We start from the raw sequence: 55,791 nt of genomic DNA on the forward strand, positions 1-55,791 counted from the left end.
GCGGCGCACCACGGAGACACGGCGGTCGCGCTCGGGATCCTGCTGTGCTGGTACCACCACGACTGGGTCCATACCCGCGAGATCACGATCAGCCGAGACGCCGGGCGATGGCGGTTCTACCGGCGCGACGGCACGGAGATCCTCGACACCGCACTCATCGCCTGACGTGCGCTTCAAGACCATCTGGAGCAGCACTGCCGATCCTGGGCCGCCTGGTGTCGTCTTGCACAAGCATCTTGTCGTGCAGCCGCAGGCGCCGATCGGCGAGCGCGGCAACGGCTGGATCGTGCTTGACGACCCATGACGGGTTAGACGCGATCGTTTAGCGAGCCCGATCTCATTCGACGCAGCATGCGTGCGACGAGGAGAGTTCCGAACCCACACACGGCCATCACAACGGTCCAGATCACCGGCACGTCGACCCGTACATCTCGGAGCAGGTTTGCTCCAGCAAGAAGGACCGCCCCGACGGCCGCAGCACAGCACACCCCTGCCACTATCGCTCCACCGCGCCCCAATCTCTCCCGATAGGAAAAGATCGCGCCGCGACCACCAATCACGAAAGCCGCCGTACTCGCAATCAGAGCTGCCCGAAAGTCGATGCCGCCGCCGTCGCCGAGCAAGTTGACGGAAGCGAGGAGCGCGAGCAACGCAAGGACGCCGACGAAGCACCCGACGAACTCGAGCGCGACTGGTAGCCAGGGACTCAACGCCCTTGCTCGCCACCACTGAGCCGCAAATGCGCGCGGATCATCGCCCACGATTTCGTGGAGGTCTCGCCCGGCAGCCACTTGTTGCACCACGTGCCGGCTGATCTCCTCCAACTCGCGGCTCCGGCTTTGTCCAGGGACACCGTGGCTGCGCCAATAGCGGTCGACGTCGTCAATCAACCGGTCCACGTCGTGACTACCCGCCGTCTGCACCATCGCCCACGCCCTTCCGTCCGAAGGAAACACGTTCCCCTCGCGCAGGGCAACGCCCTCGCCTGACAGGGACCTGCCATGACAGGTAGTGGCCAGAGGTGCCGGCGACTGTCGGTTGCTCCTCAGACCGCGAAGTCGACGACGAGCGGGGCGTGATCGGAGAACCGCCTGTCGTACGACGGCGCGCGGTCGACCGTCGCGGTCGTCGCACGCTCGGCGAGCTCGGCGGTGGCGAGCTGGTAGTCGATCCGCCAGCCGGCGTCGTTGTCGAAGGCCTTCCCGCGCCAGGACCACCAGGTGAACGGCCCGGGACCGTCGCCGCCGAGCGAGCGCCCGAGATCCACCCAACCGAGCTCCTCGAACCACCGGTCCAGGTAGGCGATCTCCTCATCGAGCACGCCGGAGTTCTTGTTGTGGTTGCCCTTCCAGTTCTTGATGTCGACCTCGCGGTGCACGATGTTGATGTCGCCGCCGACCACGACGTCCCGCTCCCCCGAGGCGGCCTGCTCGGACAGCTCACTCAACCTCGCGGTGATCTTCTCCAGGTGCGCGTACTTCAGGTCCATCGTCTCGGTGCCCGCGGTCCCGTTGTGGACGTAGACCGAGACGGCCGTCAGCGGCCGCTCGGCACCCGGGGCGTCGATGTCCATCTCCACCCACCGACCGGTGTCGACCGCCGCCTCCGGCGTGCCGTTCCCGAGCCCGACGCGGACGGCGGTCGCCGGCAGACGGCTTGCCACTGCGACGCCTGCGCGACCCTTGAGGTCGCTCGCGTGATGCGCGGTGGTCCACTCCTGGCCCAGATGGTCCTCGAGCACCTCGTCGGTGGCGCGGACCTCCTGCAGCAGCAGCACCTCCGGACAGCGCTCCTGGAGCCACTCCCCCATCCCGCGCCGGTACGCGGCCCGGATCCCGTTGACGTTGACAGAGGCGATACGCAACACAGGGGTCCTTCTCGATCAGATGACTCAGCAGGGGCAAGACTGGGGACGACCAGCTCGGACGACCGGCGACGCGTCCTACGCACGGCGACCACGCCCCGGCCGGTGGACGGCACGATGGTCCGGGCTTGGCGGGTCTGGCGGGAGCGGCGCAGAGCCGCGGATGGTCCCGGACATCGTGTCGTCCGCCGGCCCCTAGGCGGGCCGGCGGCAACGCGACGTTACGCGGCGAGCCCGGCCCGACGCTCCGCGCACTCCACGGCGTTCTTGAAGAGCATCGCGATCGTCGTCGGTCCGACACCGCCCACGCGTGGCGTGATCGCCCCTGCCACCCTCTCACACGACTCGTCGACGTCGGGAAGCAGCTTCTTGCCCTCGTACCTCACGCCGCCGCCGACCACCGTCACGCCCGGCGTGAGGTGCTCCGGCTTGAGGATCCCCGGCACGCCCGCCGCCGCGATGACGACGTCGGCCCGGCGGGTGTACTCGGGCCAGTCCGGAACACCCGTGTGCACCACCGTCACGGCGGCGTTCGCCGTCGGGCGCTTCTGCGACAGCAGCAGCGCCAGCGGTCGGCCCAGGGTCGTGCCCCGGCCCAGGACGCAGACCTCGTGCCCGGCCACGGGCACCTCGTAGTGCGCCAGCAGGGCCTCGATCCCCGCCGGGGTGCATGGCACCGGACCGGGCATCCCGAGCGCCAGGCGACCCATGTTGGTCGGGTGCAGGCCGTCCACGTCCTTGTCCGGGTCCAGCGTCACCATGGCGGCGTCGAAGTCGATCTGCGGCGGCGCCGGGTGCTGGACGAGGACCGCGTCGACGTCGTCGGCGTCGTTCATCTCGCCGATCGCGGCGACGAGATCCTCCTGCGTGGCGTCCTGCGGCAGGTGGATGTGCGGGGACGTCAGCCCCAGCTCGGTGGCCTTGTCCATCTTCATCCGGATGTACCCGGCGCTCGCCTCGTCGTCCCCGACCAGGATGGTGCCCAGCCCCGGCCGGTGACCGGCGTCGACGAGCGCCTGGATGCGCGGACCGAGGCCGGACAGCACGGCGTCGGCGACGGGCCGGCCGGACATGATGCGGGCGCTCATGCGGTGATTCCGGGGTAGAGCGGGAAGTTCTCGGTGAGCCGCTCGACGCGTGCCCGCATCCAGGGCACGTCGGTGGCGAGCGCGTCGCGCAGGGTCGTGGCGATGATGTCGGCGACCTCCTCGAACTCCTCCGCGCCGAACCCTCGGGTGGCGAGCGCAGGGGTGCCGATGCGGAGCCCCGACGTCACGCGCGGCGGACGCGGGTCGTTCGGCACCGCGTTGCGGTTGACGGTGATGCCGGCCTCGTGCAGCAGGTCCTCCGCCTGCTTGCCGTCGAGCGTCGACTCCCGCAGGTCCACGAGCACCAGGTGCACGTCGGTCCCGCCGGTGAGGACCGAGACCCCGGCACTGCGAACGTCGGGGGCGGACAGGCGCTCGGCGAGGATCTGCGCACCCTCGAGGGTGCGGCGCTGCCGGTCGGCGAACTCCGCACCCGCCGCGAGCTTGAACGCGACGGCCTTCGCGGCGACCGCGTGCATGAGCGGACCGCCCTGCTGGCCGGGGAAGACGGCGGAGTCGAGCTTCTTGCCGAACCGCTCGGCGTCGCGCGCGAGCAGGAAGCCGGAGCGCGGACCACCGAGGGTCTTGTGCACGGTGGAGGACACGACGTCGGAGACCGGCACCGGGCTCGGGTGCAGCCCCGCGGCCACGAGACCGGCGAAGTGCGCCATGTCGGTCCACAGGTAGGCGCCGACCTCGTCCGCGATGCTGCGGAACGCGTCGAAGTCGAGCTGGCGGGGGTAGGCGGACCATCCGGCGATGATGATCTTCGGCCGGGTCTCGAGCGCGGCCCTGCGGACCATGTCCATGTCCACGCGGTGCGTCTCGGGGTCGACCCCGTAGGCGGCGACGTCGTACAGCTTGCCGGAGAAGTTGATCTTCATGCCGTGCGTCAGGTGGCCGCCGTGCGCGAGGGAGAGCCCGAGGATCTTGTCCCCCGGGTCCGCGAGCGCGTGCAGCACGGCCGCGTTCGCCTGCGCGCCGGAGTGCGGCTGGACGTTGGCGTACTCCGCACCGAAGAGCTCGGTCGCGCGCGAGATGGCAAGCCCCTCCGCGACGTCGACCTGCTCGCACCCGCCGTAGTACCGGCGGCCCGGGTAGCCCTCGGCGTACTTGTTGGTCAGCACCGAGCCCTGCGCCTGCAGGACGGCGAGCGGCACGAAGTTCTCGCTGGCGATCATCTCGAGCGTCCCGCGCTGCCGGTCGAGCTCGCCGTCGAGGACGGCGGCGATCTCGGGGTCGAGATCGGCGAGCGACTGGTCCAGCACCGGGATCCTCGTGGTCGTCTGGCTCACTGTCGAAGTCCCTTCGAAGGTCACACGTGCACTCTCGTCCGTGACCCTCGGCCCAGGCGTACGACCTCAGGGGTCCTGCTGTGTGCCGCTCCCCGGTGGTGCCCCACCCGCGCCAGTCGCGACGTCGCCAGCGTACACGCGTGACGCCCTCGGCCGTCCAGCGCGTTCCGCGGTTCGGAAGATCGTTAGGTGGGCCGAGCCGCCTTCCTCGTCAGGCGGAGTCGCGGTCGTCGAGGCGGCCGAGCACCTCGTCGGCCTCGGGCCCGTCCTCGCCGAGGATGCGGCGGAGGTAGGCGTAGGTCAGGTCACCGGTGTGCTGGTCGAACTGGTGCTCGTACCCCTGCTTCGCGTACAGCGCGAGGTTCTGCTTGGAGTCCTGGCCGGTGAAGACCCAGACCTCCTTGGTCTGCTCGGGCAGGTACGTCAGCACGGACATGAGCAGCTTGGTGCCGATGCCGCGTCCCTGCAGGTCCGGGACGACGGCGAGCCGGCCCAGGGTCGCCTTCTCGGCCTCCAGCTCCACCCGTATCGAGCCGACCAGCCGCGGCCCGATCCAGGCCCCCAGCGTCACGACGTCGGCGCGCTCGATATCCGCGACCAGCTCGGTGATCGTCTGGGTCAGGGCGGGCAGGTTCGGGTCGCCGTACAGCTGCGCCTCCGTGACGAACGCGGCCCGGCGCACGGTGAGGAGCTCGCCCGCGCCTTCAGCGGTGATGAGGTCGATCCTGACGTCGTCCATGGGCTCAGTCTGGCATCCCTGCGCCGGCTCTCGTCCCATGACGCGACGCCCCGTGCCAGACTTCAGCAGCAAGCAGAGGAGGGCACCCGTGGACGGGATGCGATGACGCCGGCGACACGGACCGCACCGCCCACGCGGAAGGCCACGACCACGCGCGAGACCCGGACGAGACGAACGACGTCGGCGGTGCTGGCGCTCGTGGCGGCCGTCTGCCTCGGCGGCTGTCTGCCCACGCCGAACGACGACCCGTTCGACGCGCCGGACGCACCTGCCCCGACCGGTCCGCTCGGCGAGCCGGAGGGCACGTCGTCCGCGGAGCCCACGCAGACCCCGACGCCGACGCCGGGCCCGAGCTCGCCCGAGCCCACCGCTCCCGACGTGTCCGGGCCCGTCGCGTCCGACGAACTGCTCGGGGCGAACCCGGTCACCCTCGAGATCGGCGTCGGCATCGACGCCGTGGAGTGCAACCTGCCCGCGTGGAGCATGGGGCCGGCCGCCGCGGAGGGCTTCTACGCCGAGGCGATCCGCTGCCACACCCGGGCATGGCGCGACACGCTCGCGCGGTTCGACATCGAGCTCGAGCCTCCCGGCCTCTGGGCCGGCGCCCGGAGCGCCGACTACGACGGCGCGTGCGGGACCAACACGACCGGCAGGGAGGCGTTCTACTGCGGCGAGGACCAGACGATCGTCATGCCGTTCGACTCGATGAGCACGATCGCCCAGTACGGCGCCGGCCACGCGCTCGCCGTGCTGTCGCACGAGTACGGACACCACATCCAGAACCAGATCGGCGTGAGCGCCGGGTACGCCGCTCGCCGGGAGGTCGCCGGATGGGACTCGGCGGAGGGACAGCTGCTCTCCCGCCAGCTCGAGCTCCAGGCATGGTGCTTCTCCGGGATGTTCTACGGCACGAGCGTCGGGCGGGGCTCGATCTCCCAAGCCATGTCCGACGCCGCCTACGACAACAACAGCCACGCGGGCGACCGGCCCGGAGAGCTGCGCGAGCACGGGACGGACGCGAACATCGCCGGCTGGTTCGACTGGGGGCGGCACCCCTCGGACGACCCGGGCGAGGACGTGCGCCCCACGACGTACGAGTGCAACCCCTGGGCGGCCCGCGACGCCAGCACGCTCGAGTAGGGCCGCGTCGCGTTCCCGGGCGACCGGCGCCTCCAGACCCGGGGGCGCCGCCGAGCGTGGTGCGGCTAGATCAGGCCGAGGCCGCGCACGGCCTCGCGCTCCTCGACCAGCTCGGCGACGGAGGCGTCGATCTTGCCCCGCGAGAACTCGTCGATCTCCAGCCCCTGGACGATCTGCCACGTACCGCCGCTCGCGCGCACCGGGAACGAGGAGATGAGGCCCTCGGGCACGCCGTAGGAGCCGTCGGAGACGATCGCGGCCGAGGTCCAGCTGTTCTCCGGCGTGCCGTTCACCCAGTCGTGCACGTGGTCGATGGCAGCGTTCGCGGCGGACGCCGCCGAGGACGCGCCCCGGGCCTCGATGATGGCGGCGCCCCGCTTGGCGACGGTCGGGATGAAGTCGTCCTCCAGCCACGACTGGTCCACGAGCTCGGACGCCGGCCGGCCGGCGACGGTGGCGTGGAACACGTCGGGGTACTGGGTCGCGGAGTGGTTGCCCCAGATCGTGAGGTTCGCGATGTCGGAGACCGATGCACCGGTCTTCGTGGCGAGCTGGCTCAGCGCCCGGTTGTGGTCGAGCCGGGTCATCGCCGTGAACCGCTCGGCCGGCACGTCCGGCGCGTGCCGCTGAGCGATGAGCGCGTTGGTGTTCGCCGGGTTGCCGACCACCAGGACCCGCACGTCGTCGGCCGCACCCGCGTTGATGGCCTCACCCTGCGGGCCGAAGATCCCGCCGTTCGCCTCGAGCAGGTCACCGCGCTCCATGCCCTTCGTGCGCGGACGCGCCCCCACGAGCAGCGCGACGTTCGCCCCCTCGAAGCCCCGCTTCGGGTCGTCGAAGATGTCGATGCCTTCCAGCAGCGGGAAGGCGCAGTCGTCGAGCTCCATGGCGGTGCCCTCGGCGGCCTTGAGCCCCTGCGGGATCTCCAGCAGCCGCAGCCGCACCGGGGTGTCCGGCCCGAGCAGCTGCCCCGAGGCGATGCGGAACAGCAGGGCGTAGCCGATCTGGCCGGCTGCACCGGTGACGGTGACGTTGACGGTCATCGACGCACTCCTTCGTGGGGTGTGGGAGAAACGGTCTCAGGTTAGGTGCTCAGGACCGGCCGAGCCGGGCGAGCGCCTCGTCCAGGGTGGCCGAGGGCCGCATCACGGCGCTCGCCTTCTCGCCGTCCGGGCGGTAGTAGCCGCCGATGTCCACCGGCGAGCCCTGGACGCCCAGCAGCTCCGCGTTGATCGTCTCCTCGCCGTCCACGAGCGCCTGCGCGACCGGTCCGAACGCCGCCGCCAGCTCGGCGTCGACGCTCTGCGCGGCGAGCTCCTGGGCCCAGTAGCGCGCGAGGTAGTAGTGGCTGCCGCGGTTGTCGATCTCACCGACCTTGCGCTTGGGCGACTTGTCCTCCATCAGGAGCGTCGCCGTCGCCTTGTCGAGGGTGTCGGCGAGGACCTGGGCCCGCGCGTTGCCGGTCGAGCCGGCCAGGTGCTCGAAGGAGACCGCGAGCGCCAGGAACTCCCCGAGGCTGTCCCAGCGCAGGTGGTTCTCCTCGACGAGCTGCTGGACGTGCTTGGGTGCCGAGCCGCCCGCGCCGGTCTCGAAGAGCCCGCCACCGTTGATCAGCGGCACGACGGACAGCATCTTGGCCGACGTGCCCAGCTCGAGGATGGGGAACAGGTCGGTGAGGTAGTCGCGCAGGACGTTGCCGGTCACCGAGATGGTGTCCTCGCCGCGGCGGATGCGCTCGAGCGAGAAGCGCGTGGCCTCGGCCGGGGACATGATCTCGATCTGCAGGCCCTGCGTGTCGTGCTCGGGCAGGTAGGTCCGCACCTTCTCGATGAGGTTGCGGTCGTGGGCCCGCTCCGGGTCCAGCCAGAACACGGCCGGGGCACCGGTGGCGCGGGCGCGCGTGACGGCGAGCTTGACCCAGTCGCGGATCGGGACGTCCTTGGTCTGGCAGGCCCGCCAGATGTCTCCGGGCGCCACCTCGTGCGCGACGAGCACCGCACCGGCCGAGTCGACGATCTCGACCCGGCCGGCCGCGGCGATCTGGAAGGTCTTGTCGTGGCTGCCGTACTCCTCGGCCTTCTGGGCCATCAGTCCGACGTTCGGGACCGAGCCCATGCTCGTCGGGTCGTAGGCGCCGTTGGCGAGGCAGTCCTCGATGACCGCCTGGTAGACCCCGGCGTAGGAGGAGTCCGGGATGACGGCGAGGGTGTCCGCCTGCCCGCCGTCGGGCCCCCACATCTTCCCGCCGGCGCGGATCATCGCCGGCATCGAGGCGTCGATGATGACGTCGGAGGGCACGTGGAGGTTGGTGATCCCCTTGTCCGAGTTCACCATGGCCAGGTCCGGGCCGTCGGCGAGGCCCTGCTCGATGGCAGCCCGCGCGCCGTCCCGCACCTCGGGCTCCAGCGCGTCCAGGCCGGCGAGGATGCCACCGAGGCCGTTGTCGGGGCTCAGGCCGGCGGCGTGCAGCTGCTCGCCGTAGGTCTCGAACAGCCCCGGGAGGAAGGCGCGCACCACGTGGCCGAAGATGATCGGGTCCGAGACCTTCATCATCGTGGCCTTGAGGTGCACCGAGAACAGCACCCCGTCGGCCTTCGCACGCTCGACCTGCTCCGCGAGGAAGGCGTCCAGCGCGGCCGCCCGCATCACGGTGCCGTCCACGACCTCGCCCGCCAGCACCGGGACCGACTCCTTGAGGGTCGTCGTCGTGCCGTCGGTGGCGATGTGCCGGATCGTCAGGGTGTCGTCGGCCGGGACGACGACGGACTGCTCGTTGGAGCGGAAGTCGTCACCGCTCATGGTGGCCACCCGGGTCTTCGTGCCGGCGGCCCACTCCCCCATCGAGTGCGGGTACCGGCGCGCGTAGGCCTTCACCGACGCGGGCGCCCGGCGGTCCGAGTTGCCCTCGCGCAGCACCGGGTTCACCGCACTGCCCTTGACCTTGTCGTAGCGGGCGCGGATCTCCTTCTCCTCGTCGGTGGACGGCTCGTCCGGGTAGTCCGGCAGCGCGTAGCCCTGGCCCTGCAGCTCCTTGACCGCGGCCTTGAGCTGCGGCACGGAGGCGCTGATGTTCGGGAGCTTGATGATGTTGGCCTCGGGCGTCTTGGCGAGCTCGCCGAGCTCGGTGAGGTCGTCCGCGATCCGCTGGCCCTCGGTCAGGTACTCGGGGAAGAGCGCGATGATGCGGCCGGCGAGAGAGATGTCACGGGTCTCCACGTCCACCCCGGCGGCGCTGGCGTAGGCCTGAATGATCGGCAGGAACGAGTGGGTCGCCAGCATGGGCGCCTCGTCGGTGTGGGTGTAGATGATCGTGGCCATGGAGTGACGCATCCTGTCTTCGGTCGACGTTTGCTCGACATCAAGATATCTCGCCCGAGCGGTGGCGAACGAGTGGCCTCAGCCGCTGGAGGTGGCGTCGGCCCACCGGCTGAGGTACCCGAGGGAGACGGCGAGCGCGAGGAGGAACACGACGTCGAAGGTGCGCGAGCGTCCGCCGGGGATCGCGTCCTCCGGCGCGACGGCCCGGAAGCCGCCCGCCAGCGCGACGGCGAGCGCGAGCACCAGGACGGCGAGCGTCGGCGAGACCAGGACGGCCGCGAGCGGCACGGCGACGACGGTGGCCAGCACGCCGATCAGTGCCCACGTCCGCCACCCGCGCCTGCTCACCACGCTGGCGAGGCTACCGTGGCGTCGTGCCAGGTCCCGTCTCACCACTCCCGCGCTCCGTCCTCGTGCTCGGTGCCGGCCTGGCCGGCCTGCGGACCGTCGCCGAGCTGCGCGCCCGCGGCTTCGACGGCGAGGTGCGGGTGGTCGGCACCGAGCCCGTGCCGCCCTACGACCGTCCGCCGCTGTCGAAGGAGCTGTTCCGCCGCACGGAGCCGGCGTGGCTCGCCACCGACGGCCTCGGTGACCTGACGGAGCTGGCCGACGATCTGCTCCTAGGGCACCGTGCGGTGGGGCTGCGCGCGGACGGTGCGGGCGCCGAGGTGGACGTGGCGGCACCGGACGGGACGGGCCCGCGGACCTACCGTGCCGACGTCCTCGTGCTCGCCGTGGGGGCGCACGCGGTGACCCCGCCCGGCTGGCACGGCGTGCGGACGCTCCACACGGCGCAGGACGCCGCCGCGCTGCGTGCCGCCCTGCGCCCCGGCCGGCGGCTGCTCGTGGTGGGTGCAGGCTGGATCGGCGCCGAGGTCGCCGGGCTGGCGGCCGCGCGGGGCTGCGACGTCACCGTCCTCGAGGCGGCCGCCGTGCCGCTGGAGCGGCAGGTGGGATCCGTCGTCGGGGCGCAGACCGTGCCGTGGTACGCCGAGGCCGGCGTGGAGCTGCGGTGCTCGACGCCGGTCCGCGGCGTGCGGCCGGGTGCCGTCGAGCTGGTGGACGGGGAGGTGCTGGCGGCCGACGTGGTGCTCGCCGCGACGGGTGTCCGCCCGGCGACGCACTGGCTCGCCGGTGCCCTCCCGACCACCCCGACCGGGGCGGTCCCCGTGGACGCCGCCGGTCGCGTCACGGGCGGACCACCGTCGGTCCGGGCGGTCGGCGACTGCGCCGAGATGACCACGCCCGGCCTCGGCACGGTGCCGGGCGGGCACTGGGACGCGGCCCTGACCCACCCGGCCGCACTCGTGGCCGCGCTCGTCGGGGACGAGGTGCCGCCGACCCCGGCGCCGTACGTCTTCTCGACCCAGCTCGGCCGGGACGTGGCGCTGGTGGGCCGGCCACGGGACGACCTGCGCGTGCTGTACCGCGGCGACCCTGCGGGGCGGGAGTGGTCGGCCCTCGTCGTGGACGACTCGGGACCCGCGCCGCGGCTGGTAGCCGGATTCACGGCCGACCGGCCGCGGGACGTCGGACCGCTCCGGCGTCTCCTCGCCGGGGGCGCGACGCCGGGCCTCGACCCGGGTGCCGCGGCGGACGTCGGCACCCCGCTGAAGAAGGCCGTGCTGACCTGACCGCGGTCGCGGACGACCTCAGTGGAAGAAGTGGCGCGTCCCGGTGAGGTACATCGTGATGCCCGCCTCCTGCGCGGCCGCGATCACCTCGTGGTCGCGGACCGAACCGCCGGGCTGGACGACCGCCGTGACGCCGGCGTCGATGAGCACCTGCAGCCCGTCCGGGAACGGGAAGAACGCGTCGGACGCGGCGACCGCGCCCCGGGAACGCCGCGGGGCGGCCGCCCCCGCCTGGTTCTCGGCACCGCCGGCGCCGTCCACGTCCGAGACCACCTCGACGCCCAGCGTGTCGGCGCGTTCCACCGCGAGGCGGCACGAGTCCACGCGGTTCACCTGCCCCATCCCGACGCCCACGCTGGCGCCGTCGCGCGCCAGCAGGACCGCGTTGGACTTCACCGAGCGGCACGCCTTCCACGCGAACGCCAGGTCGGCGAGCACCTCGGGTGAGGCCGGCTCGCCCGCCGCGAGCGTCCAGCTGTGCGGGTCGTCGCCCGCGGCGTCGACCTGGTCGCGCATCTGGACGAGGATCCCGCCGCTGATCTGCCGGAGCTCGGCCGGCCGCTCACCCGCCGGGTCCGGGCAGCGCAGCACGCGGACGTTCTTCTTCGCGCGGAGCACCTCGAGCGCCCCGTCCTCGAAGTCGGGCGCGAGGACGACCTCGGTGAAGACCTCGGCGATCTGCCGGGCCATCGCCACGCTCACCGGCCGGTTGGCCGCCACCACGCCACCGAACGCGGAGACGGGGTCGCAGGCGTGTGCCTTGGCGTGGGCCTCGGCCACGGTCGCGCCGACCGCGATGCCGCACGGGTTGGCGTGCTTGATGATCGCGACGGCGGGCTCGTCGAACGTGTACGCGGCGCGGCGCGCGGCGTCGGTGTCGACGTAGTTGTTGTACGACATCGCCTTGCCGTGCAGCTGCTCGGCCCCGGCGAGGCCGGCCGGACCGCTCTCGTCCCGGTAGAGGGCCGCGGCCTGGTGCGGGTTCTCGCCGTAGCGCAGCACGTCGGCCTTCTGCCAGGTCTCGCCGGCGAACGCAGGCCACCCGTCCTCGGTCCCGACGTAGGTCGAGGCGAACCAGTTCGCGACGGCGACGTCGTAGGCGGCGGTGTGTGCGAACGCCTCCGCGGCGAGCTGCTTGCGCTGCTCGAGCGTGAAGCCGTCCGCGGCCACCGCGGCGAGCACATCGCCGTACCGGGTCGGCGAGGTCACGATCGCGACGGACGGGTGGTTCTTCGCGGCGGCCCGCACCATCGAGGGTCCGCCGATGTCGATCTGTTCCACGCACTCGTCCGGCGCGGCGCCCGAGGCGACGGTCTCGGTGAACGGGTAGAGGTTGGAGACCACGAGGTCGAAGGGTGCGACGTCGAGCTCGGCGAGCTGGGCCACGTGGTCCGTGCGCCGCCGGTCCGCCAGGATGCCGGCGTGCACGCGGGGGTGCAGGGTCTTGACGCGGCCGTCGAGGCACTCGGGGAAGCCGGTGAGGTCCTCGACCCTGGTGACGGGCACGTCGAGGCCGGCGATCAGGCGGGCGGACCCTCCGGTGGAGACGAGCTCCACGCCGGCCTCGTGCAGCCCGCGGACGAGGTCCTCGAGCCCGGACTTGTCGTAGACGGACACCAGGGCCCGTCGGATCGGGACTCGGTCACCGACGGTGGCGGGCACGATCGGGCTGCTTGGCTGGCTGCTCACGGAGGCTCCTGGGGCTCGACGGCGGGTCGGGGCGCGCGGCTGCCGCACCCGGTCCCGGCACCCAGGCGTGCGGTGCGCTGCAGGGAACTTCCGGCCGCTCCCCGGTGGTGGGCTCCACCTGTGCGCCAGTCACGGCCGCGGACCACTCTAGCGAACGGAGCGCCCCGCGCCGAGGTGCACGTGGCGGCCCTCGATCCGCCAGCCGTTGCGGGCCAGCCGGCCGACCTCCTCGACCAGCTGCGCCCGCTCGGCGACCTTGATCCGCTCGGTCAGCGACTCCTCGTCGTCGTCCTGCAGGACCGGGACAGCGACCTGGGCGAGGATGACGCCGGTATCCATGCCGGCGTCGACGAAGAACAGGGTCGCACCGGCGATCTTGACGCCGTACTCGAGCGCGTCGCGCGGGCCGTGGATGCCCGGGAACGCCGGCAGCAGCGCATTGTGCGTGTTGACGTACCGCCCCTCGAAGCGCTCCAGGAACCGCGGGCCGCACAGCTTGAGGAACCCGGCCGAGACCACGAGATCGGGCTCGTGCGCGGCGACCTGCTCGGTCAGCGCGCGGTCCCATGCCTCCCGGTCGGGGTGGTCCTGGACGCGTTCGACGAAGGTCGGTACGCCGTCCCGCTCGGCGAGCGTCGCACCCCCGGTGCCGGGCCGGTCCGCGCCGACGGCGACCACCTGGGCGCCGTAGTCGGGGTCGCTGCACGCCTTCAGCAGCGCGGCGAGGTTCGAGCCGCCGCCGGAGACCAGGACGACGAGCCGTGCGGGTCGTCCGGGCATGACGAAACGGCCGGTCGGCTCGGTGGTGGTCACCCGGCGAGAGTAGTGCGCCCGTGGGAGATGATGGGGACATGCCCGACCCGCAGCCGCCGCAAGGCAGCCCGTTCCTGTCCCCGCGGCAGTCACGCCGGGACGCCGAGCCCGATCCGGAGGCGCAGCGCCGCGCGATCCGCACGACCCGGCTGTTCGGCCTGTCGCTCCTCCTCGTGGTCGCCCTCACCCTCCTCCAGCCGCCGTGGCCGGTCCCGGTGGCGACGGCCGTCCTGGCGGGGGCCTCCGTGGCGCTCGGGGTCGTCGGGCTCGTCCGGATCCGGCTCCACCGGGTGCGCGGGGCGTTGACCGTCGCCGTGCTGGCCGGGCTCCTCGTCGCAGGATTCATGGCGATGGCGACGTCGGCCCAGGTGCTCCTGTGGCGCGAGTACCAGGCCTACGGCGAGTGCCTGGAGTCGGCGATCACCCAGCAGGCTCGCGACGCGTGCCAGGCCCGGCTCGAGCGGTCGCTGGAGGAGCGTATGGACCAGATGATGGTGGACCCCGCCCGCTCCTGAGCCCTACCCGCGGTCAGCGGCGCTCGGCGCGCGACCACGACGAGAGGGACGGGCCTGACCAGCCGCCCGAGCTGCCGGACGGCCGGTCGTCGTCGCCCTCCGCGACGTCGTCGGCGGTGGCCGCGTGGTCCTCGGCGGCGTCCTGAGCGTCGGCGCGTGCGGGATCGCTCCGGGCGTCGGCGGCCTCGCCGGGCGTCTCCGCGGAGGGCGCACCGACGGCGTCCGTGGCTGCGCCTTCGTCGGGGGCTGATTCCGGGTGTGTCCCGGCCGCGGGCCTCGCCCTCCTGGTGGCGCGAGCCTCGCTCAGCCGGCCGGCCGCGCCGGAGACGCCGCCACGGGCGGCGTGGACGCCCATGCCGAGCATCGCGCGGGTCCGGCCGTGCAGGGCCACCACGGTGATCACCATCGCCAGGCCCGTCTCGACGAGCAGCATCCCGGCGACCGCGGGTGGCCGACCGCCCATCTCCGACATGCGTCCTGGGCCGATGGAGCCTGCCGCCAGGTGGGTGAGCACAGCCGCGGCGAGCGCCAGACCGAGGGCGCCGACCGCCGCACTCCCCGCCGCCTCCGCGAGCGTCCGGTCCGCGCGGCGCCGGTGGAGCAGCACCCCTGCGCCGACCCCGACCACGACGGTGAGCGCGAGAACCCACTGCGGCCCGGAGGAGCCCGGCTCGGGCAGCCCGCCGAGCAGCGGCACGGCCGGCAGCGGCGCCGAGACGGACTCACCGGGCGCAAAGTGCGTCCCGGTGCCGACGGCGAACCCGGGGCCGGCCGCCCACGCCAGCGCCCACAGCACCAGGGTCGGCAGGAACACCAGCTGCGCGAGTCCCATGAGGACGAGGTTCACCGGATCGAGCAGGTAGGCGTCCTGGATCATCCGCACCCGGTCCCACCCGGCGACCAGGGCCGCGACGAGCAGGCCGGAGGCGACCACGACCAGGCCGACGAGTGCCAGCCCGCCCGCACGCAGGCCGTCGCTCACCCAGTGCGGTGTCCGCGGGATCGTCAGCTCCCCGCCGCTGCGCCGCACGGCGAGCGCGGTGCCGATCGAGCCGACGACGAGAGCACCGAGGAGCGCGCCGAGCCGCCCACCGGGAGCGAGGAAGGACGCCACGAGGACCGTGAGGAGATAGCCACCCACGGCGAACGCGCCGACGACGGGATCCGCGATCCGGACGCGCCGCACCGCGAGGTACGTCACGGCGACGCACAGCAGTGTCAGTCCCAGCGGGGCCACCGTCACCACGCCGGACCCGGCCTCCATCTCGCCGCCGTGGGCGAGCAGCCACAGCGAGATCCCGGTCCGGGCCGCGGCCTGCCAGGACGCCTCGCCGAGCGCGGGTGCCGCCGCCGTGGCCACGTAGGCGGTCACCGCGGGCACGACGACGGCCAGGCAGCTGAGCACCGCTGCCTCGACGCCGCTGACCAGCCCTCGCAGCCATCCCTCGGGCACGGTCCGGCGGCGCGGGACGTCGTGGTCGATGACCCGCGCCGGCCGGGTCTGCGTGCTGGTCGCCATCGCTCCCCATCGTCGGCCCTGCGGAGCCCGGGACCGGCGCGCCGCACCGGCGTGTCGGCAGCAGGTGGCCGGCGGGTGCCCGATATCGGCGTGTCGGCGCCATGTCGGCAGCCCGCCCTGACGGCCGGACCCGGTCAGTATCGTGAGAGCGCCGGGACGGGACGGCCGAGACGGGACGGAGCCAGGACCATGGGTCGACCACGGCGGGCCCCGGACGCGCCACGCGCCGGACCCACCCTGACCGCCGTGCTCTGGGACCCCGCACGGGGCACGGCCGATCTGCGCGCGGCCACCGAGGACGCCGCCGTCCGCTCGCGGCTGCCGACGACCGTCGACGGCGGGCCCGAGCACGGCCTCGTGCACTGGCATGTGTGGGTCGGTGGCCTCGGGCTCGGGCTGCCCGAGGACCGGGAGGAGGACTGGACCGACCTCGGTCTAGCGGTCGGGGCTGCCGTCGACACCGTCGACCCGGCACTCGCGCTCGCCGCACCGGAATGGGGGGCCGGCTCACTCGCCGCGCCCGACCCGGGTGAGCTCGCGCCGGGACTGCACGCCGGTCGTGCCCGACGCCGGGACCTCGATGCTGCCCGGGTCGGACGATTCACCAAGCTCGCCGAGCGGCAGGTCGTGCGGGCGGACGACGACGGCTGGGTGTGGGCGGCTGACGGTGCCGTCCCGCTGTGGACCGCACCTCGGGTCGAGGCCGCCCGCCTGGTGCCGGCGGTGTTCCACGCCTGGTGGGGCCGCCGGCCCGACCAGGAGGCGCCGGAGCTACCGCGCTCGGTGCTGCTGCGCGGTCCCGAGGACGCCCCCGGCTCCTCGCCGCGACCGTCGGCCTGACGCCGCCGCGCGGGTCGAGGCCCGAGGTCGCCCCCGAGGCCCGGTCGGCGAGGGGGCCGCGGCCGCGACCGCTCGTCAACATTGGTTGACACAACCCGGGTTGTCAACCTACATTGACACCATGACCGTCACCGAGACCGCGACCGCGGCACAGAGCCCCGACCCCACCACCGGGCTGCGTGCGGTCCGCGCCCTCCGCGAGCTGGCGGAGCGCCTGGAGGTCCTCCAGGTCGAGCGGGCGCGCGACCTCGGCTGGTCCTGGCAGGAGATCGCCGCCGAGCTCGGCGTGAGCCGTCAGGCCGTGCACAAGAAGCACGGCCGCCGGCGCCGCTGAGCGCACGACCTCGACCGACTCGCCCGTCAACGACCGGCACGAGCCGGCCGTCCCCAGGAGGAGACATGTTCGAACGCTTCACGAAGGACGCGCGCACCGCCGTCATCCACGCCCAGGAGGAGGCCCGCGAGCTGAGGTGCTCGTGGATCGGCGCCGAGCACGTCGCCCTCGGCGTGCTCAGCGCCGACGGCTCCGCCGTCCGGGCCCTGCGCCGGGCCGGGCACGACCCGGCGGTCCTGGCGAACCAGCTGCGCCGGATCGCCACCGGGTCCGGGCTCGACGGCGAGGCACTCGCCGCCGTCGGCATCGACCTCGACGCCGTCAGCCGTAGCTCCGACGCGATCTTCGGCGACGGCGCCCTCGAGCGGGCCGGCCGAGGGCGCCGTCGCCGAGGCGGCCACATCCCGTTCACGAGCGCGGCCAGGAAGGCCCTCGAGCTCGCCCTGCGCGAGGCGCTGCGCCTCGAGGACAAGGAGATCAGTGACCGCCACCTGCTCCTCGGTGTGATCCGCGGCGGCGGGCCCGCCGGCGAGGTGCTGGCCGGCCACGACGTCGGAGCGGTCCGCGCGTCGCTGGAGGCCCGGCCGGACGCCGCCTGACTCAGTAGTGGCTCCGCAGCCCCAGCACGTCGCCGCGTCCGAGGCTCGCCGAGGAGGCGTTGCACGGCGGCATGCTGGGACTCATCGTCAGGTCGCTGCCGCCGCGCTCGGTCACGTGGCCGAGGCCGACCGCGTGGCCGAGCTCGTGGGCCAGCGTGCTGCCGACGTGGAAGCGACTCCCCCGGCACCCCGAGACGGACGTCACCCATCGACGCTCCGACCGGTCGATCCGCACGTCGGCCTCGATGACCCGCCCGCTCGAGGACCAGGCACAGGTCAGCCCGAGCACGCTGCCGGTGAGATGACCGCCGTCGATGACGCTCCGGCCGTCCCGCGCCGTGCAGGCGTTCGACGCACCGTCGATGTCGGCGTCCACCGCAGTGGTGCCCGGCATGCGCAGGTCGAGGGTCGGGTTCACGCTCATGCCGCAGTTGTTGCGGGCGTTCTCGATGGTCGTCACCGCGTTCCGGGTAGCACTGGTCCACTGCGTGCGCGTGACGCCGTTCGGCACGCGCTCGACGTTGAGGCGCCAGGTGGCCGGGGTGGTCCACCGGTAGGACAGCCGGTTGTTGTCGGTCAGCCGGCACCGGCCAACCGCCTGGGCGGACACGTCGTCGGCGTGCGCCGAGGCGTCGGCGGAGAGGTCCACGACCTCCACGCGGTCCGGCGCCGCTCCCGCCTGCAGGCGCTCGACCGTGCGACCGAGCGGCGTCGTCCCGGTGGTCTCGAGGACGGCCGTGACGAGGCCGTCGTCGGCCACGGAGAGCTCGAGCGACGGGCTCGTGCCGTCGTCGGTCAGCAGGGAGACCGTCACGGTCTCGCCGGCCTCCGGTACCGGGACGCCGAAGCCGCCGGCGTCGAGGCGTGTGCCGGCGAGGTCGCAGTCGAGTGCGTCCAGCCCGTCGACGACCGCCTCGATGGTCACGACGCCGGTCTCGGGGCAGTCGGGCGCCGCGGATGTCTCGGCGGTCGCCTGGGTACCGATGCCCAGGCTCCCGACGACCGCGGCGGCGGCCACGACGGCTCCTGCTCGTCCTCGTCCCATGCCAGCCTCCTCGCTCGGCGCGTCGAAGATAGCAGACACAGACTCCCCGAAAACCGGCCGGACGGCCATGCCGGAACATGCACGACGGCGGCCGCTCCCCGTCCGGGAGCGGCCGCCGTCGCGGGAACCTCAGGCCAGCAGCGAGCGGGCGAGCCGGGCCGTCTCGGACGGCGTCTTGCCGACCTTGACGCCGGCCGCCTCGAGCGCGACCTTCTTGGCCTCGGCGGTGCCGGACGAGCCGGAGACGATGGCGCCGGCGTGGCCCATCGTCTTGCCCTCGGGGGCGGTGAAGCCGGCCACGTAGCCGACGACGGGCTTGGTGACGTGCTCCTTGATGAACGCCGCGGCGCGCTCCTCCGCGTCGCCGCCGATCTCGCCGATCATGACGATGAGATCGGTCTCCGGGTCCTCCTGGAAGGCGCGGAGCGCGTCGATGTGCGTGGTGCCGATGACCGGGTCGCCGCCGATCCCGATGCAGGTCGAGAAGCCGATGTCCGACAGCTCGTACATCATCTGGTAGGTCAGCGTGCCGGACTTCGAGACCAGGCCGATGCGGCCCGGGCCGGTGATGTCCGCCGGCGTGATACCCACGTTCGACTGGCCGGGCGTGATGATGCCCGGGCAGTTCGGGCCGATGAGCCGCACGCCCTTGGACTGTGCGTACGCGAAGAACTGCGCGGTGTCCGCGACGGGAACCCCCTCGGTGATGATCACCACGAGCGGGATGCCGGCGTCCACGGCCTCCACGACGGCGGCCTTCGTGTACGCCGGCGGCACGAAGATGACGGAGACATCGGCGCCGGTGGCCTCCTTGGCCTCCGAGACCGTCCCGTAGACCGGCACCGAGACGGTGCCGCCCTGGCGGGTCTCTGCGCCTGGACCGATCGGCGTGACCTCGAAGTCCACCGAGGTGCCGGCCTTGCGCGGGTTGACGCCGCCGACGATCTGGGTCCCGGAGTTCAGCATCCGCGAGGTGTGGATCTGACCCATCGAGCCGGTCATGCCCTGGACGATGACCTTGGAGGAGGAGGTGAGAAGGATCGACATGTAGGTGCTCCGTCCTTAGTTCGCAGCAGCGAGCTCGGCGGCCTTGGCCGCGGCCTCGTCCATCGTGGGCACGACGGTCACGAGCGGGTGGTTGGCATCGGTGAGGATCGTGCGTCCCTCCTCGACGTTGTTGCCGTCCAGGCGGACCACGAGCGGCTTGGTGGCGGCGTCGCCGAGGATCTCCAGTGCCCGGACGATGCCGGTCGCGACCTCGTCGCAGGCGGTGATGCCGCCGAAGACGTTCACGAACACCGACTTGACCTGCTCGTCGCCGAGGATGACGTCCAGGCCGTTGGCCATCACCTGGGCGTTCGCGCCGCCGCCGATGTCGAGGAAGTTCGCCGGCTTCACGCCGTGCTGCTCGCCGGCGTACGCGACGACGTCGAGGGTGGACATGACCAGGCCGGCCCCGTTGCCGATGATGCCGACCTCGCCGTCGAGCTTGACGTAGTTGAGGTCGAGCTCCTTGGCCTTCGCCTCCAGCGGATCGGTCGCGGCCTTGTCGACCAGCTCGGCGTGGTCGGGGTGCCGGAAGTCGGCGTTCTCGTCGATGCTGACCTTGCCGTCGAGCGCGATGATCGCGCCGTCCTCGGTGCGGACCAGCGGGTTGACCTCGACGAGCGTCGCGTCCTCCTCGTCGTAGACGGTCCAGAGCTGCTCGATCACGCCGGCGACCTCGTCCGCGATCTCCGGCGCGAAGCCCGCCGCGGAGACGATCTCGGCGGCCTTCGCCCGGTCGATCCCCACGATCGGGTCGACCGCGACGCGGGCGAGCGCGTCCGGACGCTCGACGGCGAGCTGCTCGATCTCCATGCCGCCCTCGACGGACGCCATCGCGAGGTAGCGCCGCTCGGCGCGGTCGAGCAGGACCGAGAAGTAGTACTCCTCGGCGATCTTCGCGCCCTCCGCGATCATCACGCGGTGAACGGTGTGCCCCTTGATGTCCATGCCGAGGATGTCCGAGGCGCGGGCCTCGGCCTCCGCGGGGCTGTGCGCCAGCTTGACGCCACCGGCCTTGCCACGCCCGCCGGTCTTCACCTGAGCCTTGACGACGACCGTGCCGCCGCCGAGCTCCTCGGCCGCTGACCTGGCCTCGGCCGGGGTTGTCGCGACGATGCCGCGGAGCACGGGCACACCGTGCTTCTCGAAGACGTCACGAGCCTGGTACTCGTAGAGGTCCACGCCTGAAGTCCTTCCGTTGGCTTCACTCACGATGTTTCGACATCGAGACATCCGGCGAAAAGCCTACAGCGCCGTCGGCATCGCCCAGCGCCTGCGCGGGGCCAGAGAGCCTGCCGCAGGTATGTGAACCGTCACAACGAGCGCCGTCGTGCCCCCCGGGGCTGCCGTAGTCCGTCGGGCCGGAGACTCAGCCGTCGCCGGCGGGGGTCTGCGGGACCGGCCGGCCGGTCAGCTGCTCGGAGAGGGATGCGAACGCGTCCTTGACGACGTTTGCGTACAGGTGCGCCCCCTCGATGCCGGGGTGCACGCGGTCCGCCTGCAACAGCTCGGGGCGCTCCGCGGCCGCCTCGTTCCAGTCCGCGACGTGGACGTTCGGATAGTCGGCGGCGATCTCCTCGAGCGTGGCGTTCGTCTCGGGGACCCAGTGGCTCGAGCCGTAGACGTTCAGCATGACGACCATCCGGTCGGGGCCGAGCGCGTCGAGGACCTCGCGGACCACGTCCGGGTCCTCGACACCGGCATTGGTCCCGAAGTGGAGCAGGACGGCGCGCCGCACGGTGCCCTCCGCGAGCATCGCCCGCACCACCTCCGGCGCCTCGCTCCACCGCCGGTTGGACCGGGCGTCGATCATGATGCCCGGCAGGTGGTACTCCAGACCGTCGGCGCTGGTCACCACCAGCGAGTCGCCGAACGCGGTGATCTCGTCGCCCGCGGGCATCGAGAAGTCCGCGTTCCCGTCCGGCGCCACGGGCTCCCGCCCGGCCTCGGCGGGAGCCTGGGCGCCGTCGTCCATCCGCGCCTCGGCGTCCTCGATCTGGGCCTGCGTGCTCGTCCGTTCCGGGGCGACGGCGATCGCGACGCCGCTGAGCACCACCAGCAGCGCGGTGGTCCCGGCCGCGACCCGTGCGACGGCACGCCGGGACGGAACGGCTGCGCCGAGCGCCCGGCGGAACCGCGCCAGTGACTCGGCGAACCCGTGGGTCCGTACCGGCGTCTCGAGCCAGCGGTAGGACGCCGCGGCGAGGGCAAGCGTGGCGATCACGGCGACTCCGCGCAGCACCCAGTGCTGCGCGGAGTCGTGCGCGGTCGGCACCAGGAGGGTCAGCAGCACCACGACGGGCCAGTGCCACAGGTAGATCCCGTACGAGCGCTGCCCCACCCACTCCAGCGGCGGCAGCCGGAGCAGCGCCTGGAACGGTCCGGCCCGGCCGAGCAGCGCGGCGATGAGGACTCCGGTCAGCAGCGCGGCCAGCAGGATCCCGCCCCGGAACGTGACCGCCATGGTCTCCCGCAGGGTGAGCATGAGCCCGACGAGGCCGGCGAGCGCGACGAGCGCCGCCGGGCCGCGCCAGCGCCGCCAGGTGGCCGTGGTGAGGAAGCTCTGGGGCTGGGACCACCAGAAGGCGAGTGCGACGCCGACGAGCAGGGAGAACGCGTGGGTGTCGGTGCCGTAGTACACGCGGGTGGCGTCCTCGCCGGGGGTGACGAGCACGGCCATGGCGACGGCGGACGCCGCGGCGCCGGCGATCGCCACCCGGGCACGGGTGAGCGCGCTCGACGTGGCCGCCACGAGCAGGACCAGCAGGACCGGCCACAGCAGGTAGAACTGCTCCTCGACCGCGAGGGACCAGAAGTGCGCGAAGACCTGGGGCGCCGTGGTGTCGAAGTAGCTCGACCCGGCGCCGATCTCCAGCCAGTTCGTGGAGAAGGTCAGCGCGCCCACGGTCTGCCGGGCGATGCCGACGAGCAGGTCGGGGTTGACGGCCCAGGCCACCGGGACCGTGACGACGACGACCGCGAGCACCGCGGGCAGCAGCCTGCGCGCACGACGCAGCCAGAAGCGACCGAGGTTGATGCGTCCGGTGGCGAGCTCGCGCAGCAGCAGCGTGGTGATGAGAAAGCCCGAGACGACGAAGAACACGTCGACGCCGAGGAACCCACCGGGCAGCGTCTCGGCCCGGAGGTGGAAGACGAGGACCGCCGTCACGGCGAGGGCACGGAGCCCGTCGAGCCCTTCGATCCGGCGGTTCCGCGGCTGCGGGCGCTTCGCCGGCCTGCGGGGGGTGGTGCGCGGCGGCTGCCGGACCGGACGGGTGGCAGCACGAGGACGGGTGCGTGGCTCGTGCACCTGCGTCACCATGCGGGCCTCCGTTGCGACCGGTCAGTCACGAGGCTAGGCAGTCAGCACGGATTTTCCGCGCAGGCACGCGGGTCAGCGGGACGAAGACGTCAGAGCTTGGTCACCGGCGAGTAGCGCAGCAGCAGACGCTTGACCCCGCCACCGCCGAAATCGATCTTCGCGACGGCGGACGAGCCGGCACCCTCGAGCCCCACCACGGTGCCGAGACCGTAGGAGTCGTGGGTGACCCTGTCCCCGATGTCCAGCCCGATGCCCTCGGGCTTCGTCGCACCGGTCTTCGCGGCGGCGCCGACGGCTGCCCGCGTCCGGTCCGCCGCCGAGTCGGTCCGTTCCCCGAGCCGGCCGGTGCGGGCGGGTGGTCTGCCCGCGCCGATGACCCGGCCGCCGTCCCGATCGCCCCACGAGGTGGCGCTGCCGCGGCGGTAGCCGCCGGCCCCGCGCGGCCCGGGACGGCGCAGCGTCTCCATGGACGACTCCCGGCGGCGCCACTCCACGAGGTCCGCCGGGATGTCCTCGAGGAACCGGGACGCCGGCAGCTCGTGCGGCATCCCGAACGCGGTGCGGACGGCCGCGCGGGAGACGTACAGCCGCTGCCGCGCACGGGTCAGCGCCACGTAGGCCAGGCGTCGTTCCTCGGAGAGCTCGTCCTCCTCGGTGAGGGACCGCTGGTGCGGGAACGTGCCGTCCTCCATGCCGGTGACGAACACCACCGGGAACTCCAGCCCCTTGGCCGTGTGCACCGTCATGAGCGTGACCTGACCGGCGTCGGTGTCGGGGATCTGGTCGGTGTCGGCCACCAGCGAGACCCGTTCCAGGAAGTCCCCGAGCCCACCCTCCGGGTCGGTGTCGCGGAACTCCGCCGCCACGGCGTGCAGCTCGGCGAGGTTCTCGACGCGGGTCGCGTCCTGCGGGTCGTCGGAGGCACGCAGCTCGGCGAGGTAGCCGGACCGGTCGAGGGCGGCGTCGAGGATCTCGGCGGGCGTGGCACCGGCCGACTCCATGTCCCGCAGCTCGGTCAGGAGCGCGTGGAACGCCGTCACCTGCGTGCGGGCGCGGGTGGCCAGCCCGATGACCTCCGGGACGGCGTCCCGCTCCTCCCCCTCGGCGGCGGCGTGCGCGATCGCCTGCCCGAAGGAGACGCGGTGCTTCTCCGCGTGCTCGGCGAGGACCGCCTCGGCCCGGTCACCCAGGCCGCGCTTGGGCACGTTGAGGATGCGACGGATGTTGACCGCGTCGTCGGGGTTGGCGACCGACCGCAGGTAGGCGATGGCGTCCTTGATCTCCCGGCGCTCGTAGAAGCGCGTGCCGCCGACCACCTTGTAGGGGATGCCCGCCCGCACCAGCACCTCCTCCATGGACCGGGACTGGGCGTTGGTGCGGTAGAAGACGGCCACATCGCCGGGTCGCACGCCGCGCTCGTCGCCGAGCCGGTCGATCTCCTCGGCGATGAACCGCGCCTCCTCGTGCTCCGAGTCGGCGACGTAGCCCACGATCCGGGGTCCGTCGCCCGCGTCGGTCCACAGGTTCTTCGCCTTGCGGCCGGCGTTGCGAGAGATGACGGCGTTGGCGGCGTCGAGGATCGTCTGGGTGGAGCGATAGTTCTGCTCCAGCAGGATCGTCGTCGCCTCCGGGTAGTCCTCCTCGAACTCGAGGATGTTCCGGATGGTCGCGCCGCGGAACGCGTAGATCGACTGGTCGGCGTCACCGACGACCGTGAGCTGGGCGGGCGGGAGGTCGGGGCCGGTGTTGCCGTCGGCGTCTCCGCCCCCGCCGCTCGTCCCTCGCTTGCGGTCGTCGACACCGGCCAGCTCGCGCACCAGGACGTACTGCGCGTGGTTCGTGTCCTGGTACTCGTCCACCAGCACGTGGCGGAAGCGGCGGCGGTAGTGCTCGGCGACCGCCGGGAACGCCTGGAGCAGGTGCACCGTGGTCATGATGAGGTCGTCGAAGTCCAGCGCGTGCGCCTGCCGGAGGCGCTCCTGGTACATGCGGTAGGCGTCAGCGAGATGCGCGTCGAAGGAGTTCGTGCCCGACACCTGGCCCGCGAAGTCCTCCGGATCCACCAGCTCGTTCTTCAGGTCCGAGACCTTCCGCGCGAACACCTTCGGCGGGTAGCGCTTCGGGTCCAGGTCCAGCTGCCGGCACACCAGGGTCATCAGCCGCTGGGAGTCGGCCGCGTCGTAGATGGAGAACGACGAGCGCAGGCCGAGCGCGTCGTGCTCGCGGCGCAGGATCCGCACGCACGCGGAGTGGAACGTCGAGACCCACATGCGCTGCGCGGACGGGCCGACCAGGTCGGTGACCCGTTCCCGCATCTCCGCCGCGGCCTTGTTCGTGAAGGTGATCGCCAGGATCTCGCCGGGCCGCGCCTGACCCGTGGCCAGCAGGTACGCGATCCGGTGGGTGAGCACCCTGGTCTTGCCGGACCCGGCCCCGGCCACGATGAGCAACGGACCGCTGGTGTGCTCCACGGCCGCACGCTGCTGCGGGTTGAGGCCCTCCAGCAGCGCCTCCGGGTCGATGCCGTACCGGGCGGCCGGCTCCTGCGCCTCCGCGGGCTCCGCGTCGGTCGCGGCCGCGCCGCCGGCGCGACGACGGGCCCGGGCGACCGGGTCGTCGACCGGCTTGTCCTCGTCGCGGGGCGGGACGACGGCGGGCAACGGTTGCTGCACGTCGGCGCCCCCGGCGCCCGGCAGCGGCAGGTTGTCGAAGAGCGAGAGCATCGTCCTTCCATGCTAGGCGCCACCACCGACGTCGATGCCCCGCCACCGGCCCACGCCGAGCACCAGAGGACCGAGGCACCAAGCTCTCCCGAGACCGCCACCGGATCCGGTGACAAATTCGGGAGAACCTGGTGCCGACGGCGTCACCAGGTCCGGAAGGTGCGGACGGTGACGGCAACGGTGACGTCCACCGGCTCCGGCAGGTCTGCGAGCGCGGCGTCGAGCGTCTCCGGCGCCACGTGGTGCGCGCTCGGGCCCATGGCCACCTCGTCACGGACGTCCGCACGGGTCATCGGCGCGCGGTACTCGACCCGGTCCTCCCGCTCGAGCTCGAGGTCGGTCAGCTGCGCGGCGAGCCGGCGCTCCTTGTCCGGGTCCACCCGCACCAGGCCGAGGGCGTCGACGAGCTCACGGAGGTGGTCGGGCGTCGGCGTCACCATGACGAACCGGCCCGCCGGGGCGAGGATGCGGCGGATCTCCGGCACGTTGCGCGGCCCGAACACCGAGAGCACGGCGTCGGCCGCGCCGTCCCGGACCGGCAGCGGCCGCCACACGTCCGCACCGACCGCCGCCACGCGCTCGTGCGCCCGGGCGGCACGCCGCAACGCCGGCGTCGAGGCGTCGAGGTCGAGGCCCACGAGCCCTGGCCGGTCCCGCACGACGGCGCTGAGGTAGTACCCGGTCCCGCCCGCGAGGTCGACGCACAGGCCGGTCACGTCCCCCACCGCCTCGCGCACCGCTCGTGCCAGCGGCGCGTAGTGGCCCCGCCGCAGGAAGGCCTCGCGCGCGCCCACCATGGCGGCGTCGTCGCCGGCGAAGACCCGGCGGCCGGCGAGCAGGGTGACGTAACCCTGGCGTGCGACGTCGAACCGGTGACCTGCCGGGCAGGCGAGGGCGCCGCCGTCGAGCCCGAGACCCGCGCGGCAGACCGGGCAGGCGAGTCGGTCGACGACCAGACCGAGCGCGTGGTTCCGCCCGGCCACCGCCGGCCCGTCCTGGCTCACGTCAGCAGCAGGCCGACGACCCAGGCGCCGGTGGCGAGCATCGCCCCGGCAAGCTCGATGAGGATCGTCAGGCCGGTGGCCTTGAGGGCGCTGACGGTCGCCCGCCACGCCGCGTCCCGCACCCGCAGTCGTTGCAGCTCGGACAGGAAGACCCCGAGGACGAACCCCAGCGGGAGGCCCACGACCGGCACGACGAAGAACCCGACGACGCCGAGCACCCCGCCGACCAGCAGCGTGCGGTTGGGCACGCCGGCCGCCTGCAGGTACTTCCCCGCGTAGAGGTACTTCGCCACTGCGGCGACGAGCACCGAGACGACGGCGACCACGGTGACGACCCAGCCGACCGTCCCGCCGGTCACGATCCCCCAGGTCGCGACGGCGAGCATGACGATGAGGCTGCCGGGATAGATCTGCACGACGGCGCCGACCAGCCCCACGAGGACGGCGACGCCGACGAGGACCTCAGCGAGGGGCGACACCGCTCATCCCCACAGGACCGCGACGGCGATGTTGAGGACGGTGAGCCCGGCAACGGCGCCCAGGAAGCCCCGGCTCACCTTCTCCGGGTTGTGCGAGCCGTAGATGCTCAGCCCGAGGATCGTCAGGCCGACGAGAAGCTTGACGGTCACCCAGGCGTAGCTGAGCTCCCAGCCCGACATCTCGGCCACGCCGACCATGAGGATCCCGGCGACGACGGCCGTGCCTGCCCCGTGCGTCACGCCCTTCGGGAGGCGGGGCTCACGCATGTTGGTGACGGCGGCGCCGAGAACGATCGCCCAGCCGACCATGTGCAGGACGAGCAGGATGCCCATGAGGATGCTCATGGCTCCACTCTAGGGACGCGGAGCCGGTGCCCCGGACAGGCCGCCGGCGGCACGGGGCGTCACAGCAGCCGCCGGTCGGCGGCCCAGCGGGTGAGCTCGTGCCGCGAGGAGAGCTGGAGCTTGCGCAGCACCGCCGAGACGTGGGTCTCGACCGTCTTGATCGAGATGAACAGCTCGGAGGCGACCTCCTTGTACGTGTAGCCGCGGGCGATGAGCCGCATGACCTCCCGCTCCCGTGCGGTGAGCCGGTCCAGCTCGTCGTCGTGCACGGCGATGTCCCCCGCGCCGGTGCCGAACGCGTCCAGGACGAACCCGGCGAGCCGGGGCGAGAAGGCCGCGTCCCCGGCCGCCACCCGCCGCACGGCGCCGGCCAGCTCGGGCGCGCTGATCGCCTTGGTGACGTAACCGCGGGCCCCGGCGCGGATCACCGCAACGACGTCCTCGCTCGCGTCGGAGACGGACAGGGCCAGGAAGCGGGTGCCCGGCAGCTCGGGCGCGCACGCGGCCACCACCTCGGCGCCACCGGCCCCGCGGCCTCCCGGCAGGTGGACGTCGAGGAGCACCACGTCCGGGCGCAGCGCGCGTACGGCCGCGATGGCGCCCTCGACGTCCTCGGCCTCACCGACGACCTCCAGGTCCGCCGCGTGCCGCGCGAGCTCGGCGCGCACGCCGCTGCGGACGAGGGCGTGGTCGTCGACGATGAGCACCCGGATCGTCTGCCCGGGGGTGGGCACGGACGGTGTCTCGGTCATGACTGCCCCTTTCGTGGCATGACGAGGTGGACCTCGGTGCCGGAGTCGGTCGAGCGTACGGTGGCCCGGCCGCCGTGCCGCTCCATGCGGTCGATGATCGACCGTCGTACGCCGTGCCGGTCCTCGGGCACGGCGTCGAGCTCGAAGCCGTCGCCGCGGTCACGGACGAAGACCTCCGTCCCGTCGGGCGTCACCTCGACGTACAGGCTCACCGGCGCGCGCCCGTGCACGACCGCGTTGGTGAGCGCCTCGCGGGTCGCGGCGGAGAGGGTCTCCGTGCCGGGGTCGGGCACGGCGTCGCCGGCGGTCACTACGTCGATCGGCACCCCGCGGACGTCCTCGACCTCGGCGGCCACCCGCCGGACGACCTCCGCCGTCGAGCTCCCCGGCTCCGGGCGGTCGGTGTACAGCCACTGGCGCAGCTCCCGCTCCTGCGCGCGGGCCAGGCGACCGACGTCGTCGTCACCGGACCGGGCACGGATCAGCGCCAGCGTCTGCAGCACGGAGTCGTGGAGATGGGCGGCGATGTCGGCCCGCTCGGACTCCCGCGCGCGGGCCTCCCGCTCGGAGCCCAGCTCACGCACCAGCCGCAGCAGCAGCGGCGCCAGCACGACGGCGACCCCCGCGACCACCGCCATGCCCGCCAGCGTCGCCTCGACCATCTCGACGAAGGACCGCCCGGGCGCGACGACGAGCAGCGCGCCGATGACGGCCAGCAGCACCCCGGCCACCACCCGGACCATGACCGTGCCCCGGGTGGACTGACCGCGGGCGGCCGCGGCGAGCTGTCCCCAGGCGAGCGCAGCTCCGGCGGCGACGAGCAGGGCGGGCAGCAGCCACGAGCCGCCGTCGACGACACGCCAGACCAGCAGCTGGACCGCGATGAGGAGCAGCACGACGGCGAGCACCACGTCGCGGGTGACGGAGCCCGTGCGGTTGTCACGCAGGCGTGGGGCGAGCCTGCCGAGCGCGGTCGGGCGGCCCGCCTCCGAGGGGTCGCCCACCGGCACGGTGACCCACAGCCACAGGTACATCAGGAGCCCGACCACGAGGAGGGCCGAGACCGCGAAGCCGGCGCGCACCCACCGCACGGGCAGCCCCAGATGGGCCGCGACGCCCGCGCACACGCCGGCGATGCGCCTGCCCCGGCGGGGGCGGCGCAGCGGGAGGCGGCCCGTGACGGGCGCGGCGGAGGCGGTCACGGGTGTCATCGTCACACGTCCGGTGTCCCGGATCGGCGTCCCAGGGCCGAAACCGGGGTCTGCGCGCGCACCTTTCAGGGTCGGACCAGGGTGCTCCCCCATGGTGGGAGAGGTCCGCGGGGGAGTTTCCTGGTGGCATGAGCACGAGCAGCGGTCGCGACGAGCGGCCCGAGACACCGCCGCCCGGCACGCCCGGCGGCCAGCACAGCACGACCTCGGCCCCACCGGCGGCGTCGTTCTTCGACTCGCTCCGCCGGACCGGCCTCCGGCGCACCGAGCCACGCTGGTTCGGCGGCGTCGCCGGAGGGCTGGCCCGCCGGCTCGACATCGACCCGCTGCTGGTGCGCGGCGTCCTCGTCGTCATGACGTTCTTCGGCGGCCTCGGCGTGCTGCTGTACGGCCTCGGCTGGGCGCTGCTGCCCGAGGAGCGGGACGGCCGGATCCACCTCCAGGAGGCCCTGCGCGGCAACGTCGACGGCGCCCTCGCGGGTGCCGCGGTCTTCCTCATCATCGGGCTCGCCCGGCCCATCTTCTGGTGGGACGAGGACGGCTACTGGATCGAGTGGTTCCTCCCGACCCTCGTCGTCACCGCGCTGGCGGCCCTGCTGCTGGCGGTCCTCATCCGTCGGCGGGACCGCCGGGACGCGGCCGGGCCCCAGCCGGCCGAACCGCACGCCACGCCGGCCGCCGGCGCGGGCGCCTCGGAGAGCCGCGCGGCCGGCCAGGACGGGCCCGTCGCGACGGCGGTTCCCGGGAGTGGCGGCGGGCCGACGCCCGCGCAGGCACCCGAGGGGGCCGGCGAGACCGCTTACGGGCGGGTGGCATACAGCGCCGCCCCCTCCCCCACCGCGCCGCCTCCGCCCCCGCGGAAGCCGGTGGTACCGGGCCCCGGGCGGGCGACGGTCGCCGTCGTGCTGGCGGCGTGCCTCCTGCTGGCGGCCGCCCTGGTGGTGTGGGACCGGATCGCCCCCGTCACCGGTGGCCCGGAGGGACTCTGGCTCGCCGGTCTCCTGGTCACCGGCGCGATGCTCGTCGCGCTCGGTGCCGGCGTCGCGGTCAGCGGTCTGCGCGGTCGACGCGGCCGCGGGCTGGCCGTGCTCGGCGTGCTGCTCGCCCTCGCCGTGGCCCCGTGGACCGTCACGGCCACCGTGGCCCCGGCAGAGGTGACCGCCGACTGGCGGGGAACCTCCGGGGCGGCGTTCGGGGCGCAGCGTTTCGAGCCGGTCACGGCCGGCAACGCCCGGGACGGATTCTCTCTGGCCGGAGGTGACCTGGTCGTCGACCTGACCGAGCTCGACCGCGCCGGACAGCCGGGCGGAGGGCCCGTCTCGGTGCCGGTCAACGTCGGTGCCGGCAGCGCCCGGCTGGTCGTCCCCGACGGCGCAGCCGTCCTCGTCGACGTCGAGCTGGGCGGTGGGCAGGTCGTCGGTGACACCGGCGGCGGATGGTCCGGCCCCGCCCAGAGGGCCGGCGCGCCGGACGACGGGAGCCTGCCGAGGCTGTTCGAACAGGGCGGCTCGGTCCAGGGCACCTACCTCTCGCCCGAGGCGCAGGACGGCCGGCCCGAGCTGGTCGTCGACCTCAAGGTCGGGTTCGGGACGATTTCCATCCAGGAGGAGCAGTGAGCGAGAACCCCACGGGCGCGCAACGCCCCGGCGACGAGCGCCGCGAGCCGGTCACGCCCGGTGAGCCGCACGACGAGCAGCCCAGTGAGCAGCCCAGCGACCGGCACACCGAGCCGCACGGTACGGCCGGGCCCGGCGAGGAGCCGCCGACCGCACCCCTCGCCACGGGCGCGACCACTCCGCTGCCCACCACCGAAGGCCCGACCACCCCGCTCGCCGCGGGCGCGACCACGCCGATGCCACCGGCCGAGCCGGCTCCGGCCACCACGGACGCAGCACGGGGGCCGCGGGTGGGGCACGACGGCACGGCGCAGGGCGAGGGCGCGGCCTCGGCAGCCCCGGTCTGGTCGGCCGCCACCGTCGCCGACCAGGAGGAGCCCCGCCGAACGCGGACCGGCACCGTCGTCCTCGGCATCGTGCTCGTCCTGATCGGCGTGGGCGCCATCGTCACGGCGATCGGCTACCGACTCGACCTGCAGCTGGCGATCGCGGTGCTGCTCGTCGTCGCGGCCGTCGGCCTGCTCGTCACGCCGCTGCTGCAGCGTGGCGATCGGGCACGGTAGCGCGCCGTCACTCCGTCAGCGGGACCCTCGCGCCGGCCAGGGACCTCAGCCCGCCGCCGATCAGGAGCAGCAGGACCCCGAGCCCGGCCACCAGCGCGCAGACACCGTAGGCCAGCACCGACGTGAACAGGGACGCGCGAAGGAACGAGGCGTTCATGACGGTGGTGCGCTGCTGCTGCAGCTCCTCGGCGAGCGCGGTGTCCCCGGCCTCCTCGGCCGCCGCCACGTCCGCGCCCAGCTCGGCGTAGGTGCGACCGTCGGTCGCGGCGAGCGCGTGCTCGTTGATGACCTGCGCCTGGGCGAAGGCCGAGAACGGGCCGTTCACGTCGTCGCCGGCGAGGAATGACGCGTCCTCGGCGACGGTGATCCTCTGCTCGCTCAGGTTGGTGGTGACGAGGAACCAGGTCGCGACGCCGGCGACGATGAAGATGACACCGGCGAGGACGGACAGGCCCCCGGCGAATCGTGCGGTGCTGCTCTGCATAGGACGTCTCCCCTCCAGGACCGCCGGCGCTCGGTACCGGGCGGTGCACGGCACCAGCCTGGCACCACCCCTGCTGTCTGTCCCGAGATCCCGGCGCCAGGTCAGCCCTGGCGGGCAGCGGCGTACAGGCCGGCCGCGGCGGCGATCACGTCGGACCAGTCCGCCCGCGGCGGGACGGCCCGGTTGTGCTCGAGGATCCCGGCCAGCAGGCCGTCCTCGGTGGCCAGGCGGACGAGCGCATCCGCGAGCTCGACGTCGGCCGCGGTGTCGCCGAGCCCGTCGGCGCGGTCCGGCGTGAGCAGCCCGTCGACGCCGTCCGTGACGAACTGGCTGATCCCGGTCCCGCGTCCGGCCACCACGGCGAGGCCGGCCGCGCGGGCCTCGAGCGCCGCGATGCCGAAGGCCTCGAGCCGCGCCGGTGCGAGGAAGACGTGCTCGCGGGCGTACCGCCCGGCGAGCTCGGTGCGCGGCAGCCGGCCGGCGACCGTGACGACCTCCTCGAGCCCCCGGCGCGCCACCTCGGCCCGGGCCACGCGCTCCAGCGGCCCGGACCCGATGAGCTCGAGGTGCACGCGCGGACGGCCCGCGCCGTCGCGGTCGAGGCGCTCGTGGACCCGCGAGATCACCTGCACGAGCGGCAGGACGCGCTTGCGGGGCGCCAGTCGCTGCGTGGCCACGACGCGCAACGGTCCGTCCGGCGGGAGGGACGCCCGTACGGACTGCGTGACCCAGCTCGCGACGTCGAGCCCGTTGGGGACCACGGCGACGTCGTCGGCCGCGAGGACATCGGCGACACGGCGCGCGGCGACGCCGGAGACGGCGCTCGGCGCGAGGTCGGCACGATCCCAGCCGGCCAGCCGTGCGCCGGCGCGGTACAGCGGGGCGACGCCGTCGAGCATGCAGTGCCAGGTGATCGCCAGCGGCAGCTGCAGGCGCCTGGCCGCCCGGGCTCCGGCGTACGCGAACGGCGAGACCACGCCGGCGTGCACGTGCACGACGTCCGGTCCCAACTCCCGCAGCACCGGCGGGAGCAGCACGTCCTCGAGCGGGTGGAACGGCAGCCCGAGCGTCACGGCGGATGCGAAGCGGTGGACGGTGACGCCGTCGCCGGTGGTGGTCACGGCGCGGCGGCCGCCACCGGGCAGCGCCGGGTCCGCCGTCGCGGTGAGGACGTGGACGTCGTAGCCGGCACGCGCCTGGGCGGCGGCGAGATCGTGGACCTGGCTCTCGATCCCGCCGACCCGGGGCGGGAAGCAGTCCGAGACGTGCACCACGCGGCCGGCACGCGCCTGCCCGGCCGGCGGTGTCGCCGGCCCGGCGGTACTGCCGTCCGTCACTCCCACTCGATGGTGCCCGGCGGCTTCGACGTGACGTCGAGGACCACCCGGTTCACCTCGGGCACGGCGTTGGTGATCCGGTTGGAGATGGTGGCGAGCACGTCGTACGGGAGACGTGACCAGTCCGCGGTCATCGCGTCCTCGGAGCTGACCGGCCGCAGCACCACGGGATGGCCGTAGGTACGACCGTCGCCCTGCACGCCCACCGAGCGGACGTCGGCGAGGAGCACCACCGGGCACTGCCAGATGTCGCGGTCGAGCCCGGCCTTCGTGAGTTCCTCGCGGGCGATCGCGTCGGCGGCGCGCAGCACCTCGAGGCGCTCGCGGGTGACCTCGCCGATGATGCGGATCCCCAGGCCCGGCCCGGGGAAGGGCTGACGCCACACGATCCCCTCGGGAACCCCGAGCTCGAGCCCGACGGCCCGGACCTCGTCCTTGAACAGCGTCCGCAGCGGCTCGATAAGCTCGAAATGCAGGTCCTCCGGCAGCCCGCCCACGTTGTGGTGGCTCTTGATGTTGGCCGCGCCCTCGCCGCCGCCGGACTCCACCACGTCGGGGTAGAGGGTGCCCTGGACGAGGAACTTCACGGCACCTCCGACGGTGGTGCCCTCCGCGTCGGCCTCGGCGACGACCTCGCGGGCCGCCTGCTCGAAGGTCCGGATGAACTCGCGGCCGATGATCTTCCGCTTGGCCTCCGGGTCGGTCACCCCCTGCAGGGCCGCGAGGAACGTCTCGGAGGCGTCCACCACCTTGAGGTTGACGCCGGTCGCGGCCACGAAGTCCTGCTCGACCTGCTCGGCCTCGCCGGCCCGCAGCAGCCCGTGATCGACGAAGACGCAGGTCAGCTGGTCACCGATGGCCTTCTGCACCAGGGCGGCGGCGACCGAGGAGTCGACCCCGCCGGAGAGTGCGCAGATGACGCGGTCCTGCCCGACGACCTCGCGGATCGCCTCGACCTGCTCGGCGATGACGTTCCCGGGGGTCCAGTCGGGCCGGAGACCGGCACCGTCGTAGAGGAACCGCTCGAGGGCTTCCTGGCCGAGCACCGAGTGCTTGACCTCGGGGTGCCACTGCATCCCGTAGAGGCGACGACGGCGGTCCTCGAACGCCGCCACCGGCGAGCCGTCCGAGGTGGCGAGCACGGTGAAGCCGTCCGGGGCCGCGTGCACCGAGTCGCCGTGGGACATCCACACGGTCTGCTTCACGGGCGAGCCGCCGAGCAGCGCACCGTCCGAGGCACCCGGCGCGACGTCGACGATCGTGCCGCCGTACTCGCGGGTGCCCGTCCGGGCCACCGTGCCTCCGAGTGCCTGCGCCATGGACTGGAAGCCGTAGCAGATGCCGAGGACGGGCACCCCGGCGTCGAAGAGGGCCGGGTCGGTGCTCGGCGCCCCGTCCTCGTACACCGAGGAGGGCCCGCCCGAGAGGATGATGGCCGCCGGGTCCTTGGCCAGCATCTGCTCGACCGGCATCGAGTGGGGCACGATCTCGGAGTACACGCTCGCCTCGCGGACGCGGCGGGCGATGAGCTGGGCGTACTGCGCGCCGTAGTCGACCACGAGGACGGGCCGGGGCGTGTGCGGCGACGGCTCGGCCTCGGCGGCGACGACGGTCTCGATCGGGCTCTCGACGTCGCCCTCGGCGGGCGCCTGGGCAGCGCGGTCGGCGGGCGGGACAGCCGGCTCTGAGGTGCTCACCCGAGGCAGGATATCGGCCCCGGACCGGCTCGAACGCTGCCTGTCGCGCACGTCACGCGCGCCGTCCGGGTCAGGAGCCGCGCAGGCGAGCCGCGCGCTCGAGGAGGGGCGGCAGGTCGGCCGCGAACCAGCGTTCCGCGCGCCGCTCCATGACGAAGGACAGCACCGGCACGACGCCGCCCGCGACGAGGACGACGACGCGCCCGAAGCTCCACCGCATGATCGACCAGAGGTTGAAGACGGTCGCCAGGTAGATGACGTAGATCCACCCGTGGACGAAGGGCACCCACTCCAGGTACGCGACGACGCCGTCCGCACGCAGGACGTACTTGAGCAGCATCTCCACGCAGAGCAGGAGCAGCATGCCGCCCGTGACGAACGCCAGGACCTGGTACGCGCGGAAGCCGTTCCGCGCCCGTCGTTCCTTCTCGGCGACCGCCGCGCCGGGGTCGCCGGCTGCGCTGTCCGTGCTCACGGTGCTCCTTCCTGCTGGATCGGCCCTCAGTCTCCCAGACCGTGGGACCGGTGCCGCCACCGGCGCCGTGCGGCCGGCCTCGGCCCGTGGCTCGCCCGTGGCTCGGCCCCACCCCGGCCCCGTGCCGAACGAACCGCTTGACCTCAACTAATGTTGAGGTTGCAAGGTGGGCGCATGACGCTCACCGAGACACCGGTCCAGGCGCCGACGACGGCCGGGCACGGGGCCCGTAATTCCGTGGTTCGCGCGCGCCCGCGCCGCGTACTCTTCCCTGTCGTGCTCACGCCGCTCCAGGGGCACCCTGGACACCCCCCGCTGACGCGTCCGACCGCCTTCCTCGGCTGGCTGGTCCGGCGTGAGGCGTCCGTCCTCGTCTTCTCCGTCGTGTTCGCCATCATCGGCGCCGCGACGCTCGCGGCGGTGCCCTACCTGCTGGGCGTCGCACTGGACGAAGGACTGTCCCAGGGCCTCTCCCGCGAGCTGTTCGTCACGGTCGGATGGCTGCTCGCCGTCGGGCTGCTCGGCGCGGTCGCGAGCGCGCTCGGGCACGTCGGCGACGTCGCCGCCTGGCTGCACGGGTCGTTCCGGACCTCACGCCTCGTGGGCCACCACGTGACGCGCACCGGCGACGCGATCTCCGACGAGCTGCCCACCGGCGAGGTCGTCTCCACGGTGGCGTCGGACGCGTTCCACATCGGCAACATGATGGAGGTCTTCCCCCGCCTCGCCGGGTCCGTCGTCGCCTACGTCGTGGTGGCGGTGCTGGTGCTCCAGCAGTCGACCACGCTCGGCCTGGCCATCCTCATCGGCCTGCCCGTCACGACGGCGGTCCTCGCCCTCCTCGTCAAGCCGCTGCACACCCGGCAAGCCACGCACCGGGAGGCCTCCGGCCGGCTGACCACGCTCGGCTCGGACACCGTCTCCGGGCTGCGCGTGCTGCGCGGCATCGGCGGCGAGGACGTCTTCGCCGGGCGGTACGCCGAGCAGTCCCAGCGCGTCCGGCAGGCGGGTGTCGGCGTCGCGGCGATGTCCTCGGTGCTGCAGGCCATGCAGGTCCTGCTGCCGGGTCTCTTCGTGGCCGGCGTGGTCTGGTTCGGCGCTCGCCTGGCACTCACCGGCGAGATCACCCCCGGGCAGCTCGTGGCCTTCTACGGGTACACCGCATTCCTGTCCATGCCGCTGCAGGCCGCCACGCAGTTCATGCAGATGCTCACCCGCGCACGGGTGGGCGCACGCAAGGTCATCGCCGTGCTGAGCGTCCCGCCCACCGCGGGCAGCATCGCCGAGTCGGAGGCGGCCGACGAGGAGCCGGGCGTCGAGGAACCCGCGGGCGAGGGTCCGTCGCTCCCGCCGGTGCTCGTGGACGGCAGCACCGGTGTGACGATCCGCCCGGGTCGCATGACGGCGATCGTCTCGGGCCGGCCCGAGGACTCCGCCGCCCTGGCCACCCGGCTCGGCCGTTTCGACGACGGTGACGGCGAGGTCCGCTACGGCGACGTCCCGCTGACCGCGATGCCGCTCGCCGAGGTACGACGCCGCATCGTCGTCGCGTCCGCGACGCCGCAGCTGTTCACCGGCCGGCTCCGGGACGAGCTCGACGTGCGGGACCGCGGTGACGAGGCGGCGCTGTACCGCGCCCTCGACGTCGCCGACGCGCACGACGTGCTGACCTCCATGCGCGAGGGCCTGGACGGCGAGATCACCGAGAAGGGCCGCTCGCTCTCCGGCGGACAGCGGCAGCGGGTCGCGCTCGCGCGGGCGCTGCTCACCGAGCCGGAGACGCTGGTGCTCATCGAGCCGACGAGCGCCGTCGACGCGCACACCGAGGCGCGCATCGCCGGGCGGCTCGCCCGCCACCGGCGCGGCCGGACCACCGTGGTCGTCACCGCGTCCCCGCTCGTCCTCGAGCACGCCGACGAGGTGGTGTTCCTCGACGGCGGCCGCGAGCGCGCCCGCGGTCCGCACCGCGAGCTGCTCGACCGGGCGAACGCGGGCGACCTGGACGCGGCGGCGTACCACGCCGTCGTCACGCGGCAGACCGCCGCCACGGACGGCGCCCCGTCCGCCCCCAGCCCCGACCCGACCGTCGAGACCGTCCAGGAGGTGCGCTGATGCAGCTGCCCGTCGCAGACGCCCGCACGGTGCGCACGCGGTCCTTCGCGCTGCTGCGCCAGCACAGCGGCAAGCTGACCCGCGTCGTCGCGCTGCAGGCGCTGGCCGCCGTCGGCGCGCTCGCCGTGCCGTGGCTGCTCGGTGACCTCGTCGACGCCGTCTCGAGCGGGACCACCGCGGCGTTCGTCAACCGCCTCGGCATCGTCCTCGTCGCGGTCGTGGTGGTGCAGGCCCTCGTGATCCGCTTCGCCCACCGGGACGCGATGATCCTCGGCGAGGAGGTCTTCGCCCAGCTCCGCGAGGAGTTCCTGGGCACCGTGACCCACCTGCCGCTGTCCACCGTCGAACGCGCCGGCACCGGCGACCTGCTGGGCCGCACCACCAACGACGTCGACCGGGTGCAGTGGATGCTGCGGTTCGGCGTGCCCCGGGTGCTCGTCCTCACCGCGACGATCCTGCTGACGCTCATCGCGGCGGTGCTGGCCTCGCCCATGACGGCGATCGCGATGGTCGTCGGCGTGCCGCTGCTCGTCCTGGCGACCCGCCGGTACCTCAAGGTCGCCACGCCCGCCTACCTGCGCAACTCCGAGGAGTACGCCCGGCTCAACGGGGTGCTGACCGAGTCGGTCGAGCACGCCGCCACCGTGGACGCGCTCGGCCTCGGACGGCGGCGCCGGGTGCGCACCGACGAGGTCGCCGCCCAGACATGGGGCACCGAGGTCGTCACGCTGAAGATGCGGCTGAGCCTGTTCTTCTGGCTGGGGGTGGCGTTCACGCTGCCGATCGCCGCCACGCTGGTGTGGGGTGCCTTCCTGGTCGACGCGGGTTGGACGACCATCGGCGCCGTCACCACGGTCGCGCTGTACGCGATGCAGGTGCGTCCGTCCGTGGACGAGCTGCTCTTCTGGGTGGACGAGCTCCAGGTGGCCCTGGCGAGCCTGTCCCGGATCTTCGGCGTCGGCCTCGTCGAGCCCGACCGCCGGCCCTCCGGAGCGGAGCCGCAGGACGAGCACGTCGAGGCCCGCCAGGTGCGCTACGCCTACCGCGAGGGGATGGACGTGCTGCACGACGTCGACCTCGACCTGACACCGGGTGAGCGGCTCGCCGTCGTGGGCCCCTCCGGCGCGGGCAAGTCGACGCTGGGCCGCATGCTCGCCGGCATCCACCCGCCCACGGGCGGCCGGGTGACGGTGGGCGAGGTCCCACTGGTCGACCTGCCGGAGGAGGATCTGCGCTCGCACGTGGCGCTCGTGACCCAGGAGCACCACGTCTTCGTCGGCACGCTCGCGGACAACCTGCGACTCGCGGACACCGACGCGGACGAGGTGCGCATGCGGCGGGCGCTGGCCGCCGTCGACGCCCTGGAGTGGGTGGACCGGCTCGAGAACGGCCTGGAGACCGAGGTCGGCTCCGGCGGGTACGAGCTCTCCCCCGCCCAGGCGCAGCAGGTCGCGCTCGCCCGGCTGGTCCTGCTCGACCCGCACACGCTCGTGCTGGACGAGGCGACGTCGCTGCTCGACCCGCGCGCCGCCCGGCACCTGGAGCGGTCGCTGTCCGCGGTGCTCTCCGGCCGGACCGTCGTCGCGATCGCGCACCGGCTGCACACGGCGCACGACGCCGACCGCGTCGCCGTGGTCGAGGACGGCCGGATCGTCGAGCTGGGGCCGCACGAGGAGCTGGTCGCCGCCGGCAAGGAGTACGCGGCGCTCTGGCAGTCCTGGCAGCAGGAGTAGCGGCGCGAGCCGACCTGCTCAACCTGCGGCCGGCGTGAGCGAGCCGGGCGCGGAAGGCGCCGCGGTCCGCACGCCGGCGGCGCGGCGGTAGACCCACACCTGCAGGACGAACACCGGCAGCACGGCGACGATCAGCGGGACGAGGTAGAGCACCGGCACGGGGACGAGCCGGTGGAAAGCCTCGAGCAGCGCGGCGCCCTCGGGGTCGAAGACGAACATGTAGTTGGCCCCCGGGTCGGCCACCGCGCGCAGCAGGAGAGTGACCGGCAGCACGGTGAGCCCGAGCACGACGGCGTACAGCACCGCCCGCGCCGCGTCGGCGTACGTGGGCCGGTAGAGCCCCAGCGACGCCATGAGCACCGGGATGACGAAGTTCAGCAGGTGCGCCACGAAGAAGCAGGTCTTCGCGGAGAGCAGGTCGTGACCGAAGTACATCGGCGCGGCCGAGAAGCACGCCAGCAGTCCGGCGACGGCGCCGGGGAAGAAGCACAGCGTCTGGACGGGCCGGTACGTGGTGAGCACGGCCGGCAGCACCAGGTAGGAGACGATCGTGCACAGGTGCAGCGGGAGGTTCTGCCACAGCGGGAAGTGGACGTCCGGGTCGGTCAGGTAGGCGACGTGGAAGACCACCGACGCCAGCACGTCCACGCCGGCAAGGACCGCCAGGCCCCGACGGCGCCGCCCCATCGTGCGCCCCCGCAGCACCAGGTGGGCGAGCACGCCGACGGCCGCCACGGCGAGCAGCACGACGAACCATCCCGGCCCGAACAGCGTCACGGTCACAGCGGAAACCTAGCGGCCGCACGTATTCCTTGTCACGCATATGCCGGCAGTGGCATATTGGGTGCGTGGCCACTCGCGACGTCTTCGCCGTGATCGCCGACCCGACCCGCCGGCGGATCCTCGACCTGCTCCGGCGGCGCGAGATGGGCGTGGGCGAGCTGGCCGACGCCCTGGGATCCGCTCAGCCGAACGTGTCCAAGCACCTGCGCGTGCTCGGCGAGGCCGACCTGGTGCGCGCCCGCGTCGACGGGCCCCGCCGGCACTACCGGATGAGACCCGAGCGACTGCGTGACCTGGACGAGTGGCTGGCGCCGTATCGGCGCGCGTGGGCGGATCGGCTCGATGCCCTCGAGCGGCATCTCGATCGGCTCGACAGCCCGGAACGACCCGACACCGAGGATGACTGAGTGATGACCGCGACGACCGGCCCGCTGGGCGAGGTGATCCGCGACGGCAACCGGACGGGCCTTCGCTACGTACGACTTCTGAAGCATCCGCCCGAGCGGGTCTGGCGTGCCCTGACCGAGTCGGAGGACCTGCGCCACTGGTTCCCGGCGGACATCGTCGGTGACCGGGTCCCCGGAGCGCACCTCGACCTTCCCTTCTGGCCCGAGGCCCTGGAGCAGGCCGAGACGACCGAGGCGGTCGAGGCGATGGGCGTCGACCCGGACGACCACGTCTCGGCCGGCGAGCTTCGCGTCTGGGACCCGCCCCGGACGTTCGAGCTCACGTGGGGCGTGGACGGCCGCGCCGACCTGACCGACCTGCTCCGCTTCGAGCTCGAGCCCGCCGAGGAGGGCACCCGGCTGACCTTCACCACCTGGCTCGGCGGCTCCGAGGCTCCCGACGCCTCCGGCGGCGACAGCTCCGACACGGCGACGGGCTGGCACGTCTGCCTCGACGAGCTCGCCGACCTGCTGGACGAGGGTCCGACGAGCCCGACCGAGCAGGCGGCCGCGGTCGTCGCCCAGCGGGTCAAGGACCGTACCGCGCACCTGGGTCCGCGGTACGCCGCGATGCTCTCGTCCTGACCGGGAGCGCCGGACGAACCGCGCCCGCCCCTCAGCCGTCCGCGGCCAGCTCGGCGTCCTCCCGGCGGTGCCGCACGTCGTCGCGCAGCATGCGGACCCACAGGGCGAGCGCGAACCCGCCGAAGATCACCCACTCGATCGCGTAGGCGAGGTTCTGGAGGTTGAAGCCGGTGTCCTCGGCCATGCCGGGCGGCGGCGCATGCCGCAGCCCGGTCGGCGAGGCGGCGGAGCGGTCCGGACGACCGTCCGCCGTCGTCCCGGCCTCGTCGAACTCGACGACGTACCCACTCCACGTCGGGCCGCCCCACAACCCGGCGAGCTCGCCGGAGCTGATCGAGGCGACCGTGTTCCCCGGGCCGTCCGCCGGCCGGGCGAGCTCGCTGTCCTTGAGCCAGCCGGTCACGGTGACCTCGCCGTCGGGCACGGCCAGCCGCTCGGCGACCTCCACGTCGACCGGGCCCGCCGGCCCGGGTCCGCCGTCCTCCAGCCCGACGGCGGAGGGCGGCACCCAGCCCCGCAGCACCGGCATCATGGCGCCGGCGTGCGGTCCGTCGGTCACCCACAGCGCCGTGACCACCAGGACGGCGTCCTGGCCCGCGATGGTCCGGCCGGGGACGTAGACCTGCCGTACCTCGCCGTCCTGCCGGTAGGCGCCGGTGACCTCGACCGGGACGCCGAGGTGCTCGGCCATGAACGTGGTCTGCGGCGCGAGCACGTCCTCGACCGGTGCCGTCTCGCGGTCCAGCACGGCCTGGTGCGCGTCGATCGCCCGTTCCTCACCCCGGAGGCTGGCCCGCTCCAGCTGCCACGCCCCGAGCCGGACGCACACCAGGGCCGCCGCCAGCAGGAGCACCAGGAGCCCGATCATCCGAGGCGTCACGGCGGCCCGGAGGTAGTCGAGCCGGGTGCCGTCCAGCTGCCGCCGCGAGGTGTCGGTGGACGTCACGTGCCAAGGTTACGTGCCGGTGACCATCGCGTTCGCCCTGCCGACGACGCCGGAGATGGGCCAGACTGAGACCCGTACGCCTCGTCCCGGTGGCCGGGTGCCGTCGGTCGAGGACGACGACTCCGAGGAGGCAGGCATGACCACGACGACGTCCCCATCCTCCACGCCGACCGGTACCGTCTGGCGCACGCGCTCCGAGGTGGGAGCCGAGCCGCTGGACGAGGCGACCCTGGAGCAGATCGACGCCTGGTGGCGCGCCGCCAACTACCTCTCGGTCGGCCAGATCTACCTCCTGGACAACCCGCTGCTGCGCCGTGAGCTGACCCCGGACGACGTCAAGCCCCGCCTGCTCGGGCACTGGGGCACCACGCCGGGCCTGAACTTCCTCTACGCCCATGCCAACCGCGCCATCCTCGAGCGGGAGCTGAACGCCTTCTACCTCACCGGGCCCGGCCACGGCGGCCCCGGGCTCGTGGCGAACACCTACCTCGAGGGCACCTACTCCGAGACCTACCCGGACATCACCCAGGACGAGGAGGGCATGCGGCGGCTGTTCCGCCAGTTCTCCTTCCCGGGCGGCATCCCCTCGCACGTGGCGCCGGAGACACCCGGATCGATCCACGAGGGCGGCGAGCTCGGCTACGCCCTCTCCCACGCCTACGGCGCGGTCTTCGACAACCCGGACCTGCTCGCGTTCACCGTCGTCGGCGACGGCGAGGCCGAGACCGGGCCGCTGGCCACCTCCTGGCACTCCAACAAGTGGGTCAACCCGGCCCGCGACGGCGTGGTCCTGCCGATCCTGCACCTCAACGGGTACAAGATCGCCAACCCCACCGTGCTGGCCCGCATCCCCGACGACGAGCTCGCCGACCTCATGCGCGGGTACGGGCACAACCCGCACTTCTTCGTCGGCGGGTTCGACAACGAAGACCCGACCGAGACCCACCGGCGCTTCGCCGAGCTGCTCGACACCGTGCTGGACGAGATCGCCGAGATCAAGACCCGTGCCGCCGAGCAGGGAGGCGATCCGGACGCCGAGCGCCCGCGCTGGCCCATGATCGTCTTCCGCACCCCGAAGGGCTGGACCGGTCCGAAGACGATCGACGGGAAGATCACCGAGAACCACTGGCGGTCCCACCAGGTCCCGCTCGCGAGCGCCCGCGACACCGACGAGCACCTGCACGACCTCGAGGACTGGCTGCGCAGCTACCGCGCGGAGGAGCTCTTCGACGCGACCGGCAGGCTGGAGCCCTCGATCGCGGCGCTGGCCCCGCCGGGGCACCTGCGGATGAGCGCCAACCCGCACACCAACGGCGGCCTGCTGCTCAAGGACCTCCGCATGCCCGACTGGCGGGACTTCGCCGTCGACGTCCGCACGCCCGGCGCGCCGGTCAAGGAGGCCACCCGGATCCTCGGCGAGTTCCTCCGTGAGGTCATCCGCCTCAACCCGGACAACTTCCGGATCTTCGGTCCGGACGAGACCGCGTCGAACCGGCTGCAGGCCGTCTACGACGCCACCGACAAGCAGTGGAACGCCGGCTACCTGCCCGCGGACGAGGAGGACCACCTGGCCCGGGTGGGCCGCGTCATGGAGGTGCTCTCCGAGCACCAGTGCCAGGGCTGGCTCGAGGGGTACCTGCTGACCGGCCGGCACGGGCTGATGAGCTCCTACGAGGCGTTCATCCACATCGTCGACTCGATGTTCAACCAGCACGCCAAGTGGCTGAAGGTCACCAACCACATCCCGTGGCGCCGCCCGCTGGCCTCGCTGAACTACCTGCTCTCCTCGCACGTCTGGCGCCAGGACCACAACGGTTTCTCCCACCAGGACCCGGGGTTCATCGACCACGTGGTCAACAAGAAGGCCGAGATCGTCCGCGTCTACCTGCCGCCGGACACCAACACGCTGCTGTCCACCTTCGACCACGTGCTCACCTCGCGGCAGTACGTCAACGTGGTCGTGGCCGGCAAGCAGCCGGGCCCGAGCCTGCTGGACGTGGACGAGGCGACCAAGCACTGCACCCGGGGCCTGGGCATCTGGGAGTGGGCGGGCACGGAGCGCCCCGGTGAGGAGCCGGACGTGGTCCTCGCCTGCGCCGGTGACGTGCCCACGCTGGAGACGCTCGCCGCGGCGGACATCCTGCGCCGAGAGATCCCGGACCTGAAGGTCCGGGTGGTCAACGTGGTCGACCTCATGCGGCTGCAGGACGAGAAGGAGCACCCGCACGGGCTCTCCCACTCCGACTTCGACGCGATCTTCACCACGGACAAGCCGATCATCTTCGCCTACCACGGCTACCCGTGGCTGATCCACCGGCTCACCTACCGACGCAACGGGCACGGGAACCTGCACGTGCGCGGCTACAAGGAGGAGGGCACGACGACGACGCCGTTCGACATGGTCATGCTCAACGACCTGGACCGGTACCACCTCGTCATCGACGTGCTCGACCGCACGCCGGGCCTCATCGAGCGGTACGGGCCGCTCAAGCAGCGCATGATCGACGCCCGGCTCACCGCCCGGCAGTACACCCGCGAGCACGGCGAGGACATCCCCGAGGTCCGGGACTGGGTCTGGCCGGACGTCGGTGAGACGGGCACCGAGCGCGGCGGGCCGAACGCTTCGCAGGCCACCGGCGCCGACAACGAGTAGCGCCGTCCGTGGCACGCAGCATCTACGTCGCCTCCTCCGAGGGGCACACCGGCAAGTCCGCCGTCGCCCTCGGGCTGGTGCATCTCTTCGCCCGGCGGGTGGAGAGCGTGGGGGTCTTCCGGCCCGTCACCCGCAGTCGCGACGAACGCGACTCCGTGGTGGACCTGCTGCTCGAGCAGGGCGCCGACGGCCGGTACGAGGACGCCATCGCGGTGACCTACGACGACGTGCATGCCGACGCCGAGCGAGCGATGAGCACGATCGTCGAGCGGTACCAGGCGCACGCCCGGGAGCACGAGGTCACGATCGTGGTGGGCTCGGACTACACCGACGTCGCCTCGCCCGCCGAGCTGGCGTTCAACGCCCGGGTGGCCGCGAACCTCGGCGCGCCCGTGCTCCTGGTGGTCTCCGGCGTGGACCGCACCGACGATGAGATCGCCCGCGTCACCGAGGCGTCCGTGGCCGAGATCGCCCACGAGCACGCCGCCACGGTCGGGGTGGTCGTCAACCGGGCGGACCCCGACCGGACCGCGGCGGTCTCCGCGCGACTCCGGGCGGACGGCTTCGCGGCTTGGGCGCTGCCGGAGGTCCCGGTGCTCTCCGCGCCGACCGTGCGCGACGTCATGGCCCAGCTCGAGGGCGAGCTCCTGCTGGGTGACGAGGCGCTGCTCGACCGCGAGGCCGAGCACATGCTGGTGGCGGGGATGAACACCGAGCACATCCTCGAGCGGCTCCGCGACGGCCAGCTGTGCATCGCCGCGGCGGACCGGCCGGAGGTGCTGGTCACGCTCGTCGCCGCGCACGCGTCCGAGGAGTACCCGACGCTCGCCGGAATCGTCCTGAACGGCGGGTTCGCCCCACCGCAGCAGGTGCTGCGGATGGTCGACGGCCTGGGCCAGCGGCTGCCGATCATCGCCACCCGGCACGACACCTATCCGACGTCCTCGCTGGTGGCGCGCACCCGGGGCGCGTTCTCCCGCGGCACGCAACGCAAGCGGGACATCGCGCTGGCCCTCTTCGAGGAGCACATCGACACCGACCACCTGCTGACCGCGCTCGACGTCCCGGCCTCCGACGTCGTCACGCCGCTGATGTTCGAGTCGCAACTGATCGAACGAGCACGGGCGGACCGGCGCCGGATCGTGCTGCCGGAGGGTGACGACGACCGAATCCTGCGAGCGGCCTCCACCCTCCTGTCCCGGCACGTCGCCGACCTGACCCTGCTGGGCAACCCGACCCAGGTACGCGCCCGGGCGGCCGAGCTCGGCCTCGACATCGACGCAGCGGACGTGCTGGACCCGACCTCCTCGGAGCACCTGGGCCCGTTCGCCGAGGAGTACGCGCGCCTGCGGGCGCACAAGGGCATGAGCGTGGAGCGGGCCCGGGAGGTGGTCCAGGACGTCTCCTACTTCGGCACGATGATGGTGCACACGGGCCTGGCGGACGGCATGGTCTCCGGCGCCGCGCACACCACGGCCCACACCATCCGGCCGTCCTTCGAGATCATCAAGACCGTCCCGGGCACCTCGATCGTGTCCTCGGTGTTCTTCATGTGCCTGGCGGACCGGGTCCTGGTCTACGGCGACTGCGCCGTGGTGCCGGAGCCGACGGCGGAGGAGCTGGCCGACATCGCCGTCTCCTCGGCACGCACCGCGGCGAGCTTCGGCGTCGAGCCCCTGGTGGCGATGCTGTCCTACTCGACCGGCTCCTCGGGCAGCGGCGCGGAGGTCGACAAGGTCCGCACCGCCACCGAGCTGGTGCGGGAACGCAGGACCGGCCTCGTCGTCGAGGGACCGATCCAGTACGACGCGGCCGTCGACGCCTCGGTCGCGGCCACCAAGCTGCCGGGCTCGGACGTGGCGGGCCGCGCGACGGTGTTCGTGTTCCCGGACCTGAACACCGGCAACAACACGTACAAGGCGGTCCAGCGCACGGCCGGCGCGGTGGCCATCGGTCCCGTGCTGCAGGGCCTGAACAAGCCGGTGAACGACCTCTCCCGCGGGGCGCTCGTCCAGGACATCGTCAACACGGTCGCCATCACCGCGATCCAGGCCCAGGAGACCGCATGAGCACGGTCCTCGTCATCAACTCCGGCTCGTCCTCGATCAAGTACAAGCTGCTGGAGCCGGAGTCGGGCGACGCGCTCGCGTCCGGGATCGTCGAGCGCATCGGCGAGGACTCCGGGCGGGTGGCCCACACGACCGGCGACGGGACGACGGAGCTGACGGACCCGGTCCCCGACCATGCCGAGGGGCTGCGCCGGGTGCTGGAGCTGTTCGAGCGGGCGGGCCCCTCGCTCGCCGAGGCGGGCGTCGTCGCCGTCGGCCACCGCGTGGTGCAGGGCGGGCAGCGGTACGACGGCCCGGTGGTCATCGACCGGGCGGTCGAGGCGGAGATCGACCGGCTCTCCCCCGTCGCCCCGCTGCACAACCCGCCGAACCTCACCGGCATCCGGGTGGCCCGCGAGCTGCTCCGGGACGTGCCGCACGTCGCGGTCTTCGACACCGCGTTCTTCCACGACCTGCCGGCCGCGGCGGCGACCTACGCGCTGGATCGCGAGGTCGCGGCCACCTACCGGGTCCGCCGGTACGGCGCGCACGGGACCTCCCACCAGTACGTCTCGGGCCGGGTGAGCGACCTGCTGGGCCGGGAGGACCTACGCCAGGTGGTGCTGCACCTCGGCAACGGGGCGTCCGCCTCCGCCGTCGTCGCGGGCCGTGCCGTGGAGACCTCGATGGGACTCACGCCGCTCGAGGGCCTCGTGATGGGCACCCGAACCGGCGACATCGACCCGGCGGTCACCTTCCACCTCGCCCGCAACGCCGGCATGAGCGTCGACGAGATCGACGAGCTGTACAACAAACGGTCCGGCCTGAAGGGCCTCACCGGGCAGAACGACCTGCGCGAGGTCTGGCGCCTCGCCGACGACGGCGACCCGCAGGCGGCGCTCGCGCTGGAGATCTACGCGCACCGGATCCGCAAGTACGTGGGCGCCTACGCGGCCGCCATGGGCGGCATCGACGCGTTGACCTTCACCGCGGGCGTCGGCGAGAACGACGCCCGGATGCGTGCGCTGGCCGCCGACGGCCTCGCCTTCCTCGGGATCCGGGTGGATCCCGGGCGCAACGCGTCGCGCGGCCGCGGGGAGCGGGTGATCTCCCCCGACGGCGGAGGCGTCACCGTCCTGGTGGTGCCCACCAACGAGGAGCTCGAGATCGCCAGACAGACGGTCTCGCTGCTGTAGCCCCCGGTCGGCATCGACGTCGGCCACCATTGACCGCCCGGTGCCGCCCGGAGGAGCATCGAGGCATGGCCGCGACGCCTCACCTCTCACCGGACGCCCGGTGGGTCCCGGACGCGCGCGGCGAGGGGCGCGGCGTCGTCGTCTCGGCCCGGCCCGAGGCCGGGCTGGTGACGATCAGCGTCTGGCGCGGCAACGTGTGCGTCGCGACGATCCGGCTCGCCCCGGACCAGGCGGCCGACGTCGTCGCCGCGATGGCCGACGGCCTGGCCCGTCTCGACGCGCGGCCCGAGCTCAGCCCTGAGGCGGGGCCGTCATCGAGCGCACGTCCAGCGCCGCGTCGAGCTGCTCCGGCGTGACCTCGCCGCGCTCGACGTAGCCGAGGTCCTCGACGGCGGCGCGCACGGTGATGCCCTTGGCCACCGAGTGCTTGGCGATCTTGGCGGCGGCCTCGTAGCCGATGACCCGGTTGAGCGGGGTGACGATCGACGGCGAGGACTCCGCGAGCGCCAGGCACCGCTCCACGTTGGCCTCGAGCCCGTCGACGGTCCGGACGGCGAGCACCCGCGAGACGTTCCCGACCAGGGTGATCGACTCCAGCAGGTTGCGGGCAATAACCGGGAGCGTGACCAGCAGGTCGAAGTTGCCCTGGGCGCCGGCGAAGGCGATGGCGGCGTCGTTGCCTACGACCTGGGCGGCCACCATGACGGTCGCCTCGGGGACCACCGGGTTGACCTTGCCCGGCATGATCGACGAGCCCGGCTGCAGGTCGGGCAGGCGCAGCTCCGCCAGCCCGGTGTTCGGACCGGAGCCCATCCAGCGCAGGTCGTTGGCCACCTTGGTGAGGGAGACGGCGATGGTACGCAGCGCACCGGAGGTCTCGACCAGGGAGTCCTGCGCCGCCTGGGCCTCGAAGTGGTTGGCGGCCTCGACCAGCGGCAGGCCCGTGTTCTCGGCGATGAGCGCGATGACGCGCTGGGAGAACCCGGCGGGCGTGTTGATGCCGGTCCCGACGGCGGTGCCGCCTAGTGGCAGCTCGCCCAGCCGCGGCAGCGTGGCCCGGACCCGCTCGATGCCGTAGCGGATCTGCGTGGCGTACCCGGAGAACTCCTGCCCCAGCATGATCGGGGTGGCGTCCATGAGGTGGGTCCGCCCGGACTTCACGACGTCGGCGAACTCCTCGGCCTTGCGCTCGAGCGCCTCGGCGAGGACCTCCAGGCCAGGCAGCAGGTCGTCGGTGACCGCCTGCATCGCCGCGATGTGGATCGAGGACGGGAAGACGTCATTGGACGACTGGGAGGCGTTGACGTGGTCGTTCGGGTGCACCTTGCGGCCGAGGCGGGTGCTCGCGAGGTTCGCGACCACCTCGTTGGTGTTCATGTTGGACGAGGTGCCCGAGCCGGTCTGGAAGACGTCGACCGGGAAGTGGGCGTCGTGCTTGCCCGCGATGACCTCCTCGGCGGCCGCGACGATGGCGTCGGCCACGTCCTGCTCGAGCACGCCGAGCTCGGCGTTCGCGATCGCCGCCGCCCGCTTGACCTGGCCGAGTGCAGCGATGTGGTGCGCCGAGAGGCCGCGACCGGAGATCGGGAAGTTCTCCACGGCCCGCTGCGTCTGGGCCGAGTAGAGCGCATCCCGCGGGACCCTGACCTCGCCCATGGTGTCGTGCTCGATCCGGAAGTCGGTCTCCTCGGTCACGCTGGCGCCTCCTGGTCGGCTGTGGGACGGCCCGGCCATTCTGCCACCCCGCGCGCGCTCGTCAGGCGTCGAGCCCTCTGCGACGCTTCCTCGCACTCCGCTCGTCCCTCGCTCGTGCTCGTCAGGCGTCGAGCCCTCTGCGACGCTTCCTCGCACTCCGCTCGTCCCTCGCTCGTGCTCGTCAGGCGTCGAGGTCAGTCGCGATGAGCGCCGCCAGCTCCTCGAGGATCTCCTCGGCCCGCTCCCCGTCGGCGCTCAGCGTCACCTCGTCGCCCTGGTTCGCGCCGAGCGTCATGACCGCCAGGACGCTCCCGGCGTCCACGGGGTCGGCCCCGTCCTTCGTGATCGTCACGGGGATCCCGCTCTCCGCTGCCGCCTTGCTGAAGACGGCGGCAGGACGGGCGTGCAGCCCGACCTTGGAGGCGACGACGGCACTGCGCTGGGCCATGGACGGTCCTTCCTGTCCAGGTGCGGCTCGTTCCGCACCGTGGAGGGAGAGTACGACAGCACGCGGTGCGCTCGCGTGGAACTGCGAGCATGGGCGTGCTCGAGCACCTTCCCGACCTTCAGCCGTCCCGCCCCTCGACCCGTCCCGACCTCAGGAGCCACCCGCCGATGACCAGCTTCTTCCGAGACGTCCGGCTCTTCGCCCGGCACCACGACGAGGCCGCGGTCGACGTCACCGTCGACCAAGGCCGGATCACCGCCGTCGCCCCGGCCGGGAGCGCCCCCGCCCCCGACGGCGCGGAGGTCACCGACGGCCAGGGCCGGCTGCTGCTGCCCGCCCTCGGGGACGTGCACGCGCACCTCGACTCGAACCGGCTGGGCCAGACCTTCCGTCCGCACACCGCGGACGGCACGCTGCACGGCTACATCATGAACGACCGGGCGCACTGGCGGGAGGGCGAGCGCGGCGTGCGCGAGCAGGCCTGCTACGCCATCGCCGCCATCGTGGCCTCCGGCGGCACCAGGATCCGCTCGCACGCCCAGGTCGACGCCGACTGCCGTCTCGAGCGGTTCCTCGGCGTCCGGGACGCGCTCGCGCTCCACCGCGACGTGCTCGACAGCCAGGTCGTCGCCTTCCCGCAGGCCGGGATCGTGCGCGAGGCCGGGGTCCGCGACCTCCTGGACGCTGCGTTGACCGAGGGCGCCGACCTGGTCGGCGGCCTGGACCCGCTGCTGTACGACCGTGACCCGGTCGAGCATCTCGACGTCGTCTTCGGGCTGTGCGAGAAGCACGGCAAGGGCGCGGACATCCATCTGCACGAGCGTGGCACCGCCGGCCTCTTCACCATGGAGGAGATCGCCCGGCGCACCACGGCCCTGGGGATGCAGGGGTCGGTCACGATCTCGCACGCGTTCGCGCTCGTCTCCAACCCCGACCCGGACGTCGCCCGGACGGTGGAGCTGCTCGCGGAGGCGGGTATCTCGCTGACCACGGTGGCGCCGGCGCACGGCGCGCTGCCGCAGACGGTCCTGAGCGAGCACCGGGTCGCCCTCGGGCTCGGGGAGGACGGGCAGCGGGACTACTGGAGCCCGTACGGCGACGGCGACCTGCTGCGCCGGGCCTGGCAGCTCGCCTTCACCAACTCCTTCCGCCGCGACGACGCGATCGAGCACTGCTACGAAGTCGCCTCCCGCGGCGGTGCGCAGGTCATGGCCGGCGCCCGACCGGACGGCACTCCCCTGCGTGAGGACGCCGTCTTCGGCCTCGCGCCGGGGGCACCGGCGGACTTCCTGCTGCTGCACGCCGACACCGTCACCGCGGCCGTCATGGACTGCCCGCGGGACAGGGACGTCTACAAGGGCGGCCGCCTCGTGGCCAGCGGTGGCCGGCTCCTGGGCGGCGTGCGGGGCTGACGCGCCGGCTACTCGGTCAACCAACGCGCGTACGTCGTGACCTGCTGCCGCTCGTAGCCCAGCGCCTGGTAGAACTCCGTCACGGTGTTGCCCTCGCGCACCATGAGCTCCACCTTGCGGCATCCCAGGTCGGCGAGCCACGTCTCGGCGGCACGCACGAGGCGGGCTCCGAGGCCCGCACCCCGATGCTGCTCGGCCACGGCGAGGTAGTACATCCAGCCGCGATGGCCGTCGAACCCGACCATGACCGAGCCGGCGACGCCGGCGGCGTCGCGCGCGACCAGGACGGTCGACGTCGCGCCGTCACGGGCCTGGGCGAGGTCGTGCCACGGGTCGTTCCACGGCCGGGTCAGGCCGCAGGCCTCCCAGAGCGCGACGACGGCGGACGTCTCCTCCTCCCGCACCGGACCGACGGCGAGCCCGTCCTGGGCGGTCACGTCAGTGCGGGCTGTACGGCGAGACGACGACCTCCACCCGCTGGAACTCCTTGAGGTCGGAGTAGCCGGTGGTGGCCATCGCCCGGCGCAGCGCGCCGACGAGGTTCAGCGTGCCGTTGGCGCTCGAGGACGGCCCGTGCAGGATCTCCGCCAGCGTTCCGACGGTCTCGACGCGAACCCGCTCCCCGCGCGGCAGCTCCGGATGGTGCGCCTCGGAGCCCCAGTGCCAGCCCTTGCCCGGCGCCTCGGTCGCCCGGGCGAGCGCCGCGCCGAGCATGACGGCGTCGGCGCCGCACGCGACCGCCTTGACCAGGTCTCCGGACCGGCCGACGCCGCCGTCGGCGATGACGTGCACGTACCGGCCGCCGGACTCGTCGAGGTAGTCCCGTCGCGCGGCGGCGACGTCGGCGACGGCGGAGGCCATCGGTGCGTGGATGCCGAGCGAGACACGGGTGGTGTGGGCCGCTCCCCCGCCGAACCCGACCAGCACACCCGCGGCGCCGGTGCGCATGAGGTGCAGGGCCGCGGTGTAGGTGGAGGCGCCGCCGACGATGACCGGCACGTCAAGCTCGTAGATGAACCGCTTGAGGTTGAGCGGCTCGGCCTGGGAGGAGACGTGCTCGGCGGAGACGGTCGTGCCGCGGATGACGAACAGGTCCGCGCCGGCCTCGACCACCGTGCGCCAGTGCTCCTGCGTGCGCTGCGGGCTGAGGCTCCCGGCCACGGTGACCCCCGCCGCCCGGATCTCCTGCAGACGCGCGGTGATCAGCTCGGGCTTGACCGGCTCGGCGTACATCCGCTGCAGCCGACGGGTGGCCTCCGCCGGCTCCACCTGGACGATCTCCTCCAGCGGCCCGCTCGGGTCCTCGTACCGCGTCCACAGCCCCTCGAGGTCCAGCACCCCGATCCCGCCGAGCCGGCCGAGCTCGATCGCCGTGGCCGGCGACATGACGGAGTCCATCGGCGCCGCCAGCACCGGTGTCTCGAGGTGGTAGGCGTCGATCTGCCAGCTGACGGAGACGTCCTCCGGGTCCCGCGTGCGGCGGGACGGCACGACCGCGACGTCGTCGAAGCTGTAGGCGCGCCGGGCGCGCTTGCCCCGGCCGATCTCGATCTCGGTCACCGGTGCAGGCTACCGGGCCGGCGTCAGATGTCCGGAACCCAGACCCCGCCGTCGTCCCGCCTGATCGGGACGGTCCGGCCGCGGTCCCACTCCCTCGCCCAGCCCAGGCCGGTGAGCACATGGTCGAGCAGGTTCGCCGTCATCCCCCACACCAGACCCTCGGGCAGCAGGAACCCGATGCTCGACCGGTCGGCGAACGTCACGGTGTGCCGGACCCGTGGGTCCACCAGCGACCCGACCGACACGCGGAGGGTGTGCAGCACCTCGCCGGGCTCGACCTCGTCCGCCTCCCCGGGGGCGTCGGTCCAGCCAAGCACGGGCGTGACGACGAAGCCCGAGAACGGGGCGAGCATCGGAGGCAGCTCGCCGAGGACCTCGACGTGCCGCGCCGCCAGCCCGATCTCCTCGTGGTTCTCCCGGAGCGCGGCGCTCACGGCGTCCTCGCCGGCGTCGAGGCTCCCGCCGGGCAGCGCGATCTCGCCGGGGTGGTTGCGCAGCGCCCGGGACCGCTGCACGAGGAAGAGGTCCGGCAGGCCGTCCGGTCCGGCGGCGTCCTGGCCGGCGGCGTCCTGGCCGCGGCCGCCGGCCAGCGTGAAGAGCAGCAGCACGGCGGCCTGCCGGAGGGTCGCGGCGACGGCGGCGTCGTACCGGTGTGCCCCGCCGATCGGGTCGACCCGGCCCGCGAGCGCGCGGACCGACAGGTCGCGCAGGCTCGCCTTCGTCTCCGCGGGACCCACGCGCCTATTCAACCCGACATCACGGGCGGCCCGGTCCTCCGGCAATCACCGCACGCCCGGGCGGGTCGCGACCGGGATGTCGTCGGTGGGTGGCACAGTGCTGCCAGAAGGAGGTCCGCGTGAGCACCTGGTGCGACGGCGAGATGCTCGGTTTCGACACCGAGACCACCGGGGTCGACGTGACCTCCGACCGCATCGTCTCCGCCGCGCTGGTCCGCCGGTGCGGCACGACGACGGACGTGCGGACCTGGCTCATCGACCCGGGCGTGGAGATCCCGACGGCGGCGAGCTCCATCAACGGCATCACCACCGAGCTCGTCCGTGCCTCCGGCGCCCGCCCGCCTGTAGCGCTGGACCAGATCGCCGCGGGCATCGCCGGGGCGCAGCACGCCGGCGTGCCGCTCGTGGCCTACAACGCGGCCTACGACCTCGCCCTCCTGGACAACGAGCTCGCCCGGCACCGGCTGCCCCGGCTACGCGAGCGCCTGCGGACCGGGTTGCGCGTCATCGACCCGCTGCTCCTGGACCGCGCCCTGGACCCGGCCCGGGAGACGCCGCGGACGCTGGGCGACCTGTGCCTCCACTACGCCGTGCCGACCGCCGCGAGCCTGCACACCGCCGACGTCGACGTCATCGCGACCCTCGACGTGCTGGCCGGCATCGCCGCGGCGTTCCCGCGGCTAGGGGAGATGTCGCTGCCGGACCTGCACGCGTGGCAGGTCACGACCTACCGCGACTGGGCGGAGGGCCACAACGCCCGCCACGCGGAGGACGGGCGCCTGCCGGTCGACCCGAGCTGGCCGCTGCCCGCGGCACCGCCGCTCGCCGCCGTGAGCTGAGCCGCCCGGGCCCGCGCTCCCGGCGTCGTTGGTTACCGCCGGCCCGCGTAGTTCGGTGCCTCGACGGTCATCTGCACGTCGTGCGGGTGGCTCTCCTGGAGGGAGGCGGAGGTGATCCGGACGAACCGTCCCTTGGCCTGCAGCTCGGGGATGGTGCGTGCACCGACGTAGAACATGGTCTGGTGCAGGCCCCCGACCAGCTGGTGGGCGACCGTGGACAGCGGACCCTTGTAGGGCACTCGCGCCTCGATCCCCTCCGGGACGATGAGGTCGTCGTCGGTGACCTCGGCCTGGAAGTACCGGTCCTTCGAGTAGGACTTCTTGCCGCGGCTCGACATGGCGGCCATCGACCCCATGCCGCGGAAGTCCTTGTACTGCTTGCCGTTGACGAGGATCGTCTCCCCGGGTGTCTCCTCGGTGCCGGCGAGCATCGAGCCGAGCATCACCGTGTCGGCGCCGGCGACGATCGCCTTGCCGACCTCGCCCGAGTACTTCAGCCCGCCGTCCGCGATGACCGGGACTCCGGCGGGCCGGCAGGCGAGCGCGGCCTCGTAGACCGCGGTCACCTGGGGCACGCCGACGCCGGTGACCACGCGCGTGGTGCAGATGGCGCCCGGGCCGACGCCGACCTTGACGGCGTCCGCGCCGGCGTCCACGAAGGACTGCGCACCCTCCCGCGTTCCGACGTTGCCGCCGATGACCTGCACGTGCCGGGTGGCGGGGTCGCGCTTGAGCCGCTCCACCATCTCGATGAGCATCCGCACGTTCCCGTGCGCGGTGTCGGCCACCAGGACGTCCACCCCGGCGTCGATGAGGGTGGTGGCGCGCTGCCAGGCGTCCCCGAAGTACCCGATCGCCGCGCCGACCATCAGCCGGCCCTGCCCGTCCTTGGATGCGTTGGGGAACTGCTCGGACTTCACGAAGTCCTTGACGGTGATCAGGCCGGCCAGCCTCCCGTCCGCGTCGACCAGCGGCAGCCGCTCCAGCTTGTGCTTGCGCAGCAGGAGGGTCGCCTCCTCGCGGGAGATCCCCGCGGGTCCGGTGATCAGCGGCATCGGCGTCATGACGTCACGCACCCGGGTGGTGGCCCACTCGGCGGCCGGGGTGAAGC

The 55,791-nt window shown here is 73.1% G+C and carries 52 protein-coding genes and 2 riboswitches (2 of these 54 running past the window's edge); of the genes, 19 read left to right on the top strand and 33 right to left on the bottom strand.

Annotated elements, in window-relative coordinates; genetic code table 11:
• Window positions 1-165: the final stretch of a DUF222 domain-containing protein gene (locus ACFQQL_RS15230; RefSeq protein WP_382395897.1), read on the top strand. Its footprint begins 1,206 nt before the window's first position; only the last 165 of its 1,371 coding nucleotides appear in the window; its start codon lies beyond the left edge, outside the window; the stop codon is at window positions 163-165.
• Between the two features lie 143 nt (window positions 166-308).
• On the opposite strand, the gene ACFQQL_RS15235 is transcribed toward ACFQQL_RS15230, so the two are convergent.
• The 5 genes from ACFQQL_RS15235 to ACFQQL_RS15255 form a co-directional block, all read right to left on the bottom strand.
• The gene (locus ACFQQL_RS15235) at window positions 309-926 is read right to left on the bottom strand and encodes a hypothetical protein (protein WP_382395899.1); all 618 of its coding nucleotides are present in this window, start codon (window positions 924-926) and stop codon (window positions 309-311) included.
• 119 nt (window positions 927-1,045) lie between these two features.
• Window positions 1,046-1,867 carry an exodeoxyribonuclease III gene (locus ACFQQL_RS15240; protein WP_382395901.1) on the bottom strand — a complete coding sequence of 274 codons (822 nt, stop codon included), beginning with the start codon at window positions 1,865-1,867 and terminating at the stop codon, window positions 1,046-1,048.
• Window positions 1,868-2,085: 218 nt separating this feature from the next.
• A complete protein-coding gene (locus tag ACFQQL_RS15245) occupies window positions 2,086-2,952 on the bottom strand; it encodes a bifunctional 5,10-methylenetetrahydrofolate dehydrogenase/5,10-methenyltetrahydrofolate cyclohydrolase (RefSeq protein ID WP_382395903.1) in 867 nt (288 codons plus the stop codon).
• Window positions 2,949-4,247 carry a serine hydroxymethyltransferase gene (gene glyA / locus ACFQQL_RS15250; RefSeq protein WP_382395905.1) on the bottom strand — a complete coding sequence of 433 codons (1,299 nt, stop codon included), beginning with the start codon at window positions 4,245-4,247 and terminating at the stop codon, window positions 2,949-2,951. The genes ACFQQL_RS15245 and glyA overlap by 4 nt, the downstream gene beginning before the upstream one ends.
• A 43-nt stretch (window positions 4,248-4,290) precedes the next feature.
• Window positions 4,291-4,377: riboswitch (ZMP/ZTP riboswitch) on the bottom strand.
• An 81-nt stretch (window positions 4,378-4,458) separates the two neighbouring features.
• Window positions 4,459-4,986 carry a GNAT family N-acetyltransferase gene (locus tag ACFQQL_RS15255; protein ID WP_382395907.1) on the bottom strand — a complete coding sequence of 176 codons (528 nt, stop codon included), beginning with the start codon at window positions 4,984-4,986 and terminating at the stop codon, window positions 4,459-4,461.
• A 102-nt stretch (window positions 4,987-5,088) separates the two neighbouring features.
• Between ACFQQL_RS15255 and ACFQQL_RS15260 the strand changes: the two genes are divergently transcribed.
• Complete coding sequence (locus tag ACFQQL_RS15260; RefSeq protein ID WP_382395909.1) at window positions 5,089-6,126, top strand: neutral zinc metallopeptidase; 1,038 nt, start codon at window positions 5,089-5,091, stop codon at window positions 6,124-6,126.
• Window positions 6,127-6,191: 65 nt separating this feature from the next.
• Here the strand turns inward: ACFQQL_RS15260 and ACFQQL_RS15265 are convergent, their stop codons facing one another.
• The 3 genes from ACFQQL_RS15265 to ACFQQL_RS15275 form a co-directional block, all read right to left on the bottom strand.
• Window positions 6,192-7,169: a malate dehydrogenase gene (locus tag ACFQQL_RS15265; protein ID WP_382395911.1), complete on the bottom strand. Its 978-nt coding sequence runs from the start codon at window positions 7,167-7,169 to the stop codon at window positions 6,192-6,194.
• 49 nt (window positions 7,170-7,218) lie between these two features.
• Window positions 7,219-9,444: an NADP-dependent isocitrate dehydrogenase gene (locus tag ACFQQL_RS15270; protein WP_382395913.1), complete on the bottom strand. Its 2,226-nt coding sequence runs from the start codon at window positions 9,442-9,444 to the stop codon at window positions 7,219-7,221.
• 78 nt (window positions 9,445-9,522) lie between these two features.
• On the bottom strand, window positions 9,523-9,795 hold the full coding sequence (locus ACFQQL_RS15275; protein WP_382395915.1) for a hypothetical protein: 273 nt from the start codon (window positions 9,793-9,795) through the stop codon (window positions 9,523-9,525).
• 23 nt (window positions 9,796-9,818) lie between these two features.
• Between ACFQQL_RS15275 and ACFQQL_RS15280 the strand changes: the two genes are divergently transcribed.
• Window positions 9,819-11,078: an NAD(P)/FAD-dependent oxidoreductase gene (locus ACFQQL_RS15280; protein ID WP_382395917.1), complete on the top strand. Its 1,260-nt coding sequence runs from the start codon at window positions 9,819-9,821 to the stop codon at window positions 11,076-11,078.
• Between the two features lie 18 nt (window positions 11,079-11,096).
• Here ACFQQL_RS15280 and purH read toward each other — a convergent pair whose 3' ends face one another.
• On the bottom strand, window positions 11,097-12,740 hold the full coding sequence (purH, locus tag ACFQQL_RS15285; RefSeq protein WP_382396153.1) for a bifunctional phosphoribosylaminoimidazolecarboxamide formyltransferase/IMP cyclohydrolase: 1,644 nt from the start codon (window positions 12,738-12,740) through the stop codon (window positions 11,097-11,099).
• 79 nt (window positions 12,741-12,819) lie between these two features.
• Window positions 12,820-12,910: riboswitch (ZMP/ZTP riboswitch) on the bottom strand.
• A gap of 4 nt (window positions 12,911-12,914) precedes the next feature.
• Entirely contained in the window at window positions 12,915-13,547 is a 633-nt protein-coding gene (gene purN, locus ACFQQL_RS15290; RefSeq protein WP_382396154.1) for a phosphoribosylglycinamide formyltransferase, read from the bottom strand.
• Between the two features lie 71 nt (window positions 13,548-13,618).
• Between purN and ACFQQL_RS15295 the strand changes: the two genes are divergently transcribed.
• On the top strand, window positions 13,619-14,095 hold the full coding sequence (locus ACFQQL_RS15295; RefSeq protein ID WP_382395919.1) for a hypothetical protein: 477 nt from the start codon (window positions 13,619-13,621) through the stop codon (window positions 14,093-14,095).
• Window positions 14,096-14,108: 13 nt separating this feature from the next.
• On the opposite strand, the gene ACFQQL_RS15300 is transcribed toward ACFQQL_RS15295, so the two are convergent.
• Window positions 14,109-15,614 (bottom strand): cell division protein PerM, encoded by a 1,506-nt coding sequence (locus ACFQQL_RS15300; protein WP_382395920.1) that lies wholly within the window; start codon window positions 15,612-15,614, stop codon window positions 14,109-14,111.
• A gap of 189 nt (window positions 15,615-15,803) precedes the next feature.
• Here ACFQQL_RS15300 and ACFQQL_RS15305 point away from each other — a divergent pair, with 189 nt between their 5' ends.
• From ACFQQL_RS15305 to ACFQQL_RS15315, 3 genes are all read left to right on the top strand, one after another.
• Window positions 15,804-16,454: a hypothetical protein gene (locus ACFQQL_RS15305; protein WP_382395922.1), complete on the top strand. Its 651-nt coding sequence runs from the start codon at window positions 15,804-15,806 to the stop codon at window positions 16,452-16,454.
• A gap of 121 nt (window positions 16,455-16,575) precedes the next feature.
• Window positions 16,576-16,788, top strand: coding sequence for a helix-turn-helix domain-containing protein (locus ACFQQL_RS15310; protein WP_382395924.1), 213 nt, complete (start codon window positions 16,576-16,578; stop codon window positions 16,786-16,788).
• A gap of 65 nt (window positions 16,789-16,853) precedes the next feature.
• On the top strand, window positions 16,854-17,387 hold the full coding sequence (locus ACFQQL_RS15315; RefSeq protein WP_382395926.1) for a Clp protease N-terminal domain-containing protein: 534 nt from the start codon (window positions 16,854-16,856) through the stop codon (window positions 17,385-17,387).
• A 1-nt stretch (window position 17,388) separates the two neighbouring features.
• Here ACFQQL_RS15315 and ACFQQL_RS15320 read toward each other — a convergent pair whose 3' ends face one another.
• The 10 genes from ACFQQL_RS15320 to ACFQQL_RS15365 all read right to left on the bottom strand — a co-directional run bounded on the left by ACFQQL_RS15320 (window position 17,389) and on the right by ACFQQL_RS15365 (window position 29,315).
• The gene (locus ACFQQL_RS15320) at window positions 17,389-18,432 is read right to left on the bottom strand and encodes a matrixin family metalloprotease (protein WP_382395928.1); all 1,044 of its coding nucleotides are present in this window, start codon (window positions 18,430-18,432) and stop codon (window positions 17,389-17,391) included.
• Window positions 18,433-18,561: 129 nt separating this feature from the next.
• Window positions 18,562-19,479, bottom strand: a complete 918-nt coding sequence (gene sucD, locus ACFQQL_RS15325) for a succinate--CoA ligase subunit alpha (RefSeq protein ID WP_382395930.1) — start codon at window positions 19,477-19,479, stop codon at window positions 18,562-18,564.
• Window positions 19,480-19,494: 15 nt separating this feature from the next.
• On the bottom strand, window positions 19,495-20,661 hold the full coding sequence (gene sucC / locus ACFQQL_RS15330) for an ADP-forming succinate--CoA ligase subunit beta (RefSeq protein ID WP_382395932.1): 1,167 nt from the start codon (window positions 20,659-20,661) through the stop codon (window positions 19,495-19,497).
• 187 nt (window positions 20,662-20,848) lie between these two features.
• A complete protein-coding gene (locus ACFQQL_RS15335) occupies window positions 20,849-22,801 on the bottom strand; it encodes an acyltransferase family protein (RefSeq protein WP_382395934.1) in 1,953 nt (650 codons plus the stop codon).
• An 89-nt stretch (window positions 22,802-22,890) separates the two neighbouring features.
• Complete coding sequence (pcrA, locus tag ACFQQL_RS15340; RefSeq protein WP_382395936.1) at window positions 22,891-25,524, bottom strand: DNA helicase PcrA; 2,634 nt, start codon at window positions 25,522-25,524, stop codon at window positions 22,891-22,893.
• 143 nt (window positions 25,525-25,667) lie between these two features.
• Complete coding sequence (locus tag ACFQQL_RS15345; RefSeq protein ID WP_382395938.1) at window positions 25,668-26,528, bottom strand: putative RNA methyltransferase; 861 nt, start codon at window positions 26,526-26,528, stop codon at window positions 25,668-25,670.
• A complete protein-coding gene (locus ACFQQL_RS15350) occupies window positions 26,525-27,007 on the bottom strand; it encodes a DUF456 domain-containing protein (protein WP_382395940.1) in 483 nt (160 codons plus the stop codon). Before ACFQQL_RS15350 ends, ACFQQL_RS15345 begins: the two co-directional genes overlap by 4 nt.
• 3 nt (window positions 27,008-27,010) lie before the next feature.
• Window positions 27,011-27,352, bottom strand: coding sequence for a hypothetical protein (locus ACFQQL_RS15355; protein ID WP_382395942.1), 342 nt, complete (start codon window positions 27,350-27,352; stop codon window positions 27,011-27,013).
• Window positions 27,353-27,411: 59 nt separating this feature from the next.
• Window positions 27,412-28,104 carry a LuxR C-terminal-related transcriptional regulator gene (locus ACFQQL_RS15360; protein WP_382395944.1) on the bottom strand — a complete coding sequence of 231 codons (693 nt, stop codon included), beginning with the start codon at window positions 28,102-28,104 and terminating at the stop codon, window positions 27,412-27,414.
• Window positions 28,101-29,315: an ATP-binding protein gene (locus tag ACFQQL_RS15365; protein WP_382395946.1), complete on the bottom strand. Its 1,215-nt coding sequence runs from the start codon at window positions 29,313-29,315 to the stop codon at window positions 28,101-28,103. The genes ACFQQL_RS15360 and ACFQQL_RS15365 overlap by 4 nt, the downstream gene beginning before the upstream one ends.
• A 128-nt stretch (window positions 29,316-29,443) precedes the next feature.
• Between ACFQQL_RS15365 and ACFQQL_RS15370 the strand changes: the two genes are divergently transcribed.
• Both ACFQQL_RS15370 and ACFQQL_RS15375 read left to right on the top strand, forming a co-directional pair.
• Window positions 29,444-30,931 carry a PspC domain-containing protein gene (locus ACFQQL_RS15370; protein ID WP_382395948.1) on the top strand — a complete coding sequence of 496 codons (1,488 nt, stop codon included), beginning with the start codon at window positions 29,444-29,446 and terminating at the stop codon, window positions 30,929-30,931.
• Entirely contained in the window at window positions 30,928-31,494 is a 567-nt protein-coding gene (locus tag ACFQQL_RS15375; protein WP_382395950.1) for a hypothetical protein, read from the top strand. The genes ACFQQL_RS15370 and ACFQQL_RS15375 overlap by 4 nt, the downstream gene beginning before the upstream one ends.
• 7 nt (window positions 31,495-31,501) lie before the next feature.
• Here ACFQQL_RS15375 and ACFQQL_RS15380 read toward each other — a convergent pair whose 3' ends face one another.
• The 4 genes from ACFQQL_RS15380 to ACFQQL_RS15395 all read right to left on the bottom strand — a co-directional run bounded on the left by ACFQQL_RS15380 (window position 31,502) and on the right by ACFQQL_RS15395 (window position 35,487).
• Window positions 31,502-31,978, bottom strand: coding sequence for an aromatic ring-opening dioxygenase LigA (locus ACFQQL_RS15380; RefSeq protein WP_382395952.1), 477 nt, complete (start codon window positions 31,976-31,978; stop codon window positions 31,502-31,504).
• Window positions 31,979-32,079: 101 nt separating this feature from the next.
• Window positions 32,080-33,315 carry a glycosyltransferase family 4 protein gene (locus tag ACFQQL_RS15385; protein ID WP_382395954.1) on the bottom strand — a complete coding sequence of 412 codons (1,236 nt, stop codon included), beginning with the start codon at window positions 33,313-33,315 and terminating at the stop codon, window positions 32,080-32,082.
• Window positions 33,312-34,934, bottom strand: coding sequence for a glutamine-hydrolyzing GMP synthase (guaA, locus tag ACFQQL_RS15390; protein ID WP_382396155.1), 1,623 nt, complete (start codon window positions 34,932-34,934; stop codon window positions 33,312-33,314). Before guaA ends, ACFQQL_RS15385 begins: the two co-directional genes overlap by 4 nt.
• A gap of 148 nt (window positions 34,935-35,082) precedes the next feature.
• Window positions 35,083-35,487, bottom strand: coding sequence for a DUF3817 domain-containing protein (locus tag ACFQQL_RS15395; protein WP_382395956.1), 405 nt, complete (start codon window positions 35,485-35,487; stop codon window positions 35,083-35,085).
• 174 nt (window positions 35,488-35,661) lie between these two features.
• On the opposite strand from ACFQQL_RS15395, the gene ACFQQL_RS15400 reads away from it, so the two are divergent.
• On the top strand, window positions 35,662-37,599 hold the full coding sequence (locus tag ACFQQL_RS15400) for an ABC transporter ATP-binding protein (RefSeq protein ID WP_382395958.1): 1,938 nt from the start codon (window positions 35,662-35,664) through the stop codon (window positions 37,597-37,599).
• Window positions 37,599-39,332, top strand: coding sequence for an ABC transporter ATP-binding protein (locus ACFQQL_RS15405; RefSeq protein ID WP_382395960.1), 1,734 nt, complete (start codon window positions 37,599-37,601; stop codon window positions 39,330-39,332). The genes ACFQQL_RS15400 and ACFQQL_RS15405 overlap by 1 nt, the downstream gene beginning before the upstream one ends.
• A gap of 18 nt (window positions 39,333-39,350) precedes the next feature.
• Here the strand turns inward: ACFQQL_RS15405 and ACFQQL_RS15410 are convergent, their stop codons facing one another.
• On the bottom strand, window positions 39,351-40,115 hold the full coding sequence (locus ACFQQL_RS15410) for a TMEM164 family acyltransferase (protein WP_382395962.1): 765 nt from the start codon (window positions 40,113-40,115) through the stop codon (window positions 39,351-39,353).
• 65 nt (window positions 40,116-40,180) lie between these two features.
• On the opposite strand from ACFQQL_RS15410, the gene ACFQQL_RS15415 reads away from it, so the two are divergent.
• Together ACFQQL_RS15415 and ACFQQL_RS15420 are read left to right on the top strand one after the other, a co-directional pair.
• Entirely contained in the window at window positions 40,181-40,522 is a 342-nt protein-coding gene (locus ACFQQL_RS15415) for an ArsR/SmtB family transcription factor (RefSeq protein WP_382395964.1), read from the top strand.
• A gap of 3 nt (window positions 40,523-40,525) precedes the next feature.
• Window positions 40,526-41,146, top strand: a complete 621-nt coding sequence (locus ACFQQL_RS15420; RefSeq protein ID WP_382395966.1) for an SRPBCC domain-containing protein — start codon at window positions 40,526-40,528, stop codon at window positions 41,144-41,146.
• 31 nt (window positions 41,147-41,177) lie between these two features.
• Here the strand turns inward: ACFQQL_RS15420 and ACFQQL_RS15425 are convergent, their stop codons facing one another.
• Window positions 41,178-42,092 (bottom strand): SURF1 family protein, encoded by a 915-nt coding sequence (locus ACFQQL_RS15425; protein ID WP_382395968.1) that lies wholly within the window; start codon window positions 42,090-42,092, stop codon window positions 41,178-41,180.
• Window positions 42,093-42,228: 136 nt separating this feature from the next.
• On the opposite strand from ACFQQL_RS15425, the gene ACFQQL_RS15430 reads away from it, so the two are divergent.
• The 4 genes from ACFQQL_RS15430 (at window position 42,229) to ACFQQL_RS15445 (ending at window position 48,345) form a co-directional block, all read left to right on the top strand.
• Window positions 42,229-44,745, top strand: a complete 2,517-nt coding sequence (locus ACFQQL_RS15430) for a phosphoketolase family protein (RefSeq protein WP_382396156.1) — start codon at window positions 42,229-42,231, stop codon at window positions 44,743-44,745.
• An 8-nt stretch (window positions 44,746-44,753) separates the two neighbouring features.
• A complete protein-coding gene (pta, locus tag ACFQQL_RS15435) occupies window positions 44,754-46,814 on the top strand; it encodes a phosphate acetyltransferase (protein ID WP_382395970.1) in 2,061 nt (686 codons plus the stop codon).
• Complete coding sequence (locus tag ACFQQL_RS15440) at window positions 46,811-47,989, top strand: acetate/propionate family kinase (RefSeq protein ID WP_382395972.1); 1,179 nt, start codon at window positions 46,811-46,813, stop codon at window positions 47,987-47,989. Before pta ends, ACFQQL_RS15440 begins: the two co-directional genes overlap by 4 nt.
• Window positions 47,990-48,054: 65 nt before the next feature.
• On the top strand, window positions 48,055-48,345 hold the full coding sequence (locus tag ACFQQL_RS15445; RefSeq protein WP_382395974.1) for a hypothetical protein: 291 nt from the start codon (window positions 48,055-48,057) through the stop codon (window positions 48,343-48,345).
• Here the strand turns inward: ACFQQL_RS15445 and ACFQQL_RS15450 are convergent.
• Window positions 48,281-49,723 carry a class II fumarate hydratase gene (locus ACFQQL_RS15450; RefSeq protein ID WP_382395976.1) on the bottom strand — a complete coding sequence of 481 codons (1,443 nt, stop codon included), beginning with the start codon at window positions 49,721-49,723 and terminating at the stop codon, window positions 48,281-48,283. The two genes, ACFQQL_RS15445 and ACFQQL_RS15450, sit on opposite strands and share 65 nt — an antisense overlap.
• Window positions 49,724-49,865: 142 nt before the next feature.
• Window positions 49,866-50,132 (bottom strand): HPr family phosphocarrier protein, encoded by a 267-nt coding sequence (locus ACFQQL_RS15455; RefSeq protein ID WP_382395978.1) that lies wholly within the window; start codon window positions 50,130-50,132, stop codon window positions 49,866-49,868.
• A 167-nt stretch (window positions 50,133-50,299) separates the two neighbouring features.
• Between ACFQQL_RS15455 and ACFQQL_RS15460 the strand changes: the two genes are divergently transcribed.
• Window positions 50,300-51,544, top strand: a complete 1,245-nt coding sequence (locus ACFQQL_RS15460) for an amidohydrolase family protein (RefSeq protein ID WP_382395980.1) — start codon at window positions 50,300-50,302, stop codon at window positions 51,542-51,544.
• Window positions 51,545-51,552: 8 nt separating this feature from the next.
• Here the strand turns inward: ACFQQL_RS15460 and ACFQQL_RS15465 are convergent, their stop codons facing one another.
• Genes ACFQQL_RS15465 through ACFQQL_RS15475 form a run of 3 tightly spaced genes read right to left on the bottom strand, consistent with a single transcriptional unit; the run spans window position 51,553 to window position 53,841 of the window.
• Window positions 51,553-51,981 (bottom strand): GNAT family acetyltransferase, encoded by a 429-nt coding sequence (locus ACFQQL_RS15465; RefSeq protein WP_382395982.1) that lies wholly within the window; start codon window positions 51,979-51,981, stop codon window positions 51,553-51,555.
• A gap of 1 nt (window position 51,982) precedes the next feature.
• Window positions 51,983-53,104, bottom strand: coding sequence for a GuaB3 family IMP dehydrogenase-related protein (locus ACFQQL_RS15470; RefSeq protein WP_382395984.1), 1,122 nt, complete (start codon window positions 53,102-53,104; stop codon window positions 51,983-51,985).
• Between the two features lie 23 nt (window positions 53,105-53,127).
• Window positions 53,128-53,841 (bottom strand): NUDIX hydrolase, encoded by a 714-nt coding sequence (locus ACFQQL_RS15475; RefSeq protein WP_382395986.1) that lies wholly within the window; start codon window positions 53,839-53,841, stop codon window positions 53,128-53,130.
• A gap of 119 nt (window positions 53,842-53,960) precedes the next feature.
• Between ACFQQL_RS15475 and ACFQQL_RS15480 the strand changes: the two genes are divergently transcribed.
• A complete protein-coding gene (locus ACFQQL_RS15480; protein ID WP_382395988.1) occupies window positions 53,961-54,680 on the top strand; it encodes an exonuclease domain-containing protein in 720 nt (239 codons plus the stop codon).
• A 32-nt stretch (window positions 54,681-54,712) separates the two neighbouring features.
• Here the strand turns inward: ACFQQL_RS15480 and guaB are convergent, their stop codons facing one another.
• On the bottom strand, window positions 54,713-55,791 hold the 3' portion of the coding sequence (guaB, locus tag ACFQQL_RS15485; protein WP_382395990.1) for an IMP dehydrogenase. 514 nt of this gene lie beyond the right edge of the window; the window shows 1,079 of its 1,593 coding nt (coding positions 515-1,593); the start codon falls outside the window, past its right edge; it ends in the stop codon at window positions 54,713-54,715.

Source organism: Georgenia alba, from assembly GCF_042665525.1.
Taxonomy (GTDB): domain Bacteria; phylum Actinomycetota; class Actinomycetes; order Actinomycetales; family Actinomycetaceae; genus Allobogoriella; species Allobogoriella alba.

Excerpts from the sequence above, each read along its gene's own strand:
- ACFQQL_RS15235 (WP_382395899.1), bottom strand. The coding sequence starts at position 926 with ATGGTGCAGACGGCGGGTAGTCACGACGTGGACCGGTTGATTGACGAC.
- ACFQQL_RS15245 (WP_382395903.1), bottom strand. The coding sequence starts at position 2,952 with ATGAGCGCCCGCATCATGTCCGGCCGGCCCGTCGCCGACGCCGTGCTG.
- ACFQQL_RS15255 (WP_382395907.1), bottom strand. The coding sequence starts at position 4,986 with ATGGACGACGTCAGGATCGACCTCATCACCGCTGAAGGCGCGGGCGAG.
- ACFQQL_RS15260 (WP_382395909.1), top strand. The coding sequence starts at position 5,089 with ATGACGCCGGCGACACGGACCGCACCGCCCACGCGGAAGGCCACGACC.
- ACFQQL_RS15265 (WP_382395911.1), bottom strand. The coding sequence starts at position 7,169 with ATGACCGTCAACGTCACCGTCACCGGTGCAGCCGGCCAGATCGGCTAC.
- ACFQQL_RS15270 (WP_382395913.1), bottom strand. The coding sequence starts at position 9,444 with ATGGCCACGATCATCTACACCCACACCGACGAGGCGCCCATGCTGGCG.
- purN (WP_382396154.1), bottom strand. The coding sequence starts at position 13,547 with ATGCCCGGACGACCCGCACGGCTCGTCGTCCTGGTCTCCGGCGGCGGC.
- ACFQQL_RS15295 (WP_382395919.1), top strand. The coding sequence starts at position 13,619 with ATGCCCGACCCGCAGCCGCCGCAAGGCAGCCCGTTCCTGTCCCCGCGG.
- ACFQQL_RS15300 (WP_382395920.1), bottom strand. The coding sequence starts at position 15,614 with ATGGCGACCAGCACGCAGACCCGGCCGGCGCGGGTCATCGACCACGAC.
- ACFQQL_RS15305 (WP_382395922.1), top strand. The coding sequence starts at position 15,804 with ATGGGTCGACCACGGCGGGCCCCGGACGCGCCACGCGCCGGACCCACC.
- ACFQQL_RS15310 (WP_382395924.1), top strand. The coding sequence starts at position 16,576 with ATGACCGTCACCGAGACCGCGACCGCGGCACAGAGCCCCGACCCCACC.
- ACFQQL_RS15315 (WP_382395926.1), top strand. The coding sequence starts at position 16,854 with ATGTTCGAACGCTTCACGAAGGACGCGCGCACCGCCGTCATCCACGCC.
- ACFQQL_RS15320 (WP_382395928.1), bottom strand. The coding sequence starts at position 18,432 with ATGGGACGAGGACGAGCAGGAGCCGTCGTGGCCGCCGCCGCGGTCGTC.
- sucD (WP_382395930.1), bottom strand. The coding sequence starts at position 19,479 with ATGTCGATCCTTCTCACCTCCTCCTCCAAGGTCATCGTCCAGGGCATG.
- ACFQQL_RS15335 (WP_382395934.1), bottom strand. The coding sequence starts at position 22,801 with ATGGTGACGCAGGTGCACGAGCCACGCACCCGTCCTCGTGCTGCCACC.
- pcrA (WP_382395936.1), bottom strand. The coding sequence starts at position 25,524 with ATGCTCTCGCTCTTCGACAACCTGCCGCTGCCGGGCGCCGGGGGCGCC.
- ACFQQL_RS15355 (WP_382395942.1), bottom strand. The coding sequence starts at position 27,352 with ATGAGCATCCTCATGGGCATCCTGCTCGTCCTGCACATGGTCGGCTGG.
- ACFQQL_RS15360 (WP_382395944.1), bottom strand. The coding sequence starts at position 28,104 with ATGACCGAGACACCGTCCGTGCCCACCCCCGGGCAGACGATCCGGGTG.
- ACFQQL_RS15365 (WP_382395946.1), bottom strand. The coding sequence starts at position 29,315 with ATGACACCCGTGACCGCCTCCGCCGCGCCCGTCACGGGCCGCCTCCCG.
- ACFQQL_RS15370 (WP_382395948.1), top strand. The coding sequence starts at position 29,444 with ATGAGCACGAGCAGCGGTCGCGACGAGCGGCCCGAGACACCGCCGCCC.
- ACFQQL_RS15380 (WP_382395952.1), bottom strand. The coding sequence starts at position 31,978 with ATGCAGAGCAGCACCGCACGATTCGCCGGGGGCCTGTCCGTCCTCGCC.
- ACFQQL_RS15400 (WP_382395958.1), top strand. The coding sequence starts at position 35,662 with ATGACGCTCACCGAGACACCGGTCCAGGCGCCGACGACGGCCGGGCAC.
- ACFQQL_RS15405 (WP_382395960.1), top strand. The coding sequence starts at position 37,599 with ATGCAGCTGCCCGTCGCAGACGCCCGCACGGTGCGCACGCGGTCCTTC.
- ACFQQL_RS15420 (WP_382395966.1), top strand. The coding sequence starts at position 40,526 with ATGACCGCGACGACCGGCCCGCTGGGCGAGGTGATCCGCGACGGCAAC.
- ACFQQL_RS15430 (WP_382396156.1), top strand. The coding sequence starts at position 42,229 with ATGACCACGACGACGTCCCCATCCTCCACGCCGACCGGTACCGTCTGG.
- ACFQQL_RS15440 (WP_382395972.1), top strand. The coding sequence starts at position 46,811 with ATGAGCACGGTCCTCGTCATCAACTCCGGCTCGTCCTCGATCAAGTAC.
- ACFQQL_RS15445 (WP_382395974.1), top strand. The coding sequence starts at position 48,055 with ATGGCCGCGACGCCTCACCTCTCACCGGACGCCCGGTGGGTCCCGGAC.
- ACFQQL_RS15450 (WP_382395976.1), bottom strand. The coding sequence starts at position 49,723 with ATGGCCGGGCCGTCCCACAGCCGACCAGGAGGCGCCAGCGTGACCGAG.
- ACFQQL_RS15455 (WP_382395978.1), bottom strand. The coding sequence starts at position 50,132 with ATGGCCCAGCGCAGTGCCGTCGTCGCCTCCAAGGTCGGGCTGCACGCC.
- ACFQQL_RS15460 (WP_382395980.1), top strand. The coding sequence starts at position 50,300 with ATGACCAGCTTCTTCCGAGACGTCCGGCTCTTCGCCCGGCACCACGAC.